The organism is Streptomyces sp. NPDC002476, from assembly GCF_042889785.1.
GTDB lineage: Bacteria > Actinomycetota > Actinomycetes > Streptomycetales > Streptomycetaceae > Streptomyces.
Map to the genome: position 1 here is coordinate 1 of NZ_JBIARH010000045.1, position 51,657 is coordinate 51,657.

The following is a 51,657-nucleotide window of genomic DNA, read 5'->3' on the forward strand; positions in this document are numbered from 1 at the left end:
GTGATCGCGGTCGACCGCTTCTTCCCCTCCTCCAGGCTGTGCTCCGTCTGCGGCACCTTGCAGGACAAGATGCCGCTGCACGTCCGCACCTGGACATGCGCCTGCGGCACGACCCACGACCGGGACGTGAACGCCGCACGCAACCTGCTGGCCGCCGGACGGGCGGTGTCGGCCTGTGGAGCCGGTGTAAGACCTCAACGGAGAACTCCGGGCGGGCAGTCGGCGATGAAACAGGAAGTCTCACGGCGCGAGCCGTAAGAACCTCCCTCCTTCAGGAGGGAGAGCGTCAACATCAGTAGATCCTCTTGACCTCGGAGACGTCGTACGCCAGCGGCTTCTGCACGGTGGTCCTGTTCCTGCTGTGCTTCATCAAGGACGCCTTTTTGGTCTTGGGGTTGTCGTCGAGGCTCAGGGCGTGGCCCAGCTCGTGCGTGGTGGTGCTGCGGGACCACTCGGTCATCTTCGATCCGGCGTCCCGGGACAGGGTCCGGGCGTTCACTTTGATCGAGAAGATGCGGTTGATGGGACGCAGGCCGGACGGCGAGTAGAGGCCGTACCAGCTCTGGCTGTAGCGCCCGGCCGTGAAGGTGGCCTTGGCGTTGGACTTGCGGCCGATGCTGGCGCCCGCCTTGGCGTTGTTCCAGTTCTTGCGGCCGGTGTCGAGGAACCCGACCCAAGTCGGGTTGATGCCCACGTCCTTCACGTTGAACTTGGGGCTCGGCATGCCGCCGCTGTAGTAGTCGGCGTGGGCGTTGGAAGCACCGCCGACTCCGGCGGCCAGGACGAGCGCGGTGACGGACGTGATCCTCGCGGTGGTGCGTATACGGGTACGCCTCAAGAAAATTCCCCCTGTTGTGCCCGCGGCGGTCGGAACCGTCGCGGACGGCGGCCAGTGAAGGCCGGGCAGGGGAGAGGTGCCCGAGGTGCGAGAGCATGCAGGAGAAAGGTGGGAATCCCCGTGTTTCGCCCGCGTCGCATCGACGGACCGTTCGGCCTCGTCCCCCGTGGATCGGCCTTCGGTCTGGCTTGATCCTAAGCATGTCTGCGGCGCCATTGCAGTGGTTTTTCGTTGTTCAAGTTTGGCGTGGTGACGGCGTGTCAGAGCTGGGCGGGGGTGTGGTGGTTGTCTACGGGGCGTGGTCGAGTGCCCCGGAACCTCCGGGGCTCCCGGAGTGTTGCCGAGGCTTCCGGAACGGCTACGGCCGTGGACTCCTGGAACTGGAACTGGTATCAGTTTTGACGGTCCGTCAGTCCGTCAGAAGATCCGTTCGCCAGAAGGTCTCTTGACGCCGGTTCGCGGGAGGCAGCAGCCATGACCGAGCTTGTCGAGCACGGAAAACTGTTCATCGGCGGTGAGTTGGTCGATCCGCTGGGCCGGGACGTCATCGAGGTCGTATCGCCCCACACCGAACAGGTCATCGGCCGGGTGCCGCACGCCTGCGAGGCGGACGTGGACCGGGCCGTCGCCGCCGCGCGGCGGGCGTTCGACGAGGGGCCCTGGCCGCGCATGGCCCTGGACGAGCGGATCGCGGTCGTGACCAGGATCAAGGACGCGTTCGCCGCGCGGTACGAGGAGATCGCCCGGATCATCAGCTCGCAGAACGGCACCCCGTACACGTCCAGCGTGATGGTGCAGGCGCTCTCCGCGATGATGGTGTGGGACGCGGCGATCACCGTCGCCCGTACCTTCCCGTACGAGGAGCGGCGCGACGGAGCGCTGGGGCCGCTGCTGGTGCGCCGGGAGCCGGTGGGGGTGGTCGCGGCGGTGGTGCCGTGGAACGTTCCGCAGTTCACCGCCGCCGCCAAGCTCGCGCCCGCGCTGCTCGCCGGGTGCTCCGCCATCCTCAAGGCGTCGCCCGAATCCCCGCTGGACGCCTATGTCCTGGCCGAGATCGCCGCCGAAGCCGGGCTGCCCGAGGGCGTGTTGTCGATCCTGCCGGCCGACCGTGAGGTCAGCGAGTACCTGGTCGGGCACCCCGGCGTGGACAAGGTGTCGTTCACCGGATCGGTGGCCGCGGGACGCCGGGTGATGGAGGTCGCCTCCCGCAACCTCACCCGGGTCACGCTGGAACTCGGCGGGAAGTCCGCCGCCTTGATCCTCCCGGACGCCGACCTGGAGACGGCCGTCGCCGGGATCGTCCCGTTCGCCTGGATGATCAACGGGCAGGCATGCGTGGCCCAGACCCGCATCCTCGCCCCGCGTTCCCGGTACGACGAGACGGCCGAGGCGTTCGCCGCGGCGGCGGCTGCGCTGAAGATCGGCGACCCGCTCGACCCCGCCACCGAACTCGGCCCCCTGGTCGCCGAGCGCCAGCAGCGGCGTTCGCTCGACTACATCCGGGTCGGTCAGGACGAGGGCGCCAAGATCCTGTCCGGCGGTGGTCGCCCGGCCTCCCAGGAGCGGGGCTGGTACGTCGAGCCGACGCTCTTCGGGGATGTCGACAACTCCATGCGCATCGCACGGGAGGAGATCTTCGGTCCCGTCATCTGCCTGATTCCGTACGGCGACGAGGGCGAGGCGGTACGCATCGCCAACGACTCCGACTACGGCCTCAGCGGCAGCGTCTGGACCGCCGACACCGAGCACGGCATCGACATCGCCCGCCGGGTCAGGACCGGCACGTACAGTGTGAACACCTTCAGTCTCGACATGCTCGGTCCGTTCGGCGGGTACAAGAACTCCGGCCTGGGACGGGAGTTCGGGCCCGAGGGGTACGGCGAGTACTTCGAGCACAAGATGATCCACCTGCCCGCCGGATACCGGGCCGGTGCCGCTGACGAGGGAGGCGCGTGATGGGGGACCGCTGGGCCGTGGAGGTCGACCGCAGGATCTGCATCGGCTCCGCGATGTGCGTGAACCACGCCCCGGACGCCTTCGCGCTGGACTCCGCCCGTCAGTCGCGGCCCGCCTCCCCGGAGAGCGACGCGGACGAGCGGGTCCTGGCGGCGGCCGAGGGATGCCCGGTCGAGGCCATCCTGATCACGCTCGCCGGTTCGGGGGACGTGGTGTTCCCGCCGGAGGAGTAGGGGCCGCCGCTGTGCTCGCCGCAGGAGCGGAGGCGGTTCCATGCGCTGTGCGGCTCGGGTTGCGCCGCAGTCGTGTCACATGTGGGCGGCCCTTACCGGAACGGTCCGGTAAGGGCTGCCTCGGCGTTCACCACTACGAGGACGATGCGCCGGGCGCGGGGCGCAGACGCCGCCGGATGAACGGCGCGGTCCCCAGGACGAGTACGCCGAAGGCGGTCAGCCGTTGCAGCCCCGGCTCGTCCAGCAGTGTGCTGTGCTGGATGCCGTACACCGCGTACCAGTTGACGGCGAGGTCCGTGGCCATGACGAGGCAGGCGAGGTCCACGCCGGAGTGTCTTCCCCGGAGCAGGAGCAACGTGGCCAGGGTGTCGAAGAGGGCCAGCGAGGACCAGTACAGGTTCAGCCAGTCCGGTGCCCAGGTGTAGGGGCGCAGACCGTGTCGCAGCAGGTCGGTGACGTGGGTGGCACTGCCCACGCACAGCAGGACGTCCGCGTACGCGCAGACCAGCGCCACCACCCGCGTTTCGATGGCCTGGTGACGGTCCCCACCAGGCCACCGGAGCGGGAGTTCTACGGGGCGTGCGCCGCCCGGCTGACCAGCATGGCGATGGTGGTCACCCAGGCGGTGAACGCCACGACGACCAGCGCCGTACGTGCGCTCACGGGCCCCGTCACCCCGTGCGCGGGTGTGGGTGGCGCCGCATCTCCACGTTGCAGTCCGTCACTCGCGACAGATCGCCGGTCTGCCGTGCCGCCGTCCGTTGACGGTCCAAGGCACAGCAGATGTCGCAGCCTTTGGCCGGCCGGGGTTCTTCGGGTGGAGCGTGGTAGGGAAGTTCCACCACGGGGCCCGGGTGCGTGTCGGGCTTCAGCGGGTCGGACACGGTGGCGCCTCCACGGACGACGGAATACGAGATCCCCGGACGGCGTCGGCGATATCGGCGAAGACATGCCCAGTGCCCGGGGCGAGGGGCCGCGCCCCGCGATGCCGTGTGTGCAGTGAGAGCACTGCACACGTGGGCTGGATGCACCCGGTGTCGAGGACACCGAAGCGGCCGTACGCCGCCAGCAGTTGGCGTCTTGCGGCGATCAACGTTCCTCCCCAGCTGCTCGACCCTGGCGTTCCACACGGCCGCGCTTGAGCTGAGCGGCCTCGTCGGGCCAGTCGAAGAACGCCCACACTCCCTTGCCGACCACCTCTCCCTCACGAGTCGTGGGGGCAGCCGCCCAGCCATCGGCGATGGCGGTGACGAGCCGAAGACCCCGGCCGCCCTCCGCGTGCGTGGGTCGGATCACCGGCACCGGCACTTTCGGCGAGTTGTCGGTCACCAGGAGCCCGAGGGCGACGCCAGGCTTGAGGGAGAGCGAGACCGTGAGTATCTCGATCTGACTGGCCGACAGGGATCGGCCGTGGACCACGGAGTTGGTGACGAGTTCACTGGCCACGAGAAGCACGCGGTCCGTCAGTTCGTCGTTCCGGGTGAAACCCCAGGTGCTGAGCTGCTCCTGGAGGAAGCGTCGTGCCTGCGGTACGGCGTGGGCCGAGTTCGCGAACCGGATCGTTGTACGCTCCGCCTCGACGTCGAACGTCAGGGCGGCCAGAAACTGGCCGGTTCTCCGAGACGTCATGTGAGTGCACCCCCACTCCTGGCTGGCGGGAGCCGCCGGTCCGTGCGGAGCGGGGCGGCGACTCCCGTAGCTCGCAGGCCAGGGCTGTCAGAGGCCGTGGTCGGCGAGCGGCGTGTGTTCTCGGGTTTCCGAGGACGGAAAGACTCGCCCGCGTGTGGCGGGAGTGGCAACCGTGATGGTTCACGTAAACGTGACGGGCTCTACGTGGCCCTTCACGTATTTCCGCGTCGAGCCCGGCGGCGTGACGTTTTTTGACAGGGAGCCGAAGACACGTCATTACGCTGGTGGCGAGTTCGAAGGGAGTCGACTCCATGCGACGTGGCCCAGAGCCCCACGGTCCTTCATGCGCAAAACGGTTACGCGCGGACAGTATTGAGCACGGACGTTCTCACAGCGAGATCGCCCGCGTGATTCATGCACACTGTTCGGTCTCCCTCTTGCGCGCCCAGCGCTTGGCCAGGGGGCTCACGCTCTCCCAGGCAGTCGAGCGGATCAGCGAGTTCAGCTCCGACCTGGACAAGGCACCTCGCCTCACGATGGAACAGCTGCGTCTCTGGGAGACCGGAAGGCACCACCCGGTCCGGTCGACCGTGCTCCTGCTCGGTTCGTTCTACGGCTGCTCGCCCGATGGCCTCGGTCTGGGAGAACCGGCAGTGGCCGACATCGCCCGTCGGGTGGACTCCACATCGTCAGGATCGGCTGAGAGCCTGCATGTCTCCCTGGTCGGCGAGCGGATCGCAACGGCCGGCGAGCATCTGCCGTACCGGGTCGACGCGGCTCGCCGCGCGGTGGACCGCACCCTCGCATCCGCCACAGTCAGCGCCAACCAGCTGGATCACATCGATGAGATGGTCCTCTGGGCCAGCCAGGAGTACATCTTCACCGCGCCGGCGCTGATGCTCACCCGCCTCCTGGACCATCTCACGGAGGTCGAGGGGCTGGCCGCATGCCGACAGCCGGCCGTCATGCAAGTCCGGCTCTCGGAGCTGACGGCGATGCTCGCCACCATGATCGCCGATGCACTCATGAAGCTCGGAGACCTTCACCGGTCGAGATCCTGGTACGCCACGGCGCGTACAGCCGCAGACGACACCGGGAACCAGGAGCTCCGTGCTCGTGTCAGGGCACAGGCCGCGATGCTGCCCTTCTACTACGGCCCCACGGCCAGTGCGGTGAACCTCTGCCGGGAGGCCAGGGTCATCAGCCGAGCGCGACCGAGCTCTGCGCACACGTTCGCGGCAGCGGCAGAAGCCCGAGCCCTGGCGAAACTGGGCGCTGAGAAGGACGCCGAAGCCGCCCTGCGCTACGCGACGAAGGCATTCGAACAGTTCGGAGGGGGCGCGGCCGAGGACGCCTTCGCGTTCCCGGAGCGCCGGTTTCTGCTCTACAAGAGCGGGGCGCTGACCGCTCTGGGGCACACGCGCGAGGCGCGATGCGTCCAGGAGCAGGCATTCAAGCTCTATCCGGAGAAGACAGGAATCGACCCTGCTCTTCTCCGGCTCGAAGGAGCCATCTGCTACGCGTGGGACAGAAGCCCCTCCGAAGCCTGCCAGCTGGCCGGCGCCACTTTCCTGAACATGGATCCTGCCCACCGCACGCCGATCGTGGAGGAGCGGGCCCGTGAGGTGATCGAGGTCCTCCCGTCAGGGATACGGGCTGGCCGTGCGGCATGTGAACTGCGCGAGATCCTCGAACTCCCACCGGTACGGATGTGACAGGACGGGTCCTCGTCGTGGAGCCTGGGACGCATGACAAACACGCCGGCCCCGGGAGGGTTCGACGAGTCCGAGATGTACCAAGTGCTGGAGCGCGCCTGCGCGAAGGCAGACCTCGACAGTCGTGACGCGCGTCTTCTGCGCGGGCACACCAACGCGGTCCTTCTCCTTGAGAAGGAGCAGGTCGTGGTCAAGATCGCCCGCAAGGGCACCGACGTGGAGAGTGCCGGGCGCACGGTCACCATCGTCCGATGGCTCATGGAAGCAGACTTCCCCACGGTTTCCCTCCACTCGTGCGTCCAACCGATCGTCGTCAACGGGCACGCCGTAACCTTCTGGACCTACCTGGCACAGCCCGATCATCTCGTCGCGGCCCAGCAGCTGGCCGGGCCTCTCAAGACCCTGCACGCGCTGCCCGCGCCCCCGATCGCCCTTGCCGAACACGACAACATCCGCGCAATCCGACGATCCCTCGCCGCAATCACCTGCCTTCCCGCAGCCGCACTCCGTCACATGGAGGACGAGGCCGACCGTCTTGAAGAAGAACTGCGGAATGTCCAGTTCATGCTTGCTCCTGGACTGATACAGGGAGACCCGCAGCACCGGAACGCACTCCATACCTCCGACGGCTCCGCAGTGCTCTGCGATTGGGACACGATGGCCTGGGGGCAGCCGGAATGGGACCTCATCACCGTCGAGGTGCACTGCCGTCGATTCGGCTACAGTCAGGCCCACTACCAGGCCTTCGCGGAGAGTTACGGGTGGGACATCACGCAATGCGCCGGTTACCCCACCCTTCGCGGCATCCGGGAGCTGCGCATGATTACTACGAACGCCCGGAAGGTTCATCATGCTCCCCGGTCCTTGGCCGAGGTGCGGCGACGAGTCGAGGGGCTCCGGACGCGGGATGGGCAACTTCCGTGGAACATCCTTTAGTGACCTGAGCCGGAGATCCGTCGGCGATATCGGGCGAGAGGTTCGAAGATCTCTCGGCATTCTTGGTCCGTGATCAGGGACTTCCAGAACTCCCCGGTCCGGCGGCGGGGACGGGAACCGCGAGCCGGAAGGCGGCCGTCGTACGGGATGCCCATGGCCGCCTCCCGGAGGAGGACGCGACCGGTCAGGGCGTGCAGCCCGTGTCGGCGAGCACGAAGTGGCCCGTCGGTGACTCCCGCAGGGTGTGGGCGATGAAGATGTTGTACAGACCCATGCTCTGGTTCGAGCCGTTGGCGTAGACGAAGCCGAGCGTGGTGTGTGCCCTTCCGGCCGCCACGTGCGCGTAGTTGCTCGCCGTGAAGCAGCGGGCGGGCGCGGAGCCGGTCGTGGTCGCCGTGACTTGCGCCGAGGCCGTGCCGGGCGTGCCCGAGGCGTCGACCGCGGTCACGGTGTAGCGGTGGGCGGTACCGGCGGTGAGACCCGGGTCCGTGTACGTCGTCGCCGTGAGCGAGGCGGCCTTCGCGCCGTTACGGCGGACCACGTACGAGGCGGCGCCCTCGACCGCGTCCCAGGAGAGCGAGACGCTGTCCGCCGAGACGCCCGTGACCCGGAGGCCGGACGGGGCGGGGAGGTGGTCGCCGCCACCTCCCGGGGTGCCCTGGTCGAGGCCCCAGAAGACGGCCGTGTGGTACGTGGAGCAGATGGCGTTCAGGAAGTACGTGGCCGTCGAGCCGCACTGCTCCGGGCCCGAACCGGGGCTCACCGCCAGGCCGTGACCCATGCCGGAGACCGAGTACGTCTGGATGGCCGGCCGCCCGGAGGCGTCGTCGTACGTGCTGCGCGTCGTGTTGCCCGGGAGGGCGTCCGTCGACGACGGGGTCTGGCCGATGCCCCAGACGTCGGTCCACTGGTCGCGCAGGGCCGTGGCGTTGGCCGGGTTGACCGTGTAGTCGGCCGTGCCCTGCCAGATCGCGACCCGGGGCCAGGGGCCCGAGTGGCCGGGGTTGGAGGCGCGGACCTTGTCGCCCCACTGCGCGGGCGTCAGCTTCACCGTGCCCATCTGGCAGGCGGACGCGCCCACCTGGCTCGTCGCGCAGCGGGCGGGGACGCCCGAGGCCACGGAGCCGCCCGCGAACACGTCCGGGTACGCGGCCAGCAGGTCGGCCGTCATGCCGCCGCCCGCCGACAGGCCGGTCACGTACACCCGGCCGCCGTCCGAGCCGTATTGCTGCTTCGCGTACTCCACCATCTGCGCGATGGACGCGGCCTCGCCCCTGCCCCGGCCGCTGTCGGCCGGATCGAACCAGTTGAAGCAGGACAGCGCGTTGTTGGCGGCCGTGGTCTGCGGGAAGACCACGGCGAAGCCCCACAGGTCCGCGTACTTCGGCCAGCCGGAGTTGGCGTAGTAGGCGTCGGCCGTCTGCGCGCAGCCGTGCAGGGCCACCACCACGGGCGCGTTCGCGGGCAGACCGGCCGGGACGTAGGCGAACATCTGGAGGTTGCCGGGGTTGGTGCCGAAGCCGGTGACCTGTTGCAGGCCGCCCGCGGCCGCGGCCGAGGCCGTCGTGGGAGCCGCGGCCTCGGCCGGCGGGGCGGTCGCCGCGGTGCTCAGCGTCGCCGCGACGAGCGCGAGCGCGGCGGTGGGGACGACGCGCCGGAGCAGGCGTCGCAGGATCGATGGGCGCACGGATGCCTCACTTTGCTCGGCGGACCGGGGTCTCCCGGCCGGTCGGACGGTTGCGGGTGCTTCGGTTTTGGACGAGGTGCGGGGCGTTCGTCTCAGGTGTCCCGGGTGTTCCGGGTGTTCCGGGCGAGTTGGGCGGGCGTTGGTCAGGTGTTCGGCGGGTGTTGGGCGAGTCGGGTGCGGGGCGGACGCTATGGGCCGGTGTCCTCGCCGCCCATGGGCCCGGCGGACATTCCCGGGTCCCCGCTGTGTGCACGGGCGCTCTTGCGTGCGTCGACATCGAGTGCACTTCAACGCGCGGACTCCGTTGAGCCGACGGGGCCGAAGGCCCTCGGCCCGCCCGCCCGGTCAGGTCTTCGGTCCCGCCCCGCCGACGGTCCGCCAGGGCCGGTCCGCCGACGGCTGTCGGTGTCGGACGACGGCTGTCGGTGTCGGACACCGGTCCGCACGGGCGGACCCGCACCCGGCTCCGGATCGTTCCCGGGTCCGCGCGGTCCCGGATCCGCACCTGGCTCCGGTCCGCCCCCCCGGGGCCGCCCCGGGCCGGTGCGGCACCGCACCATGTAGGCCGCCACCATGCCGCCGTGCGACGGTGTGTGCACCGGCCCCGTGTGACCCGGGCTCCGGTCTCCTTACGGTGACGGCCATGGAGACTCCTCAGAGCCAGGACCACGGGCCCGCCGGGACCGCGGCCCCGCACGCCGCCCCCCACGTCGTTCCGCCCGCCACGCCGTCACCCGGCGCAGCAGCGCCCCGGCCGCCGCTCGCCGGGCGCACCGCCCTGGTGACCGGTGCCGCGAGCGGAATCGGGCAGGCCTGTGCCCGGGCCCTGGCCGTCGCGGGTGCCCACGTGCACGTGGTGGACAGGACCGCCGACGCCGCCCGGGACCTGGCCGAGGAGATCGGCGGGACGGTGTGGGTGGCCGACCTCTCCGTCCCGGACGAGGTGGACGCGCTGCCCGCCGACGCGGACATCGTCGTCAACAACGCCGGGCTCCAGCACGTCGCCCCCGTCCACACGTTCCCGCCGGATCGGTTCGCGTTGATCCAGCGCGTCATGGTGGAGGCGCCGTTCCGCATCTTGCGCCGGACCCTGCCGGGCATGTACGAACGCGGCTGGGGGCGCGTGGTCAACATCTCGTCCGTGCACGGTCTGCGGGCCAGCCCCTACAAGTCGGCCTATGTGGCGGCCAAGCACGCACTGGAGGGGCTCAGCAAGGTGGTGGCGCTCGAAGCGGCGGAGCACGGGGTGACGAGCAACTGCGTCAACCCCGGCTACGTACGCACACCGCTGGTCGAGAACCAGATCGCGGACCAGGCCCGTACGCACGGCATCTCGGAGGAGGAAGTGGTGGGACGGGTGATGCTGGAACGCAGCGCGATCAAGCGGCTGATCGAACCCGACGAGGTCGCCGGGGCCGTGCTGTGGCTCTGCGGGCCGCACACCGGTCACATCACCGGCATCTCGCTCTCCATGGACGGCGGCTGGACCGCCAACTGACCCACCGACCCCGATGAATTCCGGCCGCCATGTCTGATCCATCCCAGTTCGCCGACCCCGCCGACCCCGTTGTCGGTGTCTCCGCCGCTTCCGCCGCGCCCCATCTGCGGCGTCTCCTCGACCTGCTGGCCGACGGCGCCCCCGCCGAGGAGCTGGGGGCCGTCGCCTCGCAGGCGCGGGCCGCCGGGGTGCGGGCCGGTGATCTGGCGGAGATGGAGCGGGCCACCGCCACCGCCCTGCGGATCAGGGGTGCCCTGCGCCAGCACCGGCGCCGTGAGCTCCAGCTCACCGCGCTCTTCGACACGGCGGGCGACCTGGCCGCCTCCCACGAACTGGACGACGTGCTCAAGGCGATCGTCCGGCGGGCGAGGATGCTGCTCGGTACGGACACCGCGTATCTCACGCTCCCCGACGAGGAGGCGGGGGACACGTACATGCGGGTGACCGACGGTTCGGTGTCGGTGCTCTTCCAGCAGCTGCGGCTGGAACTGGGCGAGGGGCTGGGCGGACTGGTGGCGCAGACCGCCCGCCCGTACGCCACCCCCGACTACCGCACCGACGACCGCTTCCGCCACACCCGCAACATCAACGCCGGGGTGCTGGACGAGGGGCTCGTCGCCATCCTGGGCGTCCCCCTGCTTCTGGGCTCCAGCCGCGGCGGCACGGGCAAGGTCATCGGCGTGCTGTTCGCCGCCGACCGGGCTCCCCGGGTGTTCAGCCCGGACGAGGTCGCCCTGCTGTGCTCGCTCGCCGCGCACGCCGCCATCGCCATCGACACCGCCCGCGCGCTCGCCGACACCCGTTCCGCCCTCGACGAACTCGCCGGGGCCAACGCGGAGCTGGCCGAGGCCAACGCGGCCGTGCGGGCGCACTCGGCGGCCATGCGGCGGGCCGAGGAGGCCCACGACCGGCTGACGGACCTGGTGCTGCGCGGCCGGGACGTCAAGGACGTCGCCGCCGCCGTCGCGGCACTGCTGGACTCCCCGCTCACCATTCACGATCCGGGCGGCCGGCTCCTCGCGGCCGTCCGGCCCGGTGGCGAGAACTTCGCCGCCGACAGCATGGACGCCGGATGGCTGGCCGAGACCGCGGAGGAGTCCCGTACGGGCGCCCGCGCCGTGCACCGCGACGGACGGTGGATCTGCGCCGTCCTCGCGGGACGGGAGCTCATGGCCGGACTGGTCCTGCACCGGCGGGCACCGCTCGACGACTCGGACCGGCGGCTGTTCGAGCGGGCCTCCGTCGTCACCGGGCTGCTCCTGCTGCTGCGGCGCACGGTGGCCGAGACCGAGAACCGGGTGCGCGGGGAACTGATCACCGACCTGCTGACGGACGCGGACCGCGACCCGGCCGGGCTCGTCGAACGCGGCCGGCGCCTCGGCATCGACCTCGACCGGCCGCATTTGCTCCTGCTGGCCGACGGAGGGGCGCGAGGGCGGCTGGCCCCGGCCGCGGTGCGCTACCTCTTCGGCGGCGACATGCACGGGGTGAGCGCCGAACACCACGGCCAGGTCGTGCTGCTGACCGCCGCCGACGGCCTCGGTGCGGGCTTCGGAGACGGTACCGGGGCGGGCGCCGGTGGCGCGGCACGGGCGGCGGCGTCCCAGCTCGGGCAGCTGGTCCAGGCCCCGGTCACGGTGGCCGCCGCCGGGCCGGCGCGCGGGGTCCGGGAGCTGGCCGCCGCGTACGAGGAGGCCGCCCGTTGCCTGCGCGCCATGCGGGTCCTGGGACGTGCCGGGGAGGGCGCGTGCGTCGACGAACTCGGCTTCCTGGGCGTGGTGCTGGGCAACGGGCAGAACGTCGACGGCTTCGTGGCGGCGACGCTGGGGCCGCTGCTGAAGTACGACGAGCGGCGCGGCACCCACCTCGTGCGGACCCTGCGCGCCTACTTCGGGTCCGGGGGCAGCCTGGTCCGCGCCAAGGACGAACTCCACGTGCACGTCAACACGGTCGTGCAGCGGCTCGACCGGGTGCAGGTGCTGCTGGGGAACGACTGGAACGAGCCCGCACGGGCCCTGGAGATCCAGCTCGCCCTGAAGCTGCACCAGTTGGCGGAGTCTCCGGACTGCCTCTGAAACTCCATGAGCCGGGGGAGCCCCGGACTTCCCTGAAACGTCACCGGTTGGCGGGCTCCCGGAGCGCCGACCGTCCTCGGAGTCCCGGAGCGGTGACCGTCCTCGGCGTCCGGGAGCGATGATGCCTTCCCGCACATCCGTTGCCGGCGAAGGTCCCCGGAGATGCGGCGGCGGGCGGGTCCGGCCGGTGGCGTGCGCCGCTCCGGCCGGACCCGCCCGCGTCCCGCTTCAGCGGGCGCCGCACAGCTCCAGCAGATGCCGTACGACCTCCCGGCCGCCCTGCTCGCCGGTCAGCACGGTGTAGTGGTTGACGTCCGCCACCCGTACCGGCGTCACCCCCGTGCCCCCGAGGTCGGCCGCCGCCAGGCGGGTCTCGTCGTACAGGCCCTGCTCCTCGTTCATCAGCCCGCGCGGCGCCCACAACAGCGTCGCCGGGGCGGGCAGCTTCCGGATTGCCGTCAGCACCTCCTCGTCGAAGAGACCGATGCCGTCGGTGCGTACCGCCTCGATCCGGCAGGTGGAGCGCAGTTCCGGTTCCTCGCCGGTCAGATCGCGCTGGATGTACGCGTCGACCTCGTCCGACCAGTCGTCGGCGAATGCCGGGTGCACCTGCCAGAACGCACGGTAGGCGGCCCGGTCCGGGAACGTCATCGACAACCGGTCCATGGCCGGGCCGATCACCGCGGTCATCAGCTCGTCCGGGGACAGATGCGTGGGCGCGGGGAAGCCGATCCCGCCGTCGACCAGCAGCAGCGGTCCGAACCGGTCCGGGTGACGCACGGCGGCCAGCGCCGTCACGAACGCCCCCATCGAATGCCCTGCCAGCACCACCCGGCCCGGGGCCAGCGCCTCGGCCAGGGCGGCGACGTCGTCGGCATGCGTGGCGATGCCGTACGGCCCCGGCAGCCCGGAACTCCCGGCCCGGCCCCGCAGGTCCGGGGCGATCAGGGTGGCGCGGCCGTCCAGCAGCCGGGCCACCGCGCCCCAGCTCAGGGCGTTGGAGGTGATGCCGTGCAAGGCGATGACGACCGGGGCGTCCGGTTCCCGGGCCGGCCACCGCAGGACCGCCAACTCGCCCCCGGTCACGGGGACCTGAATCTCTTCGTACGGCTTCACGACTGTCCGTTGTCCTTCCGGTCGGGGGTCGGGGACGGGGTTTTGGCCGGTCGACGGCGTGCGGCGCCGATCCGGGCGGGCAGCCGGGCCAGGCCGCCCGGCAGCAGGTGTACCACGGCGACGAACAGCACGCCGAGCAGGAACAGCGGCTGGGACAGCGGCACCCGCAACACCGCGGGCAGGTCCGCGACCGCGCCCGATCCGGCCAGATCGCCGAGCCGGTGATCGGCCCAGGTGTACAGGATGCCGCCGACCATCGGGCCCCAGCGGGTGCCCGATCCGCCGAGCACCACCATCACCAGCAGCGAGAGGGTGAAGTCGGAGGTGGTCGTCTGCGGGGTCGAGCCGCCGGTGAGCAGCAGGTGCACCAGACCGCCCAGCGCGGCCAGGGCCCCGGCCAGGACGAACGCCGTCAGCTTGAAACCGTACGGCTTGAGTCCCAGCACCTCCACCCGGCGCTCGTTCTCCTTGATGCCTTCCCAGACCCGCCCGGTGGGGGAGCGGACCGCCCAGTGGACGACGGCCAGGGTGAGGACGAGATAGCCGAGCGCCACCCAGTACAGGTTCGCGGTGTGGTCGATGCCCACCAGCCAGGACGGCAGCAGCTCGGCCGGGGCGGCCCGCCCCTCCTCGCCGCCCGTGAGACCGCCGGGGTTGCGGGAGACCAGGATCGAGCCCGCCTGGGCGAACGCCAGCGTCACCATCGAGAAGCCGATGCCGGTGACCCGCAGGCTCACCGATCCCAGGACCAGCGCGAGCACGATCCCGGAGCAGAGGCCGAGCAGTGCGGACACCGCGAACGGCAGACCCGCCTCCAGCAGGAACAGGTTGGTGGCGTAGCTGCCCGTCGCGAAGTACAGCGCATGCCCGAAGGAGAGCAGTCCGGTGCGGCCGAGCAACAGGTCGAAGCCGGTCGCCAGGGCGCCGAACAGCAGGCAGGTGGCGAGGAGTTGGAGACTTCCCGGACTGCCCACCGGGCCGTCCAGGAGGCCCGGCAGCGGCAGCGCGCTGAACGGCGCGACGAGCAGTACGAGCAGCACGGCGGCGGGCCACCAGCGGCGCAGCACTCGGGCCGGGTTCCCGGACCCGGCCGGGGCGGCGGGGTGGCCGCGGCGCCCGTCGGCGGTGCGGTCGTGTGTCTCGGTGACGGTGCTCACGCGAGCCTCCCGGTCAGTCCGCGCGGCCGGACGAGCAGCAGCGCGGCGAGCAGGACGACGACGGCCAGGTCGCCGAGGCCCGCTGCGGTGTAGTAGTTGGCGAACTGCTGGACCAGCCCGATGACGACGGACGCCACCGCGGCGCCGGTCACCGAGCCCATGCCGCCGGTGACCACCACGACGAAGGCGAAGATCAGCAGCGAGGTCCCCTGGCGGGGGTCGACCGAGCCGAAGTACAGGCCGCCGAGCGCCCCGCCGAGCGCGGCGGCCGAGCCGCCGATCGCGAAGACGAGGGTGAACGCCCGGCGCACGTCGATGCCGAGCGCGGTGACCATCGCCCGGTCCTCGACCCCGGCCCGTACCACCAGGCCGTGCCGGGTGCGGCCGAGGAAGAGCCGCAGCGCCACCAGCACCACGACCGCCGCCCCGACCAGCACCAGCCGGTTGACCGGCACCTGGGCACCGAGCAGTTCGAAGGTGCCCGACAGCGCCTTCGGGCCGGGGAAGGTATGGGCGTCCGAGCCCCAGATTCCCGACAGCAGCGCGGGGACGGCGAGCCCCACCCCGACCGTGGCGAGCACCTGCTCGCGGGGGCGGGTGTAGAGCGGGCGGACGACGGTGAGTTCCAGCAGCACGGCGGCCGCGGTGCCCACCGCCGTACCGAACAGCACGGCGAGGACGAAGCCCGCGCCGTCGGTACCGGCGCCGGGCAGGTTCCCGGACGCCGCCCACCAGGTGCCGTACGCGCCGATGGAGAGCAGCGCCCCGTGCGCGAAGTTGAGCACGTCCATCAGGCCGAAGATCAGGGAGAGACCGGACGCGACGAGGAAGTAGAGCGCCCCCAGACCGAGTCCGGTCATGGTGAGCAGAACGACGGTGGACATCAGGAATCCGCCTCCACGGAAGGTGAATCGGCCCCCACGGACGGCGAACCGGACCCCACGGAGGACGTGTGGGGGGCCGGGCCGTGTCCCACGCCCAGCAGGCGTCGTGCCGCCTCCGCGTCGGCGAGCAGTTCGGCCGCCGGGCCCTGGTGGGCCGTCCGGCCGTCGGCGAGCACCGCGCAGTGCGCGGCCAGGCGCCGTACGACGGCGAGGTTCTGCTCCACCAGCAGCACCGGAACCGCCTCGGCGGCCCGCTCCAGCACCTGGGCGACCTCGGTCACCACCTTGGGCGCCAGGCCCTTGGTGGGTTCGTCGGCGATGATCAGCCGGTTGCCGTTCAGCAGTGTGCGCCCGATCGCCACCATCTGCTGCTGACCACCGGACAGCGTCCCGGCCAACTGCCGCTCCCGGCGCTTCAGTTCGGGGAACAGTTCGTGGACGAGCGGGTAGGCGGGCTCGCCCGCGCCGGGCCGCTCGGCCAGTCGCAGGTTCTCCGCCACGGTCAGCCCGGCGAAGATCCCCCGGTCCTCCGGGGCGTAGCCGACGCCCAGCCGCACCACGGTGTGGGTGGGCATCGACACCGTCTCCGTCCCGTCCAGCCGCACACTGCCGGTGCGCGGGACGAGGCCGAGGACGCCGCGCACGGTGGTGGTCTTCCCGGCGCCGTTGCGGCCCAGGAGCGCGGTCACGCCGTGCCGGGCGACGTTCAGGTCCACGCCGTGCAGGATGTGCCGGCCGCCGATCAGGACCCGCAGGTCCCGTACGGCGAGCAGGGGTCCGGTCGTCACAGTTCCTCCCCGAGGTAGGCCTGCTGCACGATCGGGTCGGCCGTCACGGCCTCGGGGGTGTCCAGGGCCAGCAGACTGCCGTGGTGCATCACGGCGAGCCGGTCGGCCAGGCCCAGCAGGACGTCCATGTGGTGCTCGACCATGAGGACGGTGCGGCCCTCGTCCCGGTGCAGGGTGCGGATGAGTTCGGTGAGCGCGGGGACCTCCTCCGCGCTCACCCCGGCCATCGGCTCGTCCAGCAGCATCAGCCGCGGTTCGCCGACCAGCAGCACCGCCAGCTCCAGCTTCCGCTTCTCGCCGTGCGACAGCTCGGAGGCCAGCGCCCGTGCCCGGTGGCCGAGACCGGTGCGTTCCAGCACGTCGGCCACCTCGGCGGGGTAGGCGGCGGCGCGCCGCCACAGCCGGTACGAGCCGCCGCGGGCCGCCTGCGCGGCCAGCCGCACATGGTCGGCGACGGACATCCCCGGCCAGAGGCTCGACGTCTGGAAGGTGCGGCCGATGCCGCGCCGCGCCCGCTCGTGCGCGGGACGGTCCGTCATGTCCGTGCCGTCCAGCTCGATGGTGCCCGCGGTGGCCGGGGCCAGCCCGCTGATCAGGTTGAACAGGGAGGTCTTGCCCGCCCCGTTGGGGCCGATGAAGGCCAGGAACTCGCCCTCGCGGACGTCCAGGGAGACGTCCTCGACGATCGTCGCCCCGCCGACGCGCCAGCCGAGGCCGGTGAGCCGGAGCACCGGGGCGGGGGCCGGGGCGCCACCCGGGGCATCGCCCGGGTGGTGCGCGGTGGTGTGGGGTACGGGCATCGGTCAGCCCGCCGAGGGCTTCGCGGGCGGCGCCACCACGTCCATCGGCTCGGTGTTCACCAGCCGCGGCTTCGCGTCGGTGCCCTTCCCGTCGAGCCTCGCGACGAACATCGGCTGGAGCAGGGCGTGGTCCTCGGCCCGGACCCGCACCTCGCCCTTCACCCCGTCGAAGGTCCAGTCCTCCAGGGCCTTCACCATGGCGGCGGTGTCGGTGGCGCCGCCCTTCTCGACGGCCCGCACCACCATCTGCGCGGCGGTGAAGCCGTCGGGGGTGAACAGGTCCGGGGTGCCGCCGGCCTTGCCGACCGCGTCGAGCATGGCCTTCTCCACGGCGTTGCCGCCGCCCGCGCCGGCGAAGTAGTGCGCCAGGAACGACACCTTGGCGCCCGCGTCCCCGAAGACCGGGTACGAGGCGGTCCCGGCGAGGCCCGTCACGACCTTGCTCGCCGCCGGCACGCCCTGCTGGTCCAGCGCGGTCCACAGCGCCGGTGCCGTGGAGCCCGCCCAGGCGACGAAGACCAGGTCGGGCGCGCCCGCCTTCACCTGCCGGGCGAACGGCGTCAGGTCGGTGGCGCTGGGCGGGGCCAGCACGGATCCCACCTCCGCGCCCCGGCCGCCGAGGACCGCCTTCACCGCGGCCACGTTGGCCTGTCCGAAGGTGGAGTCCTGGGCCAGCACCGTGACCTTCTTGCCCTTGGCCCCGCCGAGCATCGCCCCGGCGGTGAGGATGTCCTGGTAGGACTGTCGGCCCGAACGGAAGGTGTAGTCGTTGATCCCGGTCACGGCGTCGGTGGCGGCCGGTCCGCTGATGTAGAGCACCTTGTTCTGGGCGGCGAGCGGCGCCATCTGGAGGGCCACACCGGAATCGGTGGTGCCGGCCAGCACCTTGTGGCCCTTGCCGATCAGGTTCTTGGCCGCCGAGACCGCCTTGCCGGGGTCGCCCGCGTCGTCCTGCTCGGTGACCTCGATCTTGTGCCCGGCGACCTTCCCGGTGCCCTTCGTCGCGTAGTCCAGGCCCGCCATGAACCCGTCGCGGTACTGCTTCCCGTAGTCGGCGAGCAGCCCGGTGCGGGAGTACACGAGACCGACCTTGACGCTGCGGTCCTTCGCGTCCCCACCGGATCCGGAACCGTCCTCGCCCGCCTTCCCCGCGGCGGTGCACCCGGCCAGCAGGAGACCGGCCGAGGCCAGCACGGCGACGGCGGACACGGATCTGGGACGGCGGCGGCGGACGGTGCCTGTGGTTCTGCGACGCATGGTGACGGGCTCCTCGGCGGGTTTCGGGGGATGTCGCCGAACCGTATGAACACCGCGCCGCCGTCGACATGGTGCAGAGCACCCCACCTGACGCGGCGGACATGTGGCGGTCGCACATGGGGCGGCCCGCGGCGCGCCCATGGCGCGGTTGACATCAGGCCACCGGGCCGTCGGGCCCGTGCCGCGGGAACACGTGCCGTGGGCCGCCCGTGCCCGCGCTCATGGCGGGGCCGGGCCGTGCGGGTGCTCCGGTACCTCGCCCGTTCATGCGGACTGATGGAGCATCAGAATCCTTGCGCGGTCGGGATTCTCGGGTGCCGCGCCGGGCCCTGTGCCCACGCACAGGCTTTGCGCCCGCGCCCAGGCCTTGAACCCGCCTTCGGGTGCCGTCAGGGCTCGTTCATGTGCGCCGGTGCCGTCAGGCCCCGTTCCCGTACTCCGGCGCCGTCAGGTCGATCAGCCGGCACACCGTCTCGATGTCGATCTTGACCTGGGCGATCGACGCCCGCCCCGACAGCCATGTGATCAGCGCCGAGTGCCAGGTGTGCTCGATGACCCGGACCGCGGACAGCTGCCCCGGCGTCGGGTCCTCCAGGCCCATCGCGTCCAGGATGATCGCCGTCGTGATCCGCGAGACCGTGTCCACCTCCGGGCTGACACTGCGGTCCGCGAAGGTCAGCGCCCGCACCATCGCGTCCGCCAGGTGGGGTTCGCGCTGGAGCGCGCGGAACGCCCGCATCAGGGTGTCGGCCACCCGCTGCGCCGGATCGTCCCCGGACGGCGGGCGCTTGTGCAGCGTCGCGTGCATCTGCTGGAGCTGGTCCTGCATGGTGGCGACCAGCAGATGGATCTTGGAGGGGAAGTAGCGGTACAGCGTGCCGAGGGCGACCCCGGCGGCCTCCGCGACTTCGCGCATCTGCACCGCCTCGAATCCGCCCCGGACGGCGAGCCGGGCACTGGCGTGCAGGATGCGGCGGCGACGGGCCTCCTGGCGCTCGGTCAGGGGCGGCGATGCCGGTCTGGCTTCCGCTGTCATGTGTCCCCCATCCATGGCGTTCGTCCAGGGCCGGAAGGAGGTGCTCGGTCTCCCGGCGGCGCACAGCATGCCAGGGCGTCGGTCGTGGCGCGAATCACCCGGACCGGCCGTTGCACCGACGCTACCTGCCGGTAGATTCGTAGCTCATTGAACGATCCAGTCTGAAACTTGTTCTAGATTAGCGCGAGCGGTTACGCTCCGGCGAAACGCAGTCAGAAGGGGGCCGAGTGTGACCGCCGAGGCCATAGAGACCGGCCCCCGCGCGAGCGGCGACCCGTTGGGCGGCGCCGACGAACGCCCGTTGCGCATCGCACTCCTCACCTACAAGGGGAATCCTTTCTGCGGCGGCCAGGGCGTCTACGTACGTCACCTCAGCCGTGAACTCGCCCGCCTCGGCCACAGTGTCGAGGTGATCGGCGCCCAGCCGTACCCCGTGCTCGATGAGGGCGTGCCGCTCACCGAGTTGCCGAGCCTGGACCTCTACCGCCAGCCCGACCCGTTCCGCACTCCGAAGCGCGACGAGTACCGGGACTGGATCGACGCCACCGAGGTCGCCACCATGTGGACCGGCGGCTTCCCGGAGCCGCTCACCTTCAGCCTGCGCGCCCGGCGTCATCTCGCCCAGCGGCGCGGCGCGTTCGACGTCATCCACGACAACCAGACCTTGGGATACGGGCTGTTGGCGGACCTCGGCGCCCCGCTCGTCACGACGATCCATCACCCCATAACGGTCGACCGCCAGTTGGAACTGGACGCCGCCGAGAGCCGTCGTCGGCGTGCCTCCGTACGCCGCTGGTACGGCTTCACCCGCATGCAGAAGCGGGTCGCGCGGCGGCTGCCCTCCGTACTCACCGTCTCCGGCTCCTCCAAGCAGGAGATTGTCGACCACCTCGGGGTACGCGAGGACCGCATCCACGTCGTCCACATCGGCGCGGACACCGACCTGTGGTCGCCCGATCCGTCCGTCCCTGAGGTCCCCGGCCGGATCGTCACCACCTCCAGCGCCGATGTCCCGCTGAAGGGCCTCGTCCATCTCGTCGAGGCGCTCGCCAAGCTCCGTACCGGGAACGCGCGGGCGCACCTCGTGGTCGTCGGCAGACGGGCCGAGGACGGGCCGGTCGCGCAGGCCATCGAACGGCACGGGCTCCAGGACGCCGTCGAGTTCGTCAAGGGTGTCAGCGACGCCGAACTCGTCGACCTGGTGCGCGGCGCCCAGATAGCGTGCGTGCCCTCGCTGTACGAAGGCTTCTCGCTGCCGGCCGCCGAGGCCATGGCCACCGGCACGCCCCTCGTCGCCACCACCGGCGGCGCGATCCCCGAGGTCGCCGGGCGGGACGGCGAGACCTGTCTGGCCGTCCCGCCCGCCGACCCGGGGGCGCTGGCCGACGCGCTCGCCCGGCTGCTCGACGACCCGGAACTGCGGGCCCGGCTCGGCGCGGCGGGCCGCGCCCGGGTGCTCTCCCGGTTCACGTGGAAGCAGGCCGCCATCGGCACCGCCGCCCGCTACCGCGACGCGATCGCGGCGGCCCGTGCCGGTACCGCGCGCGCCGACGGCCGTCGTTGACCCCGCCCCCGCGACCGCCCCGGCGCCCCCGCCCACCGAAACCCCCTCCGATCACCCCTGATCACCCCGATTCCCGATCACCTCCGACCGTCTCCCGACCGCGAAAGCAGGCGCCCGTGCTGACCGTGGACTTCACCCGCTTCCCGCTCGCCACAGGCGACCGGGTGCTCGACCTGGGCTGCGGCGCCGGACGCCATGCCTTCGAGTGCTACCGGCGCGGCGCCCGGGTCGTGGCCCTCGACCGGAACGGCGAGGAGATCCGCGAGGTCGCGAAGTGGTTCGCCGCGATGAAGGAGGCGGGGGAGGCCCCCGAGGGCGCCACCGCCACCGCGATGGAGGGTGACGCCCTCAACCTGCCGTTCCCCGACGAGTCGTTCGACGTCGTGATCATCTCCGAGGTCATGGAACACATCCCCGACGACAAGGGCGTGCTCGCCGAGATGGTGCGGGTCCTCAAGCCCGGCGGCCGGATCGCCGTCACCGTTCCGCGCTACGGCCCCGAGAAGGTCTGCTGGGCGCTCTCCGACGCCTACCACGAGGTCGAGGGCGGCCACATCCGCATCTACAAGGCCGATGAACTGCTCGCCAGGATGCGCGGCGCCGGACTCAAACCGTACGGCACCCACCACGCCCACGCCCTGCACGCGCCGTACTGGTGGCTCAAGTGCGCGTTCGGCGTCGACAACGACAAGGCGCTGCCCGTCCGCGCGTACCACAAGCTGCTGGTCTGGGACATCATGAAGAAGCCCGCCCTCACCCGGATCACCGAGCAGCTGCTCAATCCGGTGGTCGGCAAGAGCTTCGTTGCGTACGCGACCAAGCCGCACCCGCCCGGGACCGGTCACGCCGCCGCCACCGCCGCCACCGGTACCGCTCGCGATGCCGCCGAGGATCTGTCCAGGGCCGAGGCGTGACCACTCCCGAGCAGACCGAACACCTCGTCCTGCCCGGGGTCCTCACCGCCGAGCAGGCCGCCGAGACCGTCTCCGCCCTGCTCGCCGTGCAGCGCGAGGACGGCGCCCTGCCGTGGTTCCGGGGCCACCACCTCGACCCGTGGGACCACGTCGAGGCCGCCATGGCCCTCGACGCCGCGGGCGAACACGCCGCCGCGGAACGCGCGTACACCTGGCTGGCCCGGCACCAGAACGGTGACGGCTCCTGGTACGCCGCCTACCACGACGGCGACCCGGAGCAGCCGACCGACCGCGGCCTGGAGACCAACTTCTGCGCCTACGTGGCCGTCGGTGTCTGGCACCACTACCTGGCCACCGGCGACGACGCTTTCGTCGACCGGATGTGGCCGACCGTCTACGCCGCCGTCGAGTTCGTGCTGCGCCTTCAGCGGCCCGGCGGCCAGATCGGCTGGAAGCGCGAGGCCGACGGAACCCCCGTCCACGACGCACTGCTGACCGGCTGCTCCTCCATCCACCAGGCCCTGCGCTGCGCGCTGGCCATCGCCGAACGGCGCGAGGAGCCGCAGCCCGACTGGGAGTTGGCGGCCGGAGCCCTCGGTCATGCGATCCGGGAGCACCCCGAGCGCTTCCTGGACAAGAGCCGCTACTCGATGGACTGGTACTACCCGGTCCTCGGCGGCGCGGTCACCGGAGCGGCGGCCAGGGAACGGATCGACGAGGGCTGGGATCGCTTCGTCGTTCCCGGCCTCGGGGTGCGCTGCGTGCTGCCCAACCCGTGGGTGACCGGCGGCGAGAGCTGTGAACTCGCCCTGGCGCTCTGGGTGATGGGCGAATCCGACCGGGCGCTGGAGATCCTCCAGTCCATCGGGCACCTGCGCGCGGACGGCGGCCTGTACTGGACGGGGTACGTCTTCGAGGGCAACCAGGACTTCTGGCCCCAGGAACTCACCACCTGGACCGCCGGTTCGCTGCTGCTCGCGGTCGCCGCGCTCGGCGGCGACGAGGCCACCACCGCCGTGTTCGGCGGCGAACGCCTGCCGCGCGGACTGGAACCGGACTGCTGCCGGGAGCCTTCGAATTAGCGCCGGGCTCCGGGTGGCGTACCGCCCGGGGCCGGGTGAGCCTGAGGAGGAGTGCCCGTGGCGCGCTCACCGTGGCGACCGTCGCCACGGACCGGGCCAGGGAGGTTCGCCGTGTCCAGTTCCGCCGTGACCGGTCGCGTACCGGCGCACCGTCTGCTCCTGTCACTGCTGTTGTCCTGCACCGTGCTGGTGGGGATCGCCGGCTGCGGCGGCGACGGCGGCGGCACCAGGAGCGTGAGCGGCTCCGTGTCCCCGGGCGACACCTCGTCGGCGCAGAAGCAGAGGCTCGCCAAGACGAGGTTCGTCGCCAACGCGGGGCTCGCCGCCGGAGCGACGTACCAGTGGATCGTGAAGCCGTACCGCGCGGGCAAGTTCAAGAAGGGCGCGGACGGGCGTCAGCTCACCCTGGTCAAGGCCGGGCTGGCGGGCGGGTTCGCGTACGACCGGCTGAAGGCCGCCGTGGCCAACGCCAAGGGCGACCCACTGCTGTCGAAGGCGGTCGCACCGCTCACGGCGGGCATCGAGTCGCTCAAGGGACTCGGCGAGAAGCTCCGCAGGGGCCAGGCGGGCGAGGGCGACATCGGTGCCTTCGAGGACGTCATCGACAACGTCAAGGGCGCGGGACGCAGCGCCGGGGCCGAGGTCAAGGACAAGGTGCCGAGCGCATCCCAACTCGCCGGATGATGCCCGTGGTTGGCGCGGCCCATTCGTTAGGGTCGGGGCATGGGAACACTTGCGCACGACCTCTACTGTGACGAGATCATCAGCCGCACCGACGCGCTGAGGTCCGTGCTTCGCGGCGCGGACCTCTCCGCGACCGTGCCGACCTGCCCCGACTGGAACCTGCGCGACCTCGCCGTGCACGTGGGCGGAGCCCATCGCTGGGTCGGCGAGATCGTACGCACCCGGGCCACCGAGGCGCTCCCGCCGGACGCCGTACCGGGGTCCTCGCCCGAGGGTGACGACCCCGCCGCCCTCGACGCCTGGCTGGCGGAGGGCGCGGCGAAGACCGTCGAGGCGCTGCGAGCGGCCGGACCGGGCCAGGAGGTGTGGTCCTGGGCGTGGGAGCCGAGCACGGGCTTCTGGGCGCGCCGCATGGCGCACGAGACCATCGTCCACCAGGCCGACGCGGCGCTCGCCGCAGGGGCCGACTACGCGGTGGCCCCCGAACTCGCCGCCGACACCATCGACGAGTGGCTGGAGATCATCACCTTCGTACGTTCCACGGGATACAGGAAGGAAGCCCTGGAACTGACCGGCCCCGGGCGTTCGATCCATCTGCACGCCACGGACGCCCCGGACGCCGAGTGGCTGATCGAGCTCGGTGAGGGCGGCTTCGCCTGGCGGCGCGCCCACGAGAAGGCCTCCGTGGCGCTGCGCGGCCCGCTCACCGACGTGATGCTGGTCTTCAACCGGCGCCTCCCGGCAGACAGCGACCGGGTGGAGGTGCTGGGGGACGCCGAGCTGCTGGACTTCTGGCTGGAGCGCACCTCGTTCTGAGCCCCCGGACACACGGGGCCGGGGCCCGGCGGGCCGATGCCGCGTCGGTCCACGGGGAGGAAGCGGCCCCGGGCACGGGTCCGAGGCACGGGCACGAGGGCACGGCCCCGTCGCTGCTGTGCGGGCGGGGCCGTGCTGGGCCAAGCTGGAAGGGACAGCTTGCGGTGCCGGGTGCCGCGGCGCCCGGAGCCTCGTGCCCGGCGGCCCTGTGGAGGTGCCGATGGAGCCCGTCCGCGCCCTGAAACGGATCGCCTTCCTGCTCGAACGCGGCGGCGCCGACACCTACCGTGTACAGGCGTTCCGCACGGCCGCCGCGGCGGTGGCCGGCATGGCGGACGGAGAGGCGGCACGGCGTGCCGAGGACGGCTCGCTGGAGTCGGTCAGGGGTATCGGGCCGAGGACCGCCGAGGTGATCCGCGAGGCGCTGGCCGGGAACGTGCCCGGCTACCTGGCGCGGCTGGAGGAGTCGGCCGCCGCCGGGCCGCGCCCCGAGGGCGGCACCGACCTGCTGGCCCTCCAGCGCGGCGACTGCCATCTGCACTCCGACTGGTCGGACGGCGGCAGCCCCATCGAGGAGATGGGCCGCACGGCCGCGGAACTGGGTCACGAGTGGGCGGTCCTCACCGACCACTCGCCCCGGCTGACCGTCGCGAACGGACTCTCCCCGCAGCGGCTGCGCGGACAGCTGGACGAGATCGCCGAGCTGAACGCCCGATGGGCGCCGTTCCGGCTGCTCACCGGCATCGAGTGCGACATCCTCCCCGACGGCTCCCTCGACCAGGACGACGAACTGCTGGAGCGACTGGACGTCGTGGTGGTCTCCGCGCACTCCCAGCTGCGGATGGACGCCGCGCCGATGACCAGGCGCCTGATCGCCGCCGTCCGCCACCCGCACGCGAACATCCTCGGCCACTGCACCGGCCGCCTGCTCACCGGCCGCGGTCGTCCGGAGTCGCGGTTCGACGCGGACCGGGTCTTCGCCGCCTGCGCGGAGGCGGGAACGGCCGTGGAGATCAACAGCAGGCCCGAGCGGCTCGACCCGCCCCGCCGCCTGCTGCGCCGCGCCGTCGACGCCGGCGTCCTGTTCGCCGTCGACACCGACGCGCACGCGCCCGGCCAGCTGGACTGGCAGATCCACGGCTGCGCCCGCGCCGAGGAGTGCGGTGTCCCGGCGGAACGCGTCGTCACCACATGGCCGGCCGGGGAACTGCTGGCCTGGTCGCGCGACGGCACCCTCCCGGAGGGCATCCGCGCCGGGAGCGACGGGACGGGCGGCGCGGTCCGCGCGGCGCCGGGACAGGAACGGTGAACCCATGACGGCCACAAGCGTGCGAGGCATCGACCACATCGGGGTCACGGTCCCCGACCTGGAGACCGCCACCCTCTTCCTCGTCAGGGCGTTCGGCGCCGTGGTGCTCTACGACACCCTGCGCCGCCACGACGGGCCACGGGGCGGCCGGGACGTCGAGCAGCGGCTCGGGGTCCCGGCCGGCACCCAGCAACTGGCGGTCAGGATGCTGGCCATCCCCGGCGCGGGCCCGGCCGTCGAGGGGCCGGGCATCGAGCTGTTCGAGTTCGAAGGCCCGCGCCGCGAACCCCCGGTGCGGCCCTGCGACTTCGGCTGGCAGCACGTGGCGCTCTACGCCGACGACCTGGACGCCGCCGTACGGGACTGCGTGGCCGCCGGAGCCACCCTCCTCGCCCCGCCCCAGCCGCTGCCTGGACCCGAGGCGGGGGAGCGCAACCGGTTCGCGTATCTGCGCACCCCCTGGGGCAGCACCCTGGAGCTTCTGACGTACCCGGACCCGCAGCCCTGGGAGCGCGCCGCCACCCGGTCGCGTTCCCGGCCCGCGCCGCCCGTGCCACCCGCGCGGTCCGTACCGGCGGGCGTCACCGGTGCCTGGCCCACGGACCCGGACCGCCCGGACCCCACGCGTGCCGCGCGCCGGGTCCCCGTACCGGCCGAGCCCGCCGCCTCCTGGCCCAGGGACCCGGACCGGCCGCCCGGGGCCGTCAGTTGAGATCCGCGAGCACCCGCAGTGTGTGCGGGTCCGGTGCCGTCACCAGCAGGTCGGTCACCGGCCCCGCACGCCACAGCTCCAGCCGCTCCGCGATGCGCTCCCGGGGGCCGACCAGCGAGATCTCGTCGGCGAACGCGTCCGGCACGGCCAGCACCGCCTCCTGTCTGCGCCCTTCGAGGAAGAGCCGCTGGACGCGCCGGGCCTCCTCCTCGAACCCCATCCTCGCCATCAGATCGGCGTGGAAGTTGCGGGCCGCGTGCCCCATCCCGCCGATGTAGAAGCCGAGCATCGCCTTCACCGGCAACAGCCCCTCGGCGACGTCGTCGCAGACCCGCGCGCGGGCCATCGGCGCGATCAGGAACCCCTCGGGCAGGCCGGTGAGCGACGCCTCGTACACCTCGGGACGCAGCGGCGACCAGTACAACGGCAGCCAGCCGTCGGCGATCCGGGTGGTCTGCGCGATGTTCTTCGGCCCCTCCGCCCCGAGCAGTACGGGGAGCCGAGCGCGCAGCGGGTGGGTGATGGACTTCAGCGGCTTGCCCAGACCAGTGCCGTCCGGGCCGCCGTACGGGTGGGAGTGGAAGCGCCCGTCCAGCACGACGGGAGCTTCGCGGGCGAGGACCTGTCGGATCACGTCGACGTACTCGCGGGTCGCGGTCAACGGGCTGCGGGGGAACGGCCGTCCGTACCAGCCCTCCACCACCTGCGGCCCGGACAGCCCCAGCCCCAGCATCATCCGGCCGCCGGAGAGATGGTCGAGAGTGAGGGCCTGCATGGCGGTGGCGGTCGGGGTGCGCGCCGCCATCTGCGCGACGGCGGTGCCCAGCCGGATGCGGGAGGTGTGCGCGGCGATCCAGGTCAGGGGAGTGAACGCGTCGGAACCCCACGCCTCCGCCGTCCACACCGAGGCGTACCCCAGCCGCTCCGCCTCCCGGGCGAGTTCCAGATGGCCGGGGTCCGGGCCGCGGCCCCAGTATCCGAGCGCGAGTCCGAGCCGCATCCCGTCACCTCCCACGTTTCTGACGCCCTATCAGATCCCTGGTGCAGGAGGGAGGGTACGGCAGTGGCCCCCCGCCCGGAAGGGCGAGGGGCCACTGCTCGGCCAGAGGCCGGCCGACAGGCTCTCAGCCGCGCTGGATGCCCGTGGTGTCCTGGAGCACGCCGCGACGGCCGTCCTGGGTCTGCGCGACGAGCGCCGAACCGCGCTGTTCGACCGCGAGGTACCAGGTGCCCGGCGCCAGTTCGGCGATCGGCGACGGCGAACCGTCCTCGCCGTACAGCGGGCGCGCCACCGGCACCGCGAACCAGAACGGCGCGAAGTCACCGGCCGGCGCACCGCCCTGCGGCTGCCCTGCCTGGGAGTGCCCCGCCTGCGCGTGCGCCTGACCGGCCTGGGGCTGACCGCCCTGCGGCTGGCCCGCCTGCGACTGACCGGCGTGCGGCTGCGCGCCGTACGCCTGCGGCTGACCCGGCTGCGCCCCGTACGGCTGCTGCTGGGCACCGGGGTAGCCGTACCCCTGGCCGGCGGCCTGCGGCTGGCCGCCGTACGGCGACTGCACGGCCTGCGGGGCCGGGCTCGGCGCACCCATCAGCGGCGCCTTGAGGGCGGGGATCAGCGGTGTGCCGACCGCGCCGACCGCGAGCAGGACCGCACCCAGCAGACCGAGGATCAGACTGGCGCCCGCGTTGCTGGCGTCGATCAGCGTCCAGAACGCCGTCCACAGCACGAAGACGCTGAACGCGGCACCGAACTGGCCGAGTTCGAAGCCGAGCACCTTGCGGCTCGGCATGGTGCGGCCCACGACGACGAGCGCCGCCGCGATGATGCCGCCCAGGAAGACGCTCATGAGCAACGAAAGCGCGTCCCAGGCGTTCGGGGCCGAGTAATTGGAACAGTTGATGCCCGGCGGGCACTCATAACTGCTGAGGTTGAGGAAAGAGGCGATGAACAGCACCACCGCTGCTCCGATCACCACGCCGTCGCCTCTAGTGAGGGAGCGCATATTCACGTGAAGGTCCTTCGTCGGTCGTCTCATCGGGGTGGTCGCCGTCGCCGCCGGCGGGCGGTCACGGCGCGAAGCTCGGGGGTGGCTCCCCATCGTACGGATGAATCTATCGTCTGCCCCGCCGGGCCGTGCGTCGGCAGGGAACCGTGAACGCACTTCCCCCGGTTTCGCCTCAGAACGTCCTCCTACTACCCCTTCAAGTAGCCGCTGATGCCGTCGGCGATGCCCTGCGCCGCCTTCTGCCGCCATCCCGCACTGGTGAGCAGGGCGGCGTCCTTCGGGTCACGCATATTGCCGCATTCGATGAACACCTTGGGCACGGTCGACAAATTCAGTCCGCCCAGATCCTTACGAACATCCAACCCGGTTTTGTCGCCGATGTAATTGGAGGGCGCACTTCCGGTGGCGCGGAGGAAGAGACCGGCGATCCGCGCGCCGAGCTCGCGGGACGGGTCGACGATCTTCGAGGTGTCCGCCTTTCCGGCACGCACCAGGCCGGGGAGGATCACGTGGAATCCCCGGTTGCCGACCGCGGAACCGTCCGCGTGCACCGACACCACCGCGTCGGCCTTCGCCGCGTTGCCGATCCGGGCCCGCTCGTCCACGCACGGCCCGTACGGGCGGTCGCCGTCCTGCGTCAGCACGACCTTCGCCCCCTGCGCCCGCAGGAGATCGCGCACCCGGCGCGAGACGTCCAGGGTGAACCGGGCCTCCGCGTAACCGGCGTCGGTCGACGTGCCGGTGGTGTCGCATTCCTTGCGCCCGGTGCCGACGTCCACCTGACGGTTGATCTCACGGGTGTGCAGGCGGTTGTCGGGGTTGTGCCCGGGGTCGATGACGACGGTCTTCCCGGACAGCGGCCCGGACACCGCGCGGTCCACGGCCTTCGAGGACGGACCGGACGGGGTCGACGGGGCGGCGGACGTCCGGCCCGGCACCGGGGCCGAGGACGCGGCGGAGGTGCCGTCACTGCCCGGCCGGGGCTCGGCCGGTTGCCCGGAAAGCCCGTCGTCGGAGGCCGCGCCGCAACCGGCGGCGGTCAGGCACAGGGATATGGCTGCGAGCGCGGCAGCGGCACGCTGGGGCCGGCGGCGCGGGGTGGGGGGAACGCTCTCGTCGTACGGCACCACGCGATGCTATCGGGGGGTGCCCCCGGCCGCCCGTCGTGCACGCCCCGGGCCCGACGCCCGCGCGTGCTACCGGGCCCGACGCCCGGGTCCGCACCGGCCTGTACGCGGGCTGCCCGTACCGCAGTCGACGGCTGCCGCCTCCGTCCCCGGCCCGGATCCCCGGCCTCGGAACGTCGGGCTCAGATCCCCGGCCCCGTGCGCCGCAGCACCCGCAGCGAGTCCGTGACCGACACCTCGGCGAACGCGCCGGAGGCCAGCGCCCGCAGATAGATCCGGTACGGGGCCTGCCCGCCGTGCGCCGGGTCCGGGAACACGTCATGGATCACCAGCAGCCCGCCCTCGGCGACATGCGGCGCCCAGCCCTCGTAGTCGCCGTTCGCGTGCTCGTCGGTGTGCCCGCCGTCGATGAAGACGAAGCCCAGCTTCCCGCTCCAGACGGCCGCGACCTGCGGGGACCGCCCGACCATGGCCACGACGTGGTCCTCCAGCCCTGCCGCGTACAGCGTCCGGCGGAACGTCGGCAGCGTGTCCATCCGCCCCACCTCCGGGTCCACCACGGTCGGGTCGTGGTACTCCCAGCCCGGCTGCTGCTCCTCGCTGCCCCGGTGGTGGTCCACGGTCAGCGCCGTCACCCCGGCCGCGCGGGCGACGTCGGCGAGCAGGATGGTGGAGCGCCCGCAGTACGTGCCCACTTCGAGGACCGGCAGCCCCAGCGCGGCACCCTCCACGGCGGCCCGGTACAGCGCGAGCCCCTCCACCACCGGCATGAAGCCCTTGGCGGCCTGGAAGGCGGCGAGAATCTCCGGCGACGGCTCGGCGACGGACTCGGCGGTCACGGGTTCCTCCTGGTGGGCGCGGTGATGCGGGTACGCGTTCGACGGCGCCCCATCGTGCCGTACGCGCCTGGCGGGGGCGCGGGCGGGGCGTCCACTTCGCCGTGATCTACGGCCGTCAAAGCAGGGTCCAGGAAGGGCCGTCCGGCACGCGATACCAGGCACGCTGGCTGTCCGGAGTGATCGCGAGCCCGAAGTCCTCACGGGCGGGGGTGCCCTTCGAGAAGATCGAGGCCAGTTCCTCAACGGTGTCCCAGAGCCGACGAGGGCCGATCTGCCGGACCTTTCCGCCGACGTGGGCCGTGGCCGTGGAACCGTCGTCCACCCACAGTCCCACACCGGTCAGGTTGCCCTCGTCGTCACGCCAGGAACACGAGTGGTATCCGGGGAGCGCGAGCGACAGCGGAAACCTCAACCGGTCGAGCACGTCCTGGACCGGAACCGAAGCCCTCTCCACCGGTCGGACTTCCAGGCCCGCAAAGTCGGGACTCCTTCCCGCCGTGCGCCGCGGCATGAAGAACGCGGGCGTCGGGAGAAACTGCCCAGCCGCCTCGCCGCCGTCCGGGACAACGACCCTTGCCACACCGAAACCGACAGGAGCGACGATCACCCCGCCTTCACGTACCTGGGACAGGAGCGGGGGCGGGATGCACCGGAGTCCGGCCGTGGCGATGACGCGGTCGTACGGCGCGCGGGCCGGGTAACCCTCGGCGCCGTCCCCGGCGAACGTGAGGGGCCGGAGTCGGTGTTGGGCCAGCCGTTCGCGGGCGAGGAGCACCAGTTCGGGATCGACGTCCACACTTACCACACTGTCGCTGCCCAGGCGCGATGCCAGCAGAGCAGCGTTGTACCCGGTACCCGTGCCCAGCTCGTACACCGTGTCGCCGACCTGCGCGTCCAGCGCGTCCAGCGCGTCCAGCGCGTCCAGCATCAACCCGGGTTCACTCGACGACGAGGTCGGGACACCGTTTTCGTCGAGTCGCGTCGTCAAGGCCGTGTCCGAATACACGGTCTCCAGATAGCCGGGGTCGGCAGCAGACACTTCATTCCATGCGCCCTGCTCGTCCTGCCTGAGAAAGACGGGGATGAAGTGCTCCCGTGGCACGTCGGCGAACGCGGCCAGCCATCCGCTCGAATGTCCCTCGCAGAGGGCGGCACCGAACTTCGCGCGCAGCTCGGCCGCTGTGTTGTTGTTCGGTGAGTTCATCGCAGCACCGCTACGGCCAGCGAGCAGCCGAGGGCGGCGAGGCAGATGATGTACGCGATCTGCCGACGGAGTTCGCTCACGTCCTGTCCTTCGGAGGCACGGCCTCATGCTCCGGGAGGCAGTGGCCGTTGCTGTCGGCGAGAGCGTCTGGGGACGGCCGAGCGGGAAGGGGCGAGGTGACGGCCTCCGTCTTTTTCCGGTACTCGGCGACCAGCCACCGCAGCAGCCGGGCGAGGTCGCGCAGGTGCTGGTAGGCGTTGAAGACGAGAACGCCGTCGCCCGGCGTGGACGCGAGGAGTTGGTCGACCTCCCACCGGGCGGCTCGTGTGGCGGTGGTCCGTTCCTGCCCGAGTGCCTCCTCGGCGAAGAGGACGATGCGGCCGCGCAGTTGGGCCGTCCACTCGTCGATCTCCTGCCGGGTGGTGGTGCCGAGCCGGAGAGCGAGCGCACCGTTGGTTGCCCGTTCCGCGGTCTCGACGTCCAGGGGGAGTTCGTTCGTGTCCGGTGCCGGCGGCAGGCTCGACGTGAGGTCTTTCATGGGGGGGCTCCTGGGCCTTGGGCATGGGGGCGCACAAGGCATGGCCATGCATCGGTTGCCCTGTGCGCTTTATTGGCAACTGGTGGTAATCGTGACAGTGAGGTCGATATCTTGGAAGCGTCGCAGCGGGTTTCTGCAAGCGGTTTTCCGCGTGAAGTTCAGTGCTGCGGCGGTCCGTTCACGCCCCGCGCGATGCCTTCTGCCGTGACGCAGAAAGCTCCTTGCGGCAGCGGGACATTCTCCGTCACACTGGGTAACGCTCCCTGGGAGGCAGAAGATGATCACGGATGTGGAGTCGGCGACCCCCGCCCTCTGCCGCCTCCAGTTAGGCCGCGAGCTCCGTCAGCTCCGGCAGGAAGCCGGTCTCACGTCCACCCAAGTGGTTCGCACTCTGATCTGCAGCCCGTCGAAGCTGACGAGGCTGGAGACGGGGGAGAACTCGGTGGTGGAGACCGCGGACGTGATGGCGCTCTGCGAGATCTACCGGGCGTCCCCCGAGAAGCGGGCCCTGCTGCTGGGGTACGCGGCCGTCACCAAGACCAAGAAGGACTGGTGGCAGTCGCCCGAGTACCGGCCTGCCATCGAGCCCACGTTCAAGGCGTACTTGGGGCTGGAGGCCACGGCCGCGGCACTCCACAAGTACGAGGGCGAGTTCGTCCCCGGTCTCCTCCAGACGGGTGACTATGTGCGCACCATCCACCGGCGCGCGCACGAGAGACTTTCCGCCGACGAGATCGACCGACTCGTAGACGTACGGATGACGCGGCAGGAGGCGCTCCACCGTGAGTCGGCGCCACTCAAGTTCGCGGCGGTCATCAACGAGGCGGTTCTCCATCGCCGGGTCGGCGGTCCGGCCGTCATGCGGGCGCAGATAGAGCATCTGGTGGCGGTGGCCGAGCTGCCCTCGGTGCGGGTGCAGGTCATCCCCTTCAAGGCGGGCGCACACCCTGGAATGAACGGCGCCTTCACGCTGCTCCGGTTCGACGACGCGCAGTCCATCGTCTACCTGGAGAACCTCGGCGGGGCGTCGGTCACCCGGAGACGCGCCGATGTGTGCCTGTACGAAGAGGCGTTCAACGACCTCCAGATTCTTGCCGTGGGGCCAGAGGAATCTCTCGGCATGATCAGAGAAGCGATCAAGGAGCATTGATTCACATGACCACTCGTGAGCCCGCCGGTGCCCACTGGTTCAAGTCGAGCTACAGCAATGACCAGGGCGGTGAATGTGTCGAAGGCGCTCGGCTCGACGGGCGGGTGATGGCTGTCCGGGATTCCAAGGACCCCGGGCAGGGCGTCTGCGTGTTCCCGGCGGCCGCCTGGCTGGCGTTCGTCGACGAGGTGAAGGCCGACGACACCGTTGCCTGATGTTTCCTGAGCGAAGGTCCCTGCCACGTGTGGGCAGGGACCTTCGTCGCGTCGGTGGCCTGGTCCACGCGTCCGCGCCCGGGGTGGCGCCCCATCGTGCCGTATGCCCCCGCCGAAGGTGTGACACTGCTGGCGAATCTGGTTGCTGCTTCGTGCCCGGCTGCGCATCCTGCTGGGATGCGCTTTTCCGTCAACATCCCGAACTTCGGTGACTTCGCCGACCCCCGTAGCGTCGCGACCGTTGCGGCTGCCGCCGAACAGGCCGGTTGGGACGGCCTCTTCATCTGGGACCACGTACTGCATCGGCGGCACCAGGGGCGTCCCTTCGGAGACCCCTGGATGCTGCTGACCGCGGCCGCGCTGGCCACCTCTCGGATCCGGCTGGGCACCCTGCTGACGCCGGTTCCCCGTTACCGTCCACAGCAACTGGCCCGCCAAGTGGCTACCCTGGACCACCTCAGCGGCGGCCGGGTGATCTTCGCCGCGGGCCTGGGCGGTCCGATCGAGGACGAATACCACAGCTTCGGCGACGCGGCCGAGCCGCGCCTCCTCGCCGAGCGGCTGGACGAGGGACTGGGGCTGTTGGGCCGCTTCTGGTCCGGTGAACCGGTGAAGCACCACGGTCGGCACTACGAGGTCCGGGATGTGGCGCTGCTGCCCGCCACTGTGCAACGGCCCGGTCCGCCGGTGTGGATCGGCGGGTTCTGGCCGCGTCGTGCGCCCATACGGCGGGCAGCGCGGTGCCGCTTTTCGAGACGGCCCGGCATGGTCATGTGCCGGACGTGGCGGAGGTACGCGAGCTGGTCGGCTATGTGCGCAAGCACCGTACAGCCGGGGCCGAGCGCCCCTTCGAGTTCGTGCTCGGCGGTGCCACACCCCCGGACGCGGCGAAGGCCAGGGACGTGATCGGTCCCCTGCGCGACGCCGGTGCCACCTGGTGGGACGAGCGACAGGTCCAGACCGGCCCCGACCTGGACCGCCTCTCTCCGGTGCTGCGCCGCATCGAGGCGGGGCCGCCGACGGTCTGATCAGCCATTCGTGGTGGTGCCGGGCGGCAGTGGTTCTGCCTGCAGTAGGAGAAGGAGATGCGCCCATGGCAGGCTCCCCAACGCTCGGCGACATGGCGGAGACGCCCACCGGCCTCACCGCATAGGTCGAACGTCGTCTCCATCGCGATGTCGTGGTTGACCCACTCGCGGGTGACCGAGGGCAGGAGGAGCCGGTCGATGGTGTCGATCAGCTCCTGCTCGTGGCCGGGCAGGAAGCGGCCGTCCACCCGGGCCGTCGCCTTTCCGGGGATGACGTCGGTCTGGTAACCGGCGTCGAACATGGCCTGGAGCGGGCTGTGCCCTGAGCCGGGCACGCCTTCTCGGTGAATGCCCCATGGGCATGGAGCACCAGCAGTTCTTCTCCATTGGCCGGGGCGGAACCGAGCCGTCACGTGCTGCTTCGAGGCCTCGGGCTTCTGCCGCGCCTCGACGTCTCGACGAGCAGGGCGTCATGAGTTCCTGATCACTATTAGTCTCGCTCCCGGCACTGGTCTGCGAGGGAGAACGAGGAAGGCGATCAAGGACGCTCATGGCCGACACATCACTACCGAAGCCGGATGCACTTCCGCTCACGCCGGACGAATTGAAAAAGCGTGACCTCGAGTGGGCGGAATCGCTGTACCAGGCGCCGCCTGCAGACAGCTACGCCGACCCCACGGCTCCCGTTCCGCTCCAGCCGACTTCACCACTCCGGCCCCAGCCGCCGCTCCTCATGCCCCCCGGTTCCCCTGGCACGGGCGGTCAGGGGCAGGGGGAGCAGCTCAGGATCACGCCGTCCGTCCTCAACAAGGCTGCCGACAGGGCGGATGAGATTCTCACCGCGTTCTCCCAACCCGCCGCCTCGCTCGAAGCCCCGGTCCGGGCCGCGGTATCCGCGCTTTCGGACTGGCAGTCGGCTCGTGCTCTGCGCGAGGCTCACAAGCGTTGGGAACAACAGGCAGGCACTGTGGCAGCCTGGCTCGGTCACATCGCCGAAAGTCTCCGGGCCGGCGCCCGCGACTACACCAGGGCGGACGTTGCCGTCGATGAGGCTGTCCGCAACGTGCGGCCGCGTAGGTCACTGCTCGAAGGGCTGTAGTGGTTTCTTTCTATCGCGAGATCCTGGACACCGACTTGGGCCCGTTGCAGAAGGTCGTCGACCAGTGGCGGACCGCACACAAGGGCATCAGCGGACTGGGCAAGCGGGTGCACGACGAGATGCTCGGCCCACTGCGTGACAAGGGCTACTGGGAGGGCGCCGCGGCTCCCTATGCCTGGCGGATGATCGACGACATCCAGCGGCAACTGGAGCAGGCCACCAAGGTCGCGGCAGCCGTGGCGGGGGTGCTCGAAGACGCCCTGGGCGAACTGAAGGCTGTGAAAGCCGCGCTTCAGGACGCCGTGCGACGGGCTGAGGACAAGGGCCTCTTCATCTATCCGGACGGTTCCGTCTCACCCTCCACCATCGGGGGCCGGTCCACGGTGATCGAGAAGGGTTCGGAGGAGGAGAAGATCATCGAAGATGCCTCACGGGAGATCGTCGACCTGGTCAAGCGGGGCATCGTCGCTGACCAGAATCTGGCGTTCGCCCTGATGGCGGACATCGGGCTGGGGACGTGGTTCAACAGAGACCCGCAGCACAGAGACATCGACAACACCGACAAGATCAACGAGGACGACTACAACGCGTTCAGCCGGATCCTGAGTGGCAAGGACCCCTACCCCGTGCACAAGGGCGAGGGCCCGTACGAGCTGGGCCGGGACTGGGTGACCGGTATCGGCCCGCGCGAGCGGGAGTACGCGGTCGACGACGAGATGACCAAGGCGATCCGGTCCAGCGTGAGCATGGAGCAATTGCGCGAGGACACCCTCGCGGAGTGGCGTGAGCAGGGCAAGACGGATGGCACTGTCAGTTACTCGATCTCTGCCGGAGGGAAGATCGGAGCCTTGAAGAAGCTGGTGTTCACCGACTTGCCCGCGATCGTCACGGGGGACGAAGACCACTTGGGCGAAGCCTTCGTGGGCTCCTACTCCCTGGACTACAAGGTCCAGGGACAGGACCCGGACGGATCACTGATCGTCCAATACACCCTGGAGAACAACACAAGCAACGAATCCTTCCTCCACTATGTCGGCTACTACGACTGGTTGGAGAACTTCAACCGGGACGAGGGCTTGTTCTCCACCGTAGGCCAGACGATCGTGTGGACCGAGCGCATTCCGGCAGGCGGGGAGCAACACCGATGAACTCCTGTCTCTCCCGCGCTCGCGGGGCTTTGTTCGTGGTCGTGGCTCTCGCCGGAACGGTCAGCGGGTGCGGTTCCGACGCGTTCGAACGTTGTGTCCCGCAGGGGTCCACCGCAGTGAGCTCGGTCGATCTCGCCGGTACCTTCGAGGGCGTCCGGGACGCGAAAGGCGTACGCCTGACCCTCACCACCGCTCCGGGGCAGGCGGGCGGCACACTCACAGTGCGGAACTGGCCCACCGGGGACTACTACCGGGCCGAACTGGGCGAAACCTTCGACGGCTCCGGCACGTGGGAGATCGACCGGCCTACCACCTCGGACGCATCCCCTCTGCTGCGGCTGCACTTCGACAAGCCCAGGGACATGCTGCGTGGCGACACGGTAGATCTCCTGGCGATCGCAGTGGACTCCGATCGTGCCGTCATCTACGAGAACGATGATCCCGACACCTGCCCGTCCTTCCGCTTGGACCTGAAGAAACCCTGACCCCTGAAGAAACCCTGACCGCGGAGCGGGTCGACTCCTCGCGGAACCGCCCCGCGACGCCGTACGCCCCCACCGGGCGGGGTGTCCGGTGGGGGCGTACGGGGGGTGAGCCCGGGTCGGGCCGTCCGGCGGGGCTGCGATGTGGTGGTCAGCAGCTCTGCCAGAGTCGGGTCATGACGCGGACGCCGAAGCGCAGGCCCTCCAGGGGCACGCGTTCGTCCACGCCGTGGAAGAGGCGGCCGTAGTCCAGGTCGTGCGGGAGCTTGAGGCCCTTGAAGCCGAAGCAGCGGATGCCGAGGCGGGTGAACGCCTTGGCGTCGGTGCCGCCCGGGTTGCAGTACGGGACGGGGTGGCCGTCCGGGTCCTCGGCGCGTACCGCCGCGCACATGGCGTCGACCAGCGGGCCGTCGAACGTCGTCTCCATCGCGATGTCGTGGTTGACCCACTCGCGGGTGACCGAGGGCAGGAGGAGCCGGTCGATGGTGTCGATCAGCTCCTGCTCGTGGCCGGGCAGGAAGCGGCCGTCCACCCGGGCCGTCGCCTTTCCGGGGATGACGTTGGTCTGGTAACCGGCGTCGAACATGGTGGGGTTCGCGGAGTTGCGGAGCACCACCTGCATGAAGTCGGAGACCGGGCCCAGCCGTTCGAGGCTGCCCTCGATGTCGTCCTCGTCGAACTCGACCCCGTAGAGGCGGGCGGCCTCTTCGAGGAGGGCGCGCACCGGTTCGATCAGGCGGATCGGGAAGGTCTCGCGGCCGATGCGGGCCAGCGACTCCGCGAGGTCGGTGACCGCGTTCTCGTCGTTGGGGGAGGAGCCGTGGCCGGCGCGGCCGGTGGCGGTCAGCTCCATCCAGGCCATGCCGCGCTGGGCGTTCTCGATCGGGTAGAGGCGGCGGGTGCCGTCGATCGCGAAGGAGAAGCCGCCGCCCTCGCCGATCGCCTCGGTGACCCCGGCGAACAGGTCCGGGCGGTGCTCGACCAGCCAGTGGGCGCCGAACTGCCCGCCCGCCTCCTCGTCGGCGAGGAACGCGAGGACCAGGTCACGGGAGGGCTGGGTGCCGGTGCGGGCGAAGTGACGGGCGGTGGCCAGCATGACGGCCACCGTGTCCTTCATGTCGATCGCCCCGCGCCCCCACAGATATCCGTCGCGGATCTCGCCGGAGAAGGGCGGGACCTGCCACTCGGAGGCGTCGGCGGGTACGACGTCCAGGTGGCCGTGGACCAGCAGGGCGCCGCGCTCCGGGTCGGCGCCCGCGATCCGGGCGATCACGTTGGCGCGGCCCGGGGCCGATTCGACCAGTTCGGACTCGATGCCCACTTCGGCGAGGCGGCCCACCACCCAGTCGGCGCAGGCGCGCTCGTCGCTGGTGGGGTTCGAGGTGTCGAACCTGATCAGCTCGGCGCAGAGGGTGACGACCTCGTCCTGGGACAGCTCGGAGGCCGGGACGAGAGGAGTGCCGGGGTCGGGGTTGGTCATGTCGTTCCCAAGGTCGCTGGTGGTCATGCTGCTCCCACCGGGGTCGTGTCACGGGCGGCCGGGGCGTCGGCGTCCGTGTCGTCCAGGGTGGAGGTGCCGTACGGCTTCACCCAGCCCAGCAGGCCGAGGACGCTGTACAGGACGAAGGCGGTGGCCAGCGAGTTCAGGGCCGGGATGCCTCCGTCGTAGAACTTGCCGACGCAGAACGCCGCGATCCAGATGACGAGGGACATCGGCACCCAGGTCGGCGAGGTCTTCGGCAGGGTCTCGGACTCCCGCGTGTCGTCCAGCGGCTTGCGCATCCGCTTCACGACCCAGTACTCGGCCACGATGATGCCGCCGATCGGCGGGATCGCGACGCCGAGCACGGACAGGAAGTCGGTGAAGTGGGTCATGATCCCGACGGCGGACAGGACGGTGCCCGCGACACCCAGGACGATCGTGATGAACCCGCGGTGCAGCCGCTTGCCGAAGACGACCTGGAAGAAGTTGACGACGCCGAGCGACGAGCCGTACAGGTTCCAGTCGTTGATCTTCGCGGTGGACATCAGGACCACCAGGACGCCGAAGACACCGGAGGTGGACAGCACGATGTGCGAGACCTCGCTGCTCTTGACCAGGTGGCCCAGGAGCACACCGGTCATGCCGACGATGTACTCGGACAGGATCATCGACGAGGCGCTCTGCAGGAAGACGTGCGAGCCCTTCTTGTTGTACCGGGTCATCTCCGGGGCCACGATCGCGCCGGTCATGAAGCCGCCCGCGATGGCGGTGGCGGCGACGGCGAGCGGGATGGTCGGGCCGGGGGCCGGCGAGTCGATCAGATCGCCGATCGAGTGGTCCTTCAGTGTCGAGACGACCGACCAGGCGACCATCGCGAAGAAGAGCGGGGTCACGATCTTGGCGAAGACGGCCATGTAGCGGAAGCCGAAGATCACCAGGGCGGTGATGGCGATGCCCGCCAGAACGCACCACAGCCAGGACGGCCCGCCGACGAGCGCGGAGACGCTGTTGCCGAAGATCGTGTTCTGGACGCCGAACCAGCCGACCAGGCTCACCGCGATGACGAAGCTGACCAGCGCGGAACCGTTGCGGCCGAAGCCCACCCAGCGGGTCAGCATCGGGGTCGCCAGGCCCTCGCGCATGCCGGCCATGCCGATGGCGAAGATCACGACCTCCAGGATCACCGCCCCGAGCGTGAACGCGAGGAAGGCGTCCCCGAACGTCATCCCGACACCGATGGTGGCGCCGAGGGTGAACTGCGAGATCGAACCGGACTGGGCCAGCCACTGGAGCAGCATCGACCAGAAACCGAACCGCTTGTCGCGCGGGACGCGGGAGAGCGAGTAGTCGTCGCTGCCGATGCTCTTCGCCTCGGGGGTGCCGCTCGTCCCGCGGGTGTCGCCGTTTCTCGCCGCGCGGGTCGCGGCACCGGCCTTCGGGGTGGCTGCCATCAGGACTCCTGGGGGGTACGGCCGAGGGTCTGGAGGTGAGCCAGCGACCCGTAGCGGCTGACGAGGTTGTCGAACTCCACCGCGTCGTGGAAGTCCAGGTGGCCGCCGCCGTAGGACTTGGCGACCTCCACGGCGTAGCGGGCGGCGGAGGCGATGTCCGCCTCGTGGCTCGCACCCGTGGCGCAGCCCGGCACCGCGGCGGCCGAGGTGACAGCCAGGCCGACGACCGGGGCGGCCGTCGCGGTGGCGGGCTGGAGGATCGAATTGATGTGGTGTGCACCGTTACCGTACGGGGTGATGTCCTGCGTGGTCACGGGATACGTGACCAACGGCTCACCGGTCACCACGGCCAGCAGTTCGCCCAGCGCCTCGCTGACCCGCAGCACCCAGCCCTCCTTGACGGTGGGGGACAGGGCGAGGCCCTTGTGGTTGATGATGCGGTTGCCCTTGGTGGTGTCGATGGAGAGCACGGCCTCCATGTCGTCGGTCACCTCGTGGCGGTTCATGGTGGCGATGTCCACGGGCGAGCCCATGAACGGCACCGGGTCGTGCGGCTCGGTCGGCGCGTTCGGGCAGATGTGGGTGGCGACGACCACGTCGCCGGGCAGCACGTCGCCGCGGCGGCGCATGTCCAGCAGCTTGGCGGCGGTGGCCAGCGCGGCGACCGCCCCGTCGGCGTCGGAGACCATGCCGGTCACCTCGGGCCGGGCGCCGATGCCGCCGAGCCGGCCCACCACGCCCAGCGTGCGGGCGTCGCCGCCGGACGCGCGCCCTCGCGCACCCGGGATGCGGACCAGCACGAAGTCCGTCGAGCCGTGCTCGCCGGTCACCGTGGTGACCTGTGCGGATGCGCCCTCGGCCCCGCTGACGGAGTCGAGGTACCCGGCTACCGCCTGGCCATCGACCTGGGGATCGTCCAGCAGATCGACGATGTCCAGCACGTACTTCAACATGAGGGGCCTTTCTCGCTCGTCCGGACACCCGGGCTTCACGCATCCGGGCATCCGGGTCCCACTCGTCCGGACACCGGCAGGTGCGGTCCGGGCACCCGGGCCCGCGCCCGGCGGGGGCAAGAAGACGGGGCGGGGTGCTGAGGCAACATTCGGGATCGGATAGCGTTGAACGCAACAGTTTCCCGTTATTTGCAATTCACGTCTGAATGGTGAGATGGCCATGGCGGACTTCGATCTCGACCGGCGCACCCCCGCCGGGGCACTGCAAACCGTCGACCGGGCGCTCCTCGTGCTGCTCGCCTTCGAACGGACCCGGCCCGACTGGGGCGTCACGGAGGTCGCCGCGGAGTTCGGGTGGGACACCTCCGTCGCCCAGCGGCTGCTCGCCACCCTCGCCGGGCGCGGCTTCCTCGTCTCCGACCCCGTCACCCGCCGCTACCGCATCGGCCCCGCCGTGCTGCGGCTGGGCCGGCTCTGGGAGCGTTCCGGATCACTGGAGCTGCTGGCCGGGCCCGTCCTGGAGGAGCTGCGCCGGGTCACCGGCGACACCGTGCTGTTCTGCCTGCCCGACAGCTTCCACATGCGGTGCGTCGCCGCCGAGGAGGGGAAGGCCGGACCGCTGCGCTATCACCCGTTGGTCGGTGAGCTCTACCCGGCGCACGCCGGCGCGACGAGCAAGTCCTACTACGCGTACCTGCCCGACGAGCAGCGCCACCGGCTGTTCCGTGGCCGGCCCATGGCCCGCTTCACCGACCGGACGGTCACCGATCCGGACCGGCTGGAGGAGGAGTTCATCAAGATCCGCTCCCAGGGGTACGCCTGGACGGTCGGCGAGTACGACACCGGCATCGCGACCGTCGCCGTGCCCGTCTTCCTGGGGCGCGAACCGTACGGGAGCCTCAGCCTCGGCGGCGCCGAGGAACTCTTCCGGGGGGCGCCCGAGGGCCGGCTCGAACCCCTGCGCCACGCCGCCCAGCTGCTGGAGAAGCGCCTCACCCAGCCCCCGCAGCGCCCCAAGTCGCGCGCCCGGCGCCCGCGTACCGCCTGATGGCCCGGAAGAGACCCGTGCGCGGGGCCGGGAGCCCGTGACCCGTATGAGGCCCGGACAACACCGAAGAGAACCGAGAGGACCCCTTGTGAATCTGCTCCTGCTCTCCAACTCCACCCAGTACGGGCGCGGTTACCTGGAACACGCCCTCGACACCGTCACCGCGTTCCTGCCCTCCGGCGCCCGGCTGGCCTTCGTGCCGTACGCGCTCGCCGACTACACCGCGTACACCGCGCGCGTCCGCGACGCCCTCGCGCCGTCCGGCATCACCGTTCGCGGCGTGCACGAGAACGCCGACCCGGTCGCCGAACTCGCCGCGTCCGACGCCGTGTTCATCGGCGGCGGCAACTCCTTCCGGCTGCTGAGCGCCCTGTACCGGACCGGGCTGCGGGACGCCGTGACCGAGGCGGTGCGCGACGGGCTGCCGTACATGGGCGCCAGCGCCGGCACGAACATGGCGGCGCCCACCCTGCGCACCACCAACGACATGCCCATCGTGGAGCCGCCGTCCTTCGAGACGCTCGGGCTGATCCCGTTCCAGATCAACCCGCACTACCTCGACCCCGACCCGGAGAGCACCCACAAGGGCGAGACGCGCGAGGAGCGGCTCACCGAGTTCCTGGAGGAGAACGACGTGCCGGTGCTCGGCCTGCGCGAGGGCTCGTGGCTGCGGGTCGACGGGCGTCATGCCCGGGTGCGGGGCGCCCGTCCCGCCCGGCTGTTCGTCCGTGGCGCGGAGCCGCAGGAGCTGCCCGCCGGGACGGACGTCTCCCATCTGCTCGCGACGACACCGCGGTTCGACGCGCCGGTGCGCTGACGACCGCGCCCGCCGACGGCGCCGGTGTGCCGACGGCCCCGGCAGGTCGGCAACCCCGGTGCATCGGCTGCCCCCGGCCTGGCGGTTGCCCCGGCGTGGCGGCGGTTTTGCGACGCCGCCGCGCCCGTTGCCGGGGCGCGGGAAGGGCGCGGGCGGGCGGCCGGGGCGGGGGAGCGGTGCCGGTGGGCGGCCGGGGGAGCGGCGTCGCCCTCACGTCAACCGGCGCAGCAGCCGCGCCTTGCCCGCGGTGAACGGCGGGTAGGCCACGCGCAGGGTGTCCGCCGGCAGCGGCTTGTCGAGGACGGACTTGGTGTGACTGAAGGTGTCCAGCGAGTGCCGGCCGTGGTAGCCGCCCAGGCCGCTCTCGCCGACGCCGCCGAAGGGCAGGCCCGGCACGGTGAGGTGGGCGTTGGGGACGCCGAAGGCCAGGGCGCCCGAGGAGGTCTCCGCGACCAGCCGCCGCTTCGAGCGGCCCGAGGCCGTGAAGGCGTACAGGGCCAGCGGCTTGTCCCGGGCCGTGATGAACGCGATCGCCGCGTCCAGATCGGGAACGCGGACGATCGGCAGGATCGGCCCGAAGATCTCCTCGCGCATCACCCCCGACCCGGGATCGACATCGGCGAGCACGGTCGGGGCGATGTAGCGGTTCGCCCGGTCGTGGCCGCCCCCGGTCACGGTCCGGCCGTCCGCCAGCAGGGCCGTCAGCCGGTCGAAGTGGCGCTCGTCGACGACGCGCCCGTAGTCGGCGCTCGCGGCGGGGTCGTCGCCGTACATCTCCCGGATCGCCGCGGTCAGATGGGACTCGATCCCGCTCGCCGCGTCGCCGACCGCGAGCACGTAGTCGGGGGCGACGCAGGTCTGGCCGGCGTTCATGAACTTGCCCCAGGCGATGCGGCGGGCCGCCGTCGCGAGATCGGCGCCGGGTTCGACGACGGCGGGGCTCTTGCCCCCCAGCTCCAGGGTGACCGGCGTGAGATGGCGGGCCGCGGCAGTCATGACCACGCGCCCTACGGTGCCGTTGCCCGTGTAGAAGATGTGGTCGAACCGCTGCTCCAGCAGGTCCGTCGTCTCCGGCACACCGCCTTCGACGACGGCCACGGCCGCCGGATCCAGGACCCGGGGCAGCCAGTGGGCCAGCGCCGCCGATGTGGCGGGGGCGAGTTCGCTGGGCTTGACCACCACACAGTTGCCCGCGGCGAGCGCGCCGACGAGCGGGGCCAGTGCCAGTTGCAAAGGGTAGTTCCAGGGGCTGATGACCAGGACCGTTCCCAGCGGTTCCCGTACGGTACGGGCCCGGGCCGGCTGGAGCGACAACGGCACCGGGACCCTGCGCGGACGCAGCCAGCGGTCCAGGCGGCGCAGGGTGTGGTCGATCTCCTTGATGGTGAACCCGATCTCGGTGACGTACGCCTCGACGGCGCTCTTGCCGAGGTCGGCGCGCAGGGCCGATACGAACACGTCCTCCTGCTCGACCAACAGGCGGCGCAGTGCGCGTAGTTGGGCCTTTCGCCAGGCTGTGGGCCTGGTACGGCCGGTGGTGTGGGCGGTGCGCAGGCGGGAGACGGTCGCCGCCGCGCCGACGGAACGGGTGCCGGTGGGAGTGCTCATGCCGCCGACCATATATGAAACGAAAGGATTTCGTTTCGATTCTGTATGCTGGTGTCATGACCTGCACCACGCGCCCCGGGGCCGCCGAAGACGCGGCGGTCCCGCTCGACCTGCTCACCCCGTCCGTCCTTCCGCGCGTCCCGGGGGTGGCAGCCGATGTCTGAGGCCGCACCGCGCCGGGGGCGCCCGCGCGACGCCGCCCGGGACCGGGCGCTGCTGGAGGCCACGCTGGCCGTCCTGGCCGAGAGCGGCTACGGCGGGCTGACCACGGCCGCCGTGGCGGCCCGCGCGGGGGTCTCCACCGCCACCCTCTACCGCCGCTGGTCCTCCAAGGAGGACCTCGTGGTCGCCGCGGCCGCCTCGTACGAAGAGGGTCTGGCGGCGCAGCCCGACACGGGCACCCTGGAGGGCGACCTGCGTGCCCTGCTCCGGGACAAGGCCGCCGCCCTGACCGGCGAGGGCGGACGGCTGATGCGGGCCCTGATCGGCGAGGCCACGCGCAACACGGTGCTGGCCGAGGCCCTCACGGCGGCCTTTCTGGCGCCGGTGCGCCGGCGCGTGGACGAGGTGGTGAGGCGCGCCGTCGCCCGGGGCGAGATCCCGCCGGTCGAGGACGCCGAGCTGCTCGGTGATGTGGTCGTGGGGCCGGTGATGAGCAGGTTCTTCCTCACGCCTCGGCTGCCGGACGAGGTGGACGCGGCCGCGGCGCGGGACATGGCCGACCGTCTCCTGCCCCTCGTCCTGCGGGCCGTGGGCGGCGGGGGCCGCGCGGGCGGCGCGTCCTGAACGGGCCCCGAGCGGGCACCGGGCAGTCCGGCGGGCCGACACGGCCCTCGCCCCGCCCGGCCCGTCGGGAAGCGCCGGACCGGCCCGGCGGGGCGAGGGACGTGTCGGCCCCTTCGCCGGGCGGGGAACGCGCCGTGCCGGTGGCAGGCGGGGAACGTGCTGGGCCGAGGGGAACGTGCTGGGTCGGGGCGGGCGGAAGACGTGTCCGGCCCGGTGGCCGGCGCGAGCCGGTCAGGCGCCGGGGCCCGCGAGTTCCGCGCGGCTCCCGTGCGGGGTCCTGGCCTCCAGCACCAGGTCGGCGTCGACCGCAAGCTCGTTGCCCGGACGGGTGACGGAGCGGGCGCGCGGCGCGTACCCGGTGGCCGAGCCGGCCAGGACGTAGGTGCCGCCGGACGGGGCGGGCAGCGCGTAGCGGCCGTCCTCGTCCGTCACGGTGAGACCGGCCTGATGCCCGTGGCGGTCGATCAGCGTGACATTGGCGCGGGCCACAGGGGCCCCGTCCTCGTCCAGCACCCGGCCCCGGAATCCGGCCGAGCCCGCGACGGTACGGGACGCGGTGGGTGCCGCGACCGGAGCCGACGCCCCGTCGTCCGCGCTGCCGGGACCTGCCGCAGCCGACGGCACCGGCCGCATCGCGGCACGCTGCGACGGCAGGAAAGCGGCCAGCACCAGCCCGGCCGCCACCGCCCCCGCCGCGATCAGGAACGAGGTCCGGAACCCTTCCATCGACGGCACCGCCACCCCGCCCGTCCGTACCGAGGTGTTCGCGAGCACCATCCCGATCACGGCGCTCGACGCCGACGTACCGATCGACCGCATCAGGCTGTTCAGGCCGTTGGCCGCGCCCGTCTCGGACGGGTCGACGGCCCCGTTGATCAGTGCGGGCAGCGAGGAGTACGCGAGTCCGATGCCGGCCCCGATCACCACCGTGATCACCACCGTCTGCCAGGCGGCGTCCATCAGCCCGAGCCCTGCCCCGTAACCGACCCCGATGACCAGCATCCCGAGCATCAGCGACGCCTTGGGGCCGCGGCGGGCGGACAGCCGGGCGTACAGCGGGGTCACGAACATCATCGTCAGGCCGAGCGGCGCCACGCACAGCCCGGCGACCACGAGCGACTGCCCGAGGCCGTAGCCCGTGGCCGTCGGCAGCTGGAGCAGTTGCGGCAGGACCAGCGACACCGCGTAGAAGGCGACCCCCACCATGATCGAGGCGAGGTTGGTCAGCAGCACCTCGCGCCGGGCGGTGGTCCGCAGATCGACGAGCGGTGCCGCGACGCGCAGTTCGAAGAGGCCCCACAGCCCGAGGATCAGCAGCGCGGCGCCGATCAGACCGAGCGTGGTGCCCGAGGTCCAGCCCCAGTCGCTGCCCTTGGTGACCGGCAGCAGCAGACAGACCAGGCCGAGCGAGAGCCCGAGCGCGCCGACCAGGTCGAACCGCCCGGGGGCGCGCAGCGTCGTCTCCGGTACGGCGAGGACGGTGAGCACCATCGCCAGCACCCCGAGACCGGCCGCGGCGAAGAACAGGGTGTGCCAGTCGAAGTGCTGGGCGATCAGCGCGGCGGCGGGCAGTGCGAGTCCGCCGCCCACCCCGATCGACGAACTCATCAGTGCCAGCGCCGACCCGAGCCGCTCACGGGGCAGTTCGTCGCGCATGATGCCGATGCCCAGCGGTATGACCCCCATCGCGAAGCCCTGGAGCGCGCGCCCCGCGATCATCACCACGAGAGCGTCGGTGAAGCCGCATATCAGGGAGCCGGTCACCATCACGGCGAGGCTGGCGAGCAGCATCTTCCGTTTGCCGTACAGATCGCCGAGCCGGCCCATGATCGGGGTGGACACGGCCCCCGCGAGCAGAGTCGCGGTCATCACCCAGGTGGCGTTGGACGGAGTGGTGCGCAGGAAGGCGGGCAGGTCCTTGATGACGGGGACGAGCAGGGTCTGCATCACGGCGACGGTGATGCCCGCGAAGGCGAGCACGGGGACGACACCGCCGTTCGCGCCGCGCGTTCGCGGATCGGGGCGTTTCTCGGTGTCGGTACGGGGGTGCTGTCCGTGGGACGTCTCTGGCATGCGTGCGGCCTCCGGGCGGCATGGTCGGGGGCGGTGATCGAGAGCAGGCGTCCGGGCGCGGCGGCGGAAGGCGCCGGCCGCCACGTACGTGCACGGTGCAACTTGCCATGGATGCGCGGTATTCCGGTGAACGCGGCGCGAACGGGGCACGGCAGCGCACATGGGCGTACTCGGCCCGAAGCGAGCGCCGGTGGGGCGTGGTTCGGCCGTCGGATCGCCGTCGCGCGGCGTGGGTGACAGGGAGTCGGCCGCTCCTCGCCGCTCCGGCCGTCCGACCGCATTCTGACCTTCCGTCAGAATGGAACGTGTTCTACTCTGGCCGCCCGTTCCAGTGGCTGCGACCGGCGAGGATCCGCATGGGCATCGGAATCACCGAAGAACAGAGGGAGTTGGCGCAAGCCGTACGGGGGTGGCTGGCCCGCGCCGTACCACCGGAGGAGGTGCGCAAGCTCCTCGACGCGGACGCCCCGGCCGTCCCCGGAGCGCGCCCCGGGTACTGGGGCGCGCTCGCGGAACAGGGCCTGCTCTCCGTCCATCTGCCCGAGAAGTACGGCGGCGGGGGCGGCCGGCTCCTCGATCTGGCCGTCGTCCTGGAGGAGACGGGCCGGGGCGTGCTTCCCGGCCCCTGCTTGGCGACCGCACTCGCCGCCGCCGTACTGCACGCGGCGGACGCCGGTGATCCGGTGCTGCGCGACCTCGCGTCCGGTCGGCGCGTCGGCGCCGTCGCCCTCGGGGCCGGCACCCTCACCGCCGTGGAGCACGGGGACGGCCACCTGCTCGACGGCGCGGCCCCGCCCGTCCTGTCCGGCGCCGACGCCGACCTCCTCCTGCTCCCCGCCGGATCGGCCGGCGGAACCCTCTGGTTCGCCGTCGACGCCACGGCCGGCGGGCTGACCGTCCGCCCGCACCGCGGCGTCGACCCCACCCGCCCCACGGCCGAGGTCCGCGCGGACGGTGTACTCGTCCCGGCGGGGCGCCTCGTGCGGACCGACACCGCGCAGGTCCGCGACCTCGCCGCCGTCCTCCTGAGCGCCGAGGCATGCGGCATCGCGTCCCGGGCGCTCGACACCGCCACCGAATACGCCAAGGTCCGCGAACAGTTCGGCCACCCCATCGGGCGGTTCCAGGCCGTCAAGCACCTCTGCGCCGACATGCTCGTCCGGGTCGAGCGGGCCCGTGCCCTGGTGTGGGACGCGGCCCGCGCCGCCGAGGAACCGGGCACGGACCCGGACGTGCGCTCCCTGGCCGCCGCCCTCGCGGCCTCCGAAGCCCTCGACGCCGCCCACGGCTGCGCCAAGGACTGCATCCAGATCCTCGGCGGCATCGGCTTCACCTGGGAACACGACGCCCACCTGTATCTGCGCCGGGCCGTGGTCGCCCGGCAATTGCTGGGCTCCGGGGACGCCCACCGGCTGCGGGCGCTGCGGCTCGCCGAGGGTGGGGCGCGCCGCGAACTCGTCCTCGAACTCCCCGCCGAGGCAGCCGACCACCGCGCCGAGGCCCGTGAGGCCGTCGCCGCCGTCCGTGGCCTCGACCCGAAGGCCGCCCGCCGCGCCCTCGCCCCCACCGGCTACGCCGCCCCGCACCTCCCCGCCCCGTACGGGCTGGGCGCGAGCCCCGTACAACAGCTCGCCGTGCAACAGGAGTTGAAGGCGCAGGGTGTACGGCTCAGCGATCTCGGCATCGCCACCTGGGTGATTCCCTCACTCATCGCCCATGGCACGCCCGAGCAGCAGGAGCGCTATCTGCTGCCCACCCTGCGCGGCGAACTCCAGTGGTGTCAGCTGTTCTCCGAGCCCGGCGCGGGTTCCGACCTCGCCTCGCTCCGCACGAGGGCGGAACGGACCGACGAGGGCTGGCGGATCAACGGGCAGAAGGTGTGGACGAGCGCCGCCCGCTCGGCCGACCACGGGATCCTGCTGGCACGGACCGACCCGGGCGCCCCCAAGCACCGGGGGATCGGCTACTTCCTGGTCGACATGAAGAAAACAGAGGGCATCGACATCCGCCCGCTGAAAGAGATCACCGGCGACTCCCTCTTCAACGAGGTGTACTTCGACGACGTCCTGCTGCCCGCCGACGCCGTCGTCGGCGCGCCGGACGACGGCTGGCGGGTCGCCCGCAACACCCTCGGCAACGAACGCGTCCACATGGCCGATCAGTTGACCTTCGACACCGGGCTGGAGGCGCTGATCGCCCGCTCCGGCGAACTCGACGGCAGCTACCGGGCCCGGATCGGCGCCTTCGCCGCCGAGGCCCACGCGCTCGCCTGCGTCTCCCTGCGCACCACCCTGCGCCAGGTGTCCGGCCTGGAACCCGGTGCGGGCGCCTCCGTACGCAAGCTCGTCCAGACCACCCACCAGCAGAAGGTCGCCGAGCTGGCCCTCGAACTCCTCGGCCCGGCCGGGGCGACCGCCGAGGGAGCGGCCGAGCGGGCCGTGCACGGCTTCCTGATGTCCCGCTGCCTGACCATCGCGGGCGGCACCACCCAGGTCCAGCTCAACGTCGTCGCCGAACGCATCCTCGGCCTCCCGCGCGACTGACGGAACGGAACGCGACCGAAGGAACGGAACGCGACCGAAGGAACGGAAGGGGTTCGTCCATGAAGCCGCATGAAACACGCAGGGCGTCCAAGGCGTACGTCGTCGGGGTCGGGATGACGAGGTTCGAGAAGCCCGAGACCCGCGACTGGCAGTACTGGGACATGGCGAAGGAGGCCGGGACGGCTGCCCTCGCCGACGCCGGGATCGACTACGCGCAGGTGCAACAGGTGCCCGTCGGCTACTGCTTCCAGCCGTCCACCGCCGGGCAGCGGGCCGTGTACGAGCTGGGGCTGACCGGGGTGCCCGTCTACAACGTCAACAACAACTGCGCCACCGGCTCCACCGCGCTGATGATGGCCCGGCAGTTCGTCGAGGGCGGCGCCGCCGACTGCGTTCTCGCGCTGGGCTTCGAGAAGATGTCCCGGGGCGCGCTCGGCGGGGGCGGGGCGGACGGTGGCGCCGCGGACTTCAGGACGTCCCCGGTCGCCCGCCACTACGGGGTGATGGCCGCCGCACACGGCTTCGAGATGAGCCCGCCCACCGCCCAGATCTTCGGCAACGCGGCCCGCGAGCACATGGACCGGTACGGGACGACCGAGGCGCAGCTCGCCGCGGTCGGCGCCAAGAACCACCGGCACTCGGTGAACAACCCGTACGCCCAGTTCCAGGACCCGTACACGGTCGAGGAGATCCTCGCCGCGAAGACCATCCACCGCCCGCTCACCAAGCTCCAGTGCTCACCCACCTCCGACGGGTCGGCCGCCGTCGTCGTCGTCTCGGAACGCTTCGTCGAGAGCCACGGTCTCGGCGACCGGGCGGTCGAGATCGTCGCCCAGGCCATGACCACCGACACCGAGGAGTCCTTCGCCTCCGGCACGTGCGTCGACGCGGTGGGGCAGCCGATGTCCCGGGCAGCCGCACAGCAGGTGTACGAGGCGTCCGGACTCTCGGCCGCCGACCTCGACGTGATCGAGCTGCACGACTGCTTCTCCATCAACGAACTCCTCACCTACGAGGCGCTCGGGCTGTGCGGCGAGGGCGAGTCCGGGAAGCTCGTCGAGTCCGGGGCCACCACGTACGGCGGCCGTTGGGTGGTCAACCCGTCCGGCGGGCTGATCTCCAAGGGGCACCCGCTCGGTGCCACCGGACTCGCCCAGGTCGCCGAACTCACCTGGCAGCTCAGGGGAGAGGCGGGGGAGCGACAGGTGGAGGGCGCCCGCACCGGCCTCGCCCACAACATCGGGCTCGGCGGGGCGGCGGTGGTGACGCTGTTGCGGAGTTGACATCCTCGCCCCCGTGAACGAGGGCGATTCCCGTCTACCGCGCCGTTGAAGGCTGCGGTGTCGGGTGGGTTCCCGCTTCGCTGCGCGGTG

General features: G+C 71.5%; 46 protein-coding genes and 1 pseudogene. 25 read left to right on the forward strand and 22 right to left on the reverse strand.

The window, feature by feature from the left end; translation table 11 throughout:
• A partial coding sequence (locus ACFYXM_RS32030) for a zinc ribbon domain-containing protein (protein WP_389294663.1) occupies positions 1 to 258 on the forward strand: 258 nt, incomplete at its 5' end.
• A 34-nt stretch (positions 259 to 292) separates the two neighbouring features.
• Here the strand turns inward: ACFYXM_RS32030 and ACFYXM_RS32035 are convergent.
• Entirely contained in the window at positions 293 to 838 is a 546-nt protein-coding gene (locus ACFYXM_RS32035) for a hypothetical protein (protein ID WP_389294665.1), read from the reverse strand.
• Positions 839 to 1,312: 474 nt separating this feature from the next.
• On the opposite strand from ACFYXM_RS32035, the gene ACFYXM_RS32040 reads away from it, so the two are divergent.
• Together ACFYXM_RS32040 and ACFYXM_RS32045 are read left to right on the forward strand one after the other, a co-directional pair.
• A complete protein-coding gene (locus tag ACFYXM_RS32040) occupies positions 1,313 to 2,794 on the forward strand; it encodes an aldehyde dehydrogenase (RefSeq protein WP_389294667.1) in 1,482 nt (493 codons plus the stop codon).
• Entirely contained in the window at positions 2,794 to 3,027 is a 234-nt protein-coding gene (locus ACFYXM_RS32045; RefSeq protein ID WP_389294669.1) for a ferredoxin, read from the forward strand. Before ACFYXM_RS32040 ends, ACFYXM_RS32045 begins: the two co-directional genes overlap by 1 nt.
• 133 nt (positions 3,028 to 3,160) lie before the next feature.
• Here ACFYXM_RS32045 and ACFYXM_RS32050 read toward each other — a convergent pair whose 3' ends face one another.
• Together ACFYXM_RS32050 and ACFYXM_RS32055 are read right to left on the reverse strand one after the other, a co-directional pair.
• Positions 3,161 to 3,544: a hypothetical protein gene (locus tag ACFYXM_RS32050; protein ID WP_389294671.1), complete on the reverse strand. Its 384-nt coding sequence runs from the start codon at positions 3,542 to 3,544 to the stop codon at positions 3,161 to 3,163.
• Between the two features lie 572 nt (positions 3,545 to 4,116).
• Positions 4,117 to 4,656, reverse strand: a complete 540-nt coding sequence (locus tag ACFYXM_RS32055; RefSeq protein WP_389294673.1) for an ATP-binding protein — start codon at positions 4,654 to 4,656, stop codon at positions 4,117 to 4,119.
• A gap of 437 nt (positions 4,657 to 5,093) precedes the next feature.
• Between ACFYXM_RS32055 and ACFYXM_RS32060 the strand changes: the two genes are divergently transcribed.
• Positions 5,094 to 6,371, forward strand: a complete 1,278-nt coding sequence (locus ACFYXM_RS32060) for an XRE family transcriptional regulator (protein ID WP_389294675.1) — start codon at positions 5,094 to 5,096, stop codon at positions 6,369 to 6,371.
• Positions 6,372 to 6,404: 33 nt separating this feature from the next.
• Complete coding sequence (locus tag ACFYXM_RS32065) at positions 6,405 to 7,307, forward strand: phosphotransferase family protein (RefSeq protein WP_389294677.1); 903 nt, start codon at positions 6,405 to 6,407, stop codon at positions 7,305 to 7,307.
• A 184-nt stretch (positions 7,308 to 7,491) separates the two neighbouring features.
• On the opposite strand, the gene ACFYXM_RS32070 is transcribed toward ACFYXM_RS32065, so the two are convergent.
• On the reverse strand, positions 7,492 to 8,994 hold the full coding sequence (locus ACFYXM_RS32070; protein ID WP_389294679.1) for a PHB depolymerase family esterase: 1,503 nt from the start codon (positions 8,992 to 8,994) through the stop codon (positions 7,492 to 7,494).
• Between the two features lie 643 nt (positions 8,995 to 9,637).
• On the opposite strand from ACFYXM_RS32070, the gene ACFYXM_RS32075 reads away from it, so the two are divergent.
• The gene (locus ACFYXM_RS32075; RefSeq protein WP_389294681.1) at positions 9,638 to 10,492 is read left to right on the forward strand and encodes a 3-hydroxybutyrate dehydrogenase; all 855 of its coding nucleotides are present in this window, start codon (positions 9,638 to 9,640) and stop codon (positions 10,490 to 10,492) included.
• Positions 10,493 to 10,521: 29 nt separating this feature from the next.
• Positions 10,522 to 12,567, forward strand: a complete 2,046-nt coding sequence (locus tag ACFYXM_RS32080; RefSeq protein WP_389294683.1) for a helix-turn-helix domain-containing protein — start codon at positions 10,522 to 10,524, stop codon at positions 12,565 to 12,567.
• Positions 12,568 to 12,795: 228 nt separating this feature from the next.
• Here ACFYXM_RS32080 and ACFYXM_RS32085 read toward each other — a convergent pair whose 3' ends face one another.
• The 7 genes from ACFYXM_RS32085 to ACFYXM_RS32115 all read right to left on the reverse strand — a co-directional run bounded on the left by ACFYXM_RS32085 (position 12,796) and on the right by ACFYXM_RS32115 (position 19,605).
• The gene (locus ACFYXM_RS32085; RefSeq protein ID WP_389294685.1) at positions 12,796 to 13,683 is read right to left on the reverse strand and encodes an alpha/beta hydrolase; all 888 of its coding nucleotides are present in this window, start codon (positions 13,681 to 13,683) and stop codon (positions 12,796 to 12,798) included.
• Positions 13,680 to 14,840 (reverse strand): branched-chain amino acid ABC transporter permease, encoded by a 1,161-nt coding sequence (locus ACFYXM_RS32090; protein ID WP_389294687.1) that lies wholly within the window; start codon positions 14,838 to 14,840, stop codon positions 13,680 to 13,682. The genes ACFYXM_RS32085 and ACFYXM_RS32090 overlap by 4 nt, the downstream gene beginning before the upstream one ends.
• Complete coding sequence (locus ACFYXM_RS32095) at positions 14,837 to 15,724, reverse strand: branched-chain amino acid ABC transporter permease (RefSeq protein ID WP_389294689.1); 888 nt, start codon at positions 15,722 to 15,724, stop codon at positions 14,837 to 14,839. Before ACFYXM_RS32095 ends, ACFYXM_RS32090 begins: the two co-directional genes overlap by 4 nt.
• Entirely contained in the window at positions 15,724 to 16,512 is a 789-nt protein-coding gene (locus ACFYXM_RS32100) for an ABC transporter ATP-binding protein (RefSeq protein ID WP_389294691.1), read from the reverse strand. Before ACFYXM_RS32100 ends, ACFYXM_RS32095 begins: the two co-directional genes overlap by 1 nt.
• Positions 16,509 to 17,312: an ABC transporter ATP-binding protein gene (locus tag ACFYXM_RS32105; RefSeq protein ID WP_389294693.1), complete on the reverse strand. Its 804-nt coding sequence runs from the start codon at positions 17,310 to 17,312 to the stop codon at positions 16,509 to 16,511. Before ACFYXM_RS32105 ends, ACFYXM_RS32100 begins: the two co-directional genes overlap by 4 nt.
• Positions 17,313 to 17,315: 3 nt before the next feature.
• On the reverse strand, positions 17,316 to 18,569 hold the full coding sequence (locus tag ACFYXM_RS32110) for a substrate-binding domain-containing protein (RefSeq protein WP_389294694.1): 1,254 nt from the start codon (positions 18,567 to 18,569) through the stop codon (positions 17,316 to 17,318).
• A 418-nt stretch (positions 18,570 to 18,987) separates the two neighbouring features.
• Positions 18,988 to 19,605: a TetR family transcriptional regulator gene (locus ACFYXM_RS32115; protein ID WP_389294696.1), complete on the reverse strand. Its 618-nt coding sequence runs from the start codon at positions 19,603 to 19,605 to the stop codon at positions 18,988 to 18,990.
• Positions 19,606 to 19,834: 229 nt separating this feature from the next.
• Between ACFYXM_RS32115 and ACFYXM_RS32120 the strand changes: the two genes are divergently transcribed.
• From ACFYXM_RS32120 to ACFYXM_RS32150, 7 genes are all read left to right on the forward strand, one after another.
• Positions 19,835 to 21,169, forward strand: coding sequence for a glycosyltransferase family 4 protein (locus ACFYXM_RS32120; RefSeq protein WP_389294698.1), 1,335 nt, complete (start codon positions 19,835 to 19,837; stop codon positions 21,167 to 21,169).
• Between the two features lie 116 nt (positions 21,170 to 21,285).
• Positions 21,286 to 22,083, forward strand: coding sequence for a class I SAM-dependent methyltransferase (locus ACFYXM_RS32125; protein ID WP_389294700.1), 798 nt, complete (start codon positions 21,286 to 21,288; stop codon positions 22,081 to 22,083).
• The gene (locus tag ACFYXM_RS32130) at positions 22,080 to 23,165 is read left to right on the forward strand and encodes a prenyltransferase (protein WP_389294702.1); all 1,086 of its coding nucleotides are present in this window, start codon (positions 22,080 to 22,082) and stop codon (positions 23,163 to 23,165) included. Before ACFYXM_RS32125 ends, ACFYXM_RS32130 begins: the two co-directional genes overlap by 4 nt.
• 126 nt (positions 23,166 to 23,291) lie before the next feature.
• Complete coding sequence (locus tag ACFYXM_RS32135) at positions 23,292 to 23,849, forward strand: hypothetical protein (protein WP_389294748.1); 558 nt, start codon at positions 23,292 to 23,294, stop codon at positions 23,847 to 23,849.
• Between the two features lie 39 nt (positions 23,850 to 23,888).
• Entirely contained in the window at positions 23,889 to 24,665 is a 777-nt protein-coding gene (locus ACFYXM_RS32140) for a maleylpyruvate isomerase family mycothiol-dependent enzyme (RefSeq protein WP_389294704.1), read from the forward strand.
• Positions 24,666 to 24,885: 220 nt separating this feature from the next.
• Positions 24,886 to 25,974 carry a PHP domain-containing protein gene (locus ACFYXM_RS32145; RefSeq protein ID WP_389294706.1) on the forward strand — a complete coding sequence of 363 codons (1,089 nt, stop codon included), beginning with the start codon at positions 24,886 to 24,888 and terminating at the stop codon, positions 25,972 to 25,974.
• A 4-nt stretch (positions 25,975 to 25,978) separates the two neighbouring features.
• Positions 25,979 to 26,686, forward strand: coding sequence for a VOC family protein (locus tag ACFYXM_RS32150; protein WP_389294708.1), 708 nt, complete (start codon positions 25,979 to 25,981; stop codon positions 26,684 to 26,686).
• On the opposite strand, the gene ACFYXM_RS32155 is transcribed toward ACFYXM_RS32150, so the two are convergent.
• From ACFYXM_RS32155 to ACFYXM_RS32180, 6 genes are all read right to left on the reverse strand, one after another.
• Entirely contained in the window at positions 26,679 to 27,686 is a 1,008-nt protein-coding gene (locus tag ACFYXM_RS32155) for an LLM class F420-dependent oxidoreductase (protein ID WP_389294710.1), read from the reverse strand. The genes ACFYXM_RS32150 and ACFYXM_RS32155 overlap by 8 nt on opposite strands.
• Positions 27,687 to 27,810: 124 nt before the next feature.
• Positions 27,811 to 28,695 (reverse strand): hypothetical protein, encoded by an 885-nt coding sequence (locus ACFYXM_RS32160; RefSeq protein ID WP_389294712.1) that lies wholly within the window; start codon positions 28,693 to 28,695, stop codon positions 27,811 to 27,813.
• Between the two features lie 185 nt (positions 28,696 to 28,880).
• The gene (locus ACFYXM_RS32165) at positions 28,881 to 29,819 is read right to left on the reverse strand and encodes an N-acetylmuramoyl-L-alanine amidase (protein ID WP_389294714.1); all 939 of its coding nucleotides are present in this window, start codon (positions 29,817 to 29,819) and stop codon (positions 28,881 to 28,883) included.
• Positions 29,820 to 30,001: 182 nt separating this feature from the next.
• Positions 30,002 to 30,658, reverse strand: coding sequence for a class I SAM-dependent methyltransferase (locus ACFYXM_RS32170; RefSeq protein WP_389294715.1), 657 nt, complete (start codon positions 30,656 to 30,658; stop codon positions 30,002 to 30,004).
• Between the two features lie 115 nt (positions 30,659 to 30,773).
• Positions 30,774 to 31,862 (reverse strand): methyltransferase domain-containing protein, encoded by a 1,089-nt coding sequence (locus ACFYXM_RS32175; RefSeq protein ID WP_389294717.1) that lies wholly within the window; start codon positions 31,860 to 31,862, stop codon positions 30,774 to 30,776.
• 76 nt (positions 31,863 to 31,938) lie between these two features.
• Complete coding sequence (locus ACFYXM_RS32180) at positions 31,939 to 32,400, reverse strand: DUF6415 family natural product biosynthesis protein (protein WP_389294718.1); 462 nt, start codon at positions 32,398 to 32,400, stop codon at positions 31,939 to 31,941.
• Between the two features lie 277 nt (positions 32,401 to 32,677).
• On the opposite strand from ACFYXM_RS32180, the gene ACFYXM_RS32185 reads away from it, so the two are divergent.
• The 6 genes and pseudogenes from ACFYXM_RS32185 (at position 32,678) to ACFYXM_RS32210 (ending at position 37,525) form a co-directional block, all read left to right on the forward strand.
• Complete coding sequence (locus ACFYXM_RS32185) at positions 32,678 to 33,550, forward strand: helix-turn-helix domain-containing protein (protein ID WP_389294720.1); 873 nt, start codon at positions 32,678 to 32,680, stop codon at positions 33,548 to 33,550.
• A 5-nt stretch (positions 33,551 to 33,555) separates the two neighbouring features.
• Positions 33,556 to 33,765 carry a DUF397 domain-containing protein gene (locus tag ACFYXM_RS32190; RefSeq protein WP_389294721.1) on the forward strand — a complete coding sequence of 70 codons (210 nt, stop codon included), beginning with the start codon at positions 33,556 to 33,558 and terminating at the stop codon, positions 33,763 to 33,765.
• Positions 33,766 to 33,942: 177 nt separating this feature from the next.
• Positions 33,943 to 34,793: pseudogene (locus ACFYXM_RS32195) on the forward strand (LLM class flavin-dependent oxidoreductase).
• A 550-nt stretch (positions 34,794 to 35,343) separates the two neighbouring features.
• Entirely contained in the window at positions 35,344 to 35,892 is a 549-nt protein-coding gene (locus ACFYXM_RS32200; protein ID WP_389294723.1) for a hypothetical protein, read from the forward strand.
• A complete protein-coding gene (locus ACFYXM_RS32205) occupies positions 35,892 to 37,040 on the forward strand; it encodes a hypothetical protein (protein ID WP_389294724.1) in 1,149 nt (382 codons plus the stop codon). Before ACFYXM_RS32200 ends, ACFYXM_RS32205 begins: the two co-directional genes overlap by 1 nt.
• A gap of 116 nt (positions 37,041 to 37,156) precedes the next feature.
• Positions 37,157 to 37,525 carry a hypothetical protein gene (locus tag ACFYXM_RS32210; RefSeq protein ID WP_389294726.1) on the forward strand — a complete coding sequence of 123 codons (369 nt, stop codon included), beginning with the start codon at positions 37,157 to 37,159 and terminating at the stop codon, positions 37,523 to 37,525.
• Between the two features lie 148 nt (positions 37,526 to 37,673).
• Here the strand turns inward: ACFYXM_RS32210 and ACFYXM_RS32215 are convergent, their stop codons facing one another.
• The 3 genes from ACFYXM_RS32215 to ACFYXM_RS32225 are packed head-to-tail and all read right to left on the reverse strand — an operon-like array spanning position 37,674 to position 41,409.
• Positions 37,674 to 39,029 carry a M20/M25/M40 family metallo-hydrolase gene (locus tag ACFYXM_RS32215; protein WP_389294728.1) on the reverse strand — a complete coding sequence of 452 codons (1,356 nt, stop codon included), beginning with the start codon at positions 39,027 to 39,029 and terminating at the stop codon, positions 37,674 to 37,676.
• Complete coding sequence (locus ACFYXM_RS32220) at positions 39,026 to 40,456, reverse strand: cytosine permease (RefSeq protein WP_389294730.1); 1,431 nt, start codon at positions 40,454 to 40,456, stop codon at positions 39,026 to 39,028. The genes ACFYXM_RS32215 and ACFYXM_RS32220 overlap by 4 nt, the downstream gene beginning before the upstream one ends.
• Positions 40,456 to 41,409 (reverse strand): DUF1177 domain-containing protein, encoded by a 954-nt coding sequence (locus ACFYXM_RS32225; RefSeq protein ID WP_389294732.1) that lies wholly within the window; start codon positions 41,407 to 41,409, stop codon positions 40,456 to 40,458. The genes ACFYXM_RS32220 and ACFYXM_RS32225 overlap by 1 nt, the downstream gene beginning before the upstream one ends.
• Before the next feature lie 214 nt (positions 41,410 to 41,623).
• Between ACFYXM_RS32225 and ACFYXM_RS32230 the strand changes: the two genes are divergently transcribed.
• Positions 41,624 to 42,457: an IclR family transcriptional regulator gene (locus ACFYXM_RS32230; RefSeq protein ID WP_389294734.1), complete on the forward strand. Its 834-nt coding sequence runs from the start codon at positions 41,624 to 41,626 to the stop codon at positions 42,455 to 42,457.
• Between the two features lie 88 nt (positions 42,458 to 42,545).
• Entirely contained in the window at positions 42,546 to 43,274 is a 729-nt protein-coding gene (pepE, locus tag ACFYXM_RS32235) for a dipeptidase PepE (RefSeq protein ID WP_389294736.1), read from the forward strand.
• A 210-nt stretch (positions 43,275 to 43,484) separates the two neighbouring features.
• On the opposite strand, the gene ACFYXM_RS32240 is transcribed toward pepE, so the two are convergent.
• Positions 43,485 to 44,882: an aldehyde dehydrogenase family protein gene (locus tag ACFYXM_RS32240; protein WP_389294738.1), complete on the reverse strand. Its 1,398-nt coding sequence runs from the start codon at positions 44,880 to 44,882 to the stop codon at positions 43,485 to 43,487.
• Between the two features lie 156 nt (positions 44,883 to 45,038).
• Here ACFYXM_RS32240 and ACFYXM_RS32245 point away from each other — a divergent pair, with 156 nt between their 5' ends.
• Positions 45,039 to 45,668, forward strand: a complete 630-nt coding sequence (locus ACFYXM_RS32245; RefSeq protein WP_389294740.1) for a TetR/AcrR family transcriptional regulator — start codon at positions 45,039 to 45,041, stop codon at positions 45,666 to 45,668.
• Positions 45,669 to 45,899: 231 nt separating this feature from the next.
• Here ACFYXM_RS32245 and ACFYXM_RS32250 read toward each other — a convergent pair whose 3' ends face one another.
• A complete protein-coding gene (locus ACFYXM_RS32250; protein WP_389294742.1) occupies positions 45,900 to 47,741 on the reverse strand; it encodes an MFS transporter in 1,842 nt (613 codons plus the stop codon).
• A gap of 356 nt (positions 47,742 to 48,097) precedes the next feature.
• Between ACFYXM_RS32250 and ACFYXM_RS32255 the strand changes: the two genes are divergently transcribed.
• Both ACFYXM_RS32255 and ACFYXM_RS32260 read left to right on the forward strand, forming a co-directional pair.
• Positions 48,098 to 50,284, forward strand: a complete 2,187-nt coding sequence (locus ACFYXM_RS32255) for an acyl-CoA dehydrogenase (protein ID WP_389294744.1) — start codon at positions 48,098 to 48,100, stop codon at positions 50,282 to 50,284.
• A 59-nt stretch (positions 50,285 to 50,343) separates the two neighbouring features.
• Positions 50,344 to 51,567: a lipid-transfer protein gene (locus ACFYXM_RS32260; protein ID WP_389294746.1), complete on the forward strand. Its 1,224-nt coding sequence runs from the start codon at positions 50,344 to 50,346 to the stop codon at positions 51,565 to 51,567.
• Positions 51,568 to 51,657: the final 90 nt, after the last annotated feature.

What these genes read in the sequence shown, in the direction of transcription:
- ACFYXM_RS32040 (WP_389294667.1), top strand. Translation starts at nt 1,313, where the DNA reads ATGACCGAGCTTGTCGAGCACGGAAAACTGTTCATCGGCGGTGAGTTG.
- ACFYXM_RS32045 (WP_389294669.1), top strand. Translation starts at nt 2,794, where the DNA reads ATGGGGGACCGCTGGGCCGTGGAGGTCGACCGCAGGATCTGCATCGGC.
- ACFYXM_RS32055 (WP_389294673.1), bottom strand. Translation starts at nt 4,656, where the DNA reads ATGACGTCTCGGAGAACCGGCCAGTTTCTGGCCGCCCTGACGTTCGAC.
- ACFYXM_RS32065 (WP_389294677.1), top strand. Translation starts at nt 6,405, where the DNA reads ATGACAAACACGCCGGCCCCGGGAGGGTTCGACGAGTCCGAGATGTAC.
- ACFYXM_RS32075 (WP_389294681.1), top strand. Translation starts at nt 9,638, where the DNA reads ATGGAGACTCCTCAGAGCCAGGACCACGGGCCCGCCGGGACCGCGGCC.
- ACFYXM_RS32080 (WP_389294683.1), top strand. Translation starts at nt 10,522, where the DNA reads ATGTCTGATCCATCCCAGTTCGCCGACCCCGCCGACCCCGTTGTCGGT.
- ACFYXM_RS32095 (WP_389294689.1), bottom strand. Translation starts at nt 15,724, where the DNA reads ATGTCCACCGTCGTTCTGCTCACCATGACCGGACTCGGTCTGGGGGCG.
- ACFYXM_RS32105 (WP_389294693.1), bottom strand. Translation starts at nt 17,312, where the DNA reads ATGCCCGTACCCCACACCACCGCGCACCACCCGGGCGATGCCCCGGGT.
- ACFYXM_RS32110 (WP_389294694.1), bottom strand. Translation starts at nt 18,569, where the DNA reads ATGCGTCGCAGAACCACAGGCACCGTCCGCCGCCGCCGTCCCAGATCC.
- ACFYXM_RS32115 (WP_389294696.1), bottom strand. Translation starts at nt 19,605, where the DNA reads ATGACAGCGGAAGCCAGACCGGCATCGCCGCCCCTGACCGAGCGCCAG.
- ACFYXM_RS32140 (WP_389294704.1), top strand. Translation starts at nt 23,889, where the DNA reads ATGGGAACACTTGCGCACGACCTCTACTGTGACGAGATCATCAGCCGC.
- ACFYXM_RS32145 (WP_389294706.1), top strand. Translation starts at nt 24,886, where the DNA reads ATGGAGCCCGTCCGCGCCCTGAAACGGATCGCCTTCCTGCTCGAACGC.
- ACFYXM_RS32150 (WP_389294708.1), top strand. Translation starts at nt 25,979, where the DNA reads ATGACGGCCACAAGCGTGCGAGGCATCGACCACATCGGGGTCACGGTC.
- ACFYXM_RS32155 (WP_389294710.1), bottom strand. Translation starts at nt 27,686, where the DNA reads ATGCGGCTCGGACTCGCGCTCGGATACTGGGGCCGCGGCCCGGACCCC.
- ACFYXM_RS32175 (WP_389294717.1), bottom strand. Translation starts at nt 31,862, where the DNA reads ATGAACTCACCGAACAACAACACAGCGGCCGAGCTGCGCGCGAAGTTC.
- ACFYXM_RS32180 (WP_389294718.1), bottom strand. Translation starts at nt 32,400, where the DNA reads ATGAAAGACCTCACGTCGAGCCTGCCGCCGGCACCGGACACGAACGAA.
- ACFYXM_RS32185 (WP_389294720.1), top strand. Translation starts at nt 32,678, where the DNA reads ATGATCACGGATGTGGAGTCGGCGACCCCCGCCCTCTGCCGCCTCCAG.
- ACFYXM_RS32190 (WP_389294721.1), top strand. Translation starts at nt 33,556, where the DNA reads ATGACCACTCGTGAGCCCGCCGGTGCCCACTGGTTCAAGTCGAGCTAC.
- ACFYXM_RS32200 (WP_389294723.1), top strand. Translation starts at nt 35,344, where the DNA reads ATGGCCGACACATCACTACCGAAGCCGGATGCACTTCCGCTCACGCCG.
- ACFYXM_RS32215 (WP_389294728.1), bottom strand. Translation starts at nt 39,029, where the DNA reads ATGACCACCAGCGACCTTGGGAACGACATGACCAACCCCGACCCCGGC.
- ACFYXM_RS32220 (WP_389294730.1), bottom strand. Translation starts at nt 40,456, where the DNA reads ATGGCAGCCACCCCGAAGGCCGGTGCCGCGACCCGCGCGGCGAGAAAC.
- ACFYXM_RS32225 (WP_389294732.1), bottom strand. Translation starts at nt 41,409, where the DNA reads ATGTTGAAGTACGTGCTGGACATCGTCGATCTGCTGGACGATCCCCAG.
- ACFYXM_RS32230 (WP_389294734.1), top strand. Translation starts at nt 41,624, where the DNA reads ATGGCCATGGCGGACTTCGATCTCGACCGGCGCACCCCCGCCGGGGCA.
- ACFYXM_RS32240 (WP_389294738.1), bottom strand. Translation starts at nt 44,882, where the DNA reads ATGAGCACTCCCACCGGCACCCGTTCCGTCGGCGCGGCGGCGACCGTC.
- ACFYXM_RS32245 (WP_389294740.1), top strand. Translation starts at nt 45,039, where the DNA reads ATGTCTGAGGCCGCACCGCGCCGGGGGCGCCCGCGCGACGCCGCCCGG.
- ACFYXM_RS32250 (WP_389294742.1), bottom strand. Translation starts at nt 47,741, where the DNA reads ATGCCAGAGACGTCCCACGGACAGCACCCCCGTACCGACACCGAGAAA.
- ACFYXM_RS32255 (WP_389294744.1), top strand. Translation starts at nt 48,098, where the DNA reads ATGGGCATCGGAATCACCGAAGAACAGAGGGAGTTGGCGCAAGCCGTA.
- ACFYXM_RS32260 (WP_389294746.1), top strand. Translation starts at nt 50,344, where the DNA reads ATGAAGCCGCATGAAACACGCAGGGCGTCCAAGGCGTACGTCGTCGGG.